Annotated in this window: 52 protein-coding genes (2 of these 52 running past the window's edge); 23 read left to right on the top strand and 29 right to left on the bottom strand. The window is 71.2% G+C overall.

The features are described 5' to 3' along the window. Together ACYVLT_RS06595 and ACYVLT_RS06590 are read right to left on the bottom strand one after the other, a co-directional pair. On the bottom strand, window positions 1–391 hold the 5' end (the start) of the coding sequence (locus tag ACYVLT_RS06595) for a Gfo/Idh/MocA family protein (RefSeq protein WP_461119191.1). It extends 716 nt beyond the left edge of the window; only the first 391 of its 1107 coding nucleotides appear in the window; its start codon is at window positions 389–391; the stop codon falls past the left edge of the window. Beyond that, on the bottom strand, window positions 361–1071 hold the full coding sequence (locus ACYVLT_RS06590; protein ID WP_461119190.1) for a ThuA domain-containing protein: 711 nt from the start codon (window positions 1069–1071) through the stop codon (window positions 361–363). Before ACYVLT_RS06590 ends, ACYVLT_RS06595 begins: the two co-directional genes overlap by 31 nt. Window positions 1072–1915: 844 nt before the next feature. Between ACYVLT_RS06590 and ACYVLT_RS06585 the strand changes: the two genes are divergently transcribed. Together ACYVLT_RS06585 and ACYVLT_RS06580 are read left to right on the top strand one after the other, a co-directional pair. Beyond that, window positions 1916–2923 carry a helix-turn-helix domain-containing protein gene (locus ACYVLT_RS06585; protein ID WP_461119189.1) on the top strand — a complete coding sequence of 336 codons (1008 nt, stop codon included), beginning with the start codon at window positions 1916–1918 and terminating at the stop codon, window positions 2921–2923. Window positions 2924–3191: 268 nt separating this feature from the next. Further along, the gene (locus ACYVLT_RS06580; protein ID WP_461119188.1) at window positions 3192–3518 is read left to right on the top strand and encodes a hypothetical protein; all 327 of its coding nucleotides are present in this window, start codon (window positions 3192–3194) and stop codon (window positions 3516–3518) included. Between the two features lie 7 nt (window positions 3519–3525). Here the strand turns inward: ACYVLT_RS06580 and ACYVLT_RS06575 are convergent, their stop codons facing one another. Beyond that, on the bottom strand, window positions 3526–7512 hold the full coding sequence (locus ACYVLT_RS06575) for a hypothetical protein (protein ID WP_461119187.1): 3987 nt from the start codon (window positions 7510–7512) through the stop codon (window positions 3526–3528). Between the two features lie 228 nt (window positions 7513–7740). Between ACYVLT_RS06575 and ACYVLT_RS06570 the strand changes: the two genes are divergently transcribed. Beyond that, window positions 7741–8472, top strand: coding sequence for a hypothetical protein (locus tag ACYVLT_RS06570; protein ID WP_461119186.1), 732 nt, complete (start codon window positions 7741–7743; stop codon window positions 8470–8472). Here ACYVLT_RS06570 and ACYVLT_RS06565 read toward each other — a convergent pair. From ACYVLT_RS06565 to ACYVLT_RS06550, 4 genes are all read right to left on the bottom strand, one after another. Further along, on the bottom strand, window positions 8460–9524 hold the full coding sequence (locus ACYVLT_RS06565; RefSeq protein WP_461119185.1) for a spore photoproduct lyase family protein: 1065 nt from the start codon (window positions 9522–9524) through the stop codon (window positions 8460–8462). The genes ACYVLT_RS06570 and ACYVLT_RS06565 overlap by 13 nt on opposite strands. A gap of 88 nt (window positions 9525–9612) precedes the next feature. Then, window positions 9613–10536: a DMT family transporter gene (locus ACYVLT_RS06560; RefSeq protein ID WP_461119184.1), complete on the bottom strand. Its 924-nt coding sequence runs from the start codon at window positions 10534–10536 to the stop codon at window positions 9613–9615. A gap of 4 nt (window positions 10537–10540) precedes the next feature. Then, on the bottom strand, window positions 10541–12034 hold the full coding sequence (locus ACYVLT_RS06555; RefSeq protein ID WP_461119183.1) for a class I adenylate-forming enzyme family protein: 1494 nt from the start codon (window positions 12032–12034) through the stop codon (window positions 10541–10543). Continuing rightward, entirely contained in the window at window positions 12025–12498 is a 474-nt protein-coding gene (locus tag ACYVLT_RS06550; protein ID WP_461119182.1) for a hypothetical protein, read from the bottom strand. The genes ACYVLT_RS06555 and ACYVLT_RS06550 overlap by 10 nt, the downstream gene beginning before the upstream one ends. 42 nt (window positions 12499–12540) lie before the next feature. On the opposite strand from ACYVLT_RS06550, the gene ACYVLT_RS06545 reads away from it, so the two are divergent. After that, entirely contained in the window at window positions 12541–13152 is a 612-nt protein-coding gene (locus tag ACYVLT_RS06545; RefSeq protein WP_461119181.1) for a TVP38/TMEM64 family protein, read from the top strand. A gap of 52 nt (window positions 13153–13204) precedes the next feature. On the opposite strand, the gene ACYVLT_RS06540 is transcribed toward ACYVLT_RS06545, so the two are convergent. The 3 genes from ACYVLT_RS06540 to ACYVLT_RS06530 all read right to left on the bottom strand — a co-directional run bounded on the left by ACYVLT_RS06540 (window position 13205) and on the right by ACYVLT_RS06530 (window position 14600). After that, complete coding sequence (locus ACYVLT_RS06540) at window positions 13205–13810, bottom strand: DUF305 domain-containing protein (protein WP_461119180.1); 606 nt, start codon at window positions 13808–13810, stop codon at window positions 13205–13207. An 84-nt stretch (window positions 13811–13894) separates the two neighbouring features. Beyond that, window positions 13895–14284 (bottom strand): DUF6153 family protein, encoded by a 390-nt coding sequence (locus ACYVLT_RS06535; protein ID WP_461119179.1) that lies wholly within the window; start codon window positions 14282–14284, stop codon window positions 13895–13897. A gap of 34 nt (window positions 14285–14318) precedes the next feature. After that, window positions 14319–14600 carry a metal-sensitive transcriptional regulator gene (locus ACYVLT_RS06530; protein WP_461119178.1) on the bottom strand — a complete coding sequence of 94 codons (282 nt, stop codon included), beginning with the start codon at window positions 14598–14600 and terminating at the stop codon, window positions 14319–14321. Window positions 14601–14756: 156 nt separating this feature from the next. On the opposite strand from ACYVLT_RS06530, the gene ACYVLT_RS06525 reads away from it, so the two are divergent. Further along, window positions 14757–15242: a DUF4396 domain-containing protein gene (locus tag ACYVLT_RS06525; protein ID WP_461119177.1), complete on the top strand. Its 486-nt coding sequence runs from the start codon at window positions 14757–14759 to the stop codon at window positions 15240–15242. Between the two features lie 107 nt (window positions 15243–15349). Here the strand turns inward: ACYVLT_RS06525 and ACYVLT_RS06520 are convergent, their stop codons facing one another. The 3 genes from ACYVLT_RS06520 to ligA all read right to left on the bottom strand — a co-directional run bounded on the left by ACYVLT_RS06520 (window position 15350) and on the right by ligA (window position 19906). After that, window positions 15350–16687 carry a hypothetical protein gene (locus ACYVLT_RS06520; protein WP_461119176.1) on the bottom strand — a complete coding sequence of 446 codons (1338 nt, stop codon included), beginning with the start codon at window positions 16685–16687 and terminating at the stop codon, window positions 15350–15352. A gap of 205 nt (window positions 16688–16892) precedes the next feature. Then, complete coding sequence (locus tag ACYVLT_RS06515; RefSeq protein ID WP_461119175.1) at window positions 16893–17492, bottom strand: class I SAM-dependent methyltransferase; 600 nt, start codon at window positions 17490–17492, stop codon at window positions 16893–16895. Between the two features lie 419 nt (window positions 17493–17911). Then, window positions 17912–19906: an NAD-dependent DNA ligase LigA gene (ligA, locus tag ACYVLT_RS06510; RefSeq protein ID WP_461119174.1), complete on the bottom strand. Its 1995-nt coding sequence runs from the start codon at window positions 19904–19906 to the stop codon at window positions 17912–17914. A 118-nt stretch (window positions 19907–20024) separates the two neighbouring features. Here ligA and ACYVLT_RS06505 point away from each other — a divergent pair, with 118 nt between their 5' ends. The 4 genes from ACYVLT_RS06505 (at window position 20025) to ACYVLT_RS06490 (ending at window position 25396) form a co-directional block, all read left to right on the top strand. Beyond that, a complete protein-coding gene (locus tag ACYVLT_RS06505) occupies window positions 20025–22130 on the top strand; it encodes an RtcB family protein (RefSeq protein ID WP_461119173.1) in 2106 nt (701 codons plus the stop codon). A gap of 63 nt (window positions 22131–22193) precedes the next feature. Continuing rightward, window positions 22194–22688: a GNAT family N-acetyltransferase gene (locus tag ACYVLT_RS06500; protein WP_461119172.1), complete on the top strand. Its 495-nt coding sequence runs from the start codon at window positions 22194–22196 to the stop codon at window positions 22686–22688. Between the two features lie 144 nt (window positions 22689–22832). After that, on the top strand, window positions 22833–24275 hold the full coding sequence (argG, locus tag ACYVLT_RS06495) for an argininosuccinate synthase (RefSeq protein WP_461119171.1): 1443 nt from the start codon (window positions 22833–22835) through the stop codon (window positions 24273–24275). 224 nt (window positions 24276–24499) lie between these two features. Beyond that, entirely contained in the window at window positions 24500–25396 is an 897-nt protein-coding gene (locus ACYVLT_RS06490) for a bile acid:sodium symporter family protein (protein ID WP_461119170.1), read from the top strand. A gap of 76 nt (window positions 25397–25472) precedes the next feature. On the opposite strand, the gene ACYVLT_RS06485 is transcribed toward ACYVLT_RS06490, so the two are convergent. Further along, on the bottom strand, window positions 25473–26489 hold the full coding sequence (locus ACYVLT_RS06485; RefSeq protein WP_461119169.1) for an NAD(P)/FAD-dependent oxidoreductase: 1017 nt from the start codon (window positions 26487–26489) through the stop codon (window positions 25473–25475). Between the two features lie 127 nt (window positions 26490–26616). Next, window positions 26617–27180 (bottom strand): superoxide dismutase, encoded by a 564-nt coding sequence (locus ACYVLT_RS06480; protein WP_461119168.1) that lies wholly within the window; start codon window positions 27178–27180, stop codon window positions 26617–26619. 128 nt (window positions 27181–27308) lie between these two features. On the opposite strand from ACYVLT_RS06480, the gene ACYVLT_RS06475 reads away from it, so the two are divergent. Both ACYVLT_RS06475 and ACYVLT_RS06470 read left to right on the top strand, forming a co-directional pair. After that, the gene (locus tag ACYVLT_RS06475) at window positions 27309–28661 is read left to right on the top strand and encodes a 3' terminal RNA ribose 2'-O-methyltransferase Hen1 (RefSeq protein ID WP_461119167.1); all 1353 of its coding nucleotides are present in this window, start codon (window positions 27309–27311) and stop codon (window positions 28659–28661) included. After that, window positions 28661–31150, top strand: coding sequence for a polynucleotide kinase-phosphatase (locus tag ACYVLT_RS06470; protein ID WP_461119166.1), 2490 nt, complete (start codon window positions 28661–28663; stop codon window positions 31148–31150). The genes ACYVLT_RS06475 and ACYVLT_RS06470 overlap by 1 nt, the downstream gene beginning before the upstream one ends. On the opposite strand, the gene ACYVLT_RS06465 is transcribed toward ACYVLT_RS06470, so the two are convergent. Then, window positions 31147–31755: a hypothetical protein gene (locus ACYVLT_RS06465; protein WP_461119165.1), complete on the bottom strand. Its 609-nt coding sequence runs from the start codon at window positions 31753–31755 to the stop codon at window positions 31147–31149. The two genes, ACYVLT_RS06470 and ACYVLT_RS06465, sit on opposite strands and share 4 nt — an antisense overlap. Before the next feature lie 58 nt (window positions 31756–31813). Then, entirely contained in the window at window positions 31814–34045 is a 2232-nt protein-coding gene (locus ACYVLT_RS06460) for a hypothetical protein (RefSeq protein WP_461119164.1), read from the bottom strand. 459 nt (window positions 34046–34504) lie between these two features. On the opposite strand from ACYVLT_RS06460, the gene ACYVLT_RS06455 reads away from it, so the two are divergent. The 5 genes from ACYVLT_RS06455 to ACYVLT_RS06435 all read left to right on the top strand — a co-directional run bounded on the left by ACYVLT_RS06455 (window position 34505) and on the right by ACYVLT_RS06435 (window position 39085). After that, on the top strand, window positions 34505–35635 hold the full coding sequence (locus tag ACYVLT_RS06455; protein WP_461119163.1) for an ABC transporter substrate-binding protein: 1131 nt from the start codon (window positions 34505–34507) through the stop codon (window positions 35633–35635). 3 nt (window positions 35636–35638) lie between these two features. After that, complete coding sequence (locus ACYVLT_RS06450; RefSeq protein WP_461119162.1) at window positions 35639–36568, top strand: ABC transporter permease; 930 nt, start codon at window positions 35639–35641, stop codon at window positions 36566–36568. Next, window positions 36556–37359: an ABC transporter permease gene (locus tag ACYVLT_RS06445; RefSeq protein ID WP_461119161.1), complete on the top strand. Its 804-nt coding sequence runs from the start codon at window positions 36556–36558 to the stop codon at window positions 37357–37359. The genes ACYVLT_RS06450 and ACYVLT_RS06445 overlap by 13 nt, the downstream gene beginning before the upstream one ends. 1 nt (window position 37360) lies before the next feature. Beyond that, window positions 37361–38404, top strand: a complete 1044-nt coding sequence (locus ACYVLT_RS06440; protein ID WP_461119160.1) for an ABC transporter ATP-binding protein — start codon at window positions 37361–37363, stop codon at window positions 38402–38404. A 93-nt stretch (window positions 38405–38497) separates the two neighbouring features. After that, on the top strand, window positions 38498–39085 hold the full coding sequence (locus ACYVLT_RS06435; protein WP_461119159.1) for a DUF1349 domain-containing protein: 588 nt from the start codon (window positions 38498–38500) through the stop codon (window positions 39083–39085). Between the two features lie 16 nt (window positions 39086–39101). Here ACYVLT_RS06435 and ACYVLT_RS06430 read toward each other — a convergent pair whose 3' ends face one another. After that, window positions 39102–39716, bottom strand: coding sequence for a hypothetical protein (locus tag ACYVLT_RS06430; RefSeq protein WP_461119158.1), 615 nt, complete (start codon window positions 39714–39716; stop codon window positions 39102–39104). 225 nt (window positions 39717–39941) lie between these two features. Beyond that, window positions 39942–41372 carry an LVIVD repeat-containing protein gene (locus tag ACYVLT_RS06425; protein ID WP_461119255.1) on the bottom strand — a complete coding sequence of 477 codons (1431 nt, stop codon included), beginning with the start codon at window positions 41370–41372 and terminating at the stop codon, window positions 39942–39944. Window positions 41373–41596: 224 nt separating this feature from the next. Here ACYVLT_RS06425 and ACYVLT_RS06420 point away from each other — a divergent pair, with 224 nt between their 5' ends. Next, window positions 41597–42220: a DUF305 domain-containing protein gene (locus ACYVLT_RS06420; protein ID WP_461119157.1), complete on the top strand. Its 624-nt coding sequence runs from the start codon at window positions 41597–41599 to the stop codon at window positions 42218–42220. 20 nt (window positions 42221–42240) lie between these two features. Here ACYVLT_RS06420 and ACYVLT_RS06415 read toward each other — a convergent pair whose 3' ends face one another. Then, entirely contained in the window at window positions 42241–42555 is a 315-nt protein-coding gene (locus tag ACYVLT_RS06415; protein WP_461119156.1) for an antibiotic biosynthesis monooxygenase family protein, read from the bottom strand. Window positions 42556–42636: 81 nt separating this feature from the next. Between ACYVLT_RS06415 and ACYVLT_RS06410 the strand changes: the two genes are divergently transcribed. The 5 genes from ACYVLT_RS06410 (at window position 42637) to ACYVLT_RS06390 (ending at window position 46925) form a co-directional block, all read left to right on the top strand. Beyond that, entirely contained in the window at window positions 42637–43218 is a 582-nt protein-coding gene (locus ACYVLT_RS06410; protein WP_461119155.1) for a TetR/AcrR family transcriptional regulator, read from the top strand. A 244-nt stretch (window positions 43219–43462) separates the two neighbouring features. Continuing rightward, window positions 43463–44371 (top strand): ABC transporter ATP-binding protein, encoded by a 909-nt coding sequence (locus tag ACYVLT_RS06405; protein ID WP_461119154.1) that lies wholly within the window; start codon window positions 43463–43465, stop codon window positions 44369–44371. Between the two features lie 4 nt (window positions 44372–44375). Further along, entirely contained in the window at window positions 44376–45101 is a 726-nt protein-coding gene (locus tag ACYVLT_RS06400; protein WP_461119153.1) for an ABC transporter permease, read from the top strand. Between the two features lie 13 nt (window positions 45102–45114). Then, window positions 45115–46311: a sensor histidine kinase gene (locus tag ACYVLT_RS06395; protein ID WP_461119152.1), complete on the top strand. Its 1197-nt coding sequence runs from the start codon at window positions 45115–45117 to the stop codon at window positions 46309–46311. Next, the gene (locus ACYVLT_RS06390; protein ID WP_461119151.1) at window positions 46308–46925 is read left to right on the top strand and encodes a response regulator; all 618 of its coding nucleotides are present in this window, start codon (window positions 46308–46310) and stop codon (window positions 46923–46925) included. Before ACYVLT_RS06395 ends, ACYVLT_RS06390 begins: the two co-directional genes overlap by 4 nt. Window positions 46926–46992: 67 nt before the next feature. Here the strand turns inward: ACYVLT_RS06390 and ACYVLT_RS06385 are convergent, their stop codons facing one another. From ACYVLT_RS06385 to ACYVLT_RS06360, 6 genes are all read right to left on the bottom strand, one after another. Continuing rightward, window positions 46993–47205, bottom strand: a complete 213-nt coding sequence (locus ACYVLT_RS06385; protein ID WP_461119150.1) for a hypothetical protein — start codon at window positions 47203–47205, stop codon at window positions 46993–46995. 100 nt (window positions 47206–47305) lie between these two features. Continuing rightward, window positions 47306–47788, bottom strand: a complete 483-nt coding sequence (locus tag ACYVLT_RS06380) for a nucleoside deaminase (protein ID WP_461119149.1) — start codon at window positions 47786–47788, stop codon at window positions 47306–47308. A 66-nt stretch (window positions 47789–47854) separates the two neighbouring features. After that, entirely contained in the window at window positions 47855–50080 is a 2226-nt protein-coding gene (locus tag ACYVLT_RS06375) for a molybdopterin cofactor-binding domain-containing protein (protein WP_461119148.1), read from the bottom strand. Next, window positions 50077–51432: an 8-oxoguanine deaminase gene (locus ACYVLT_RS06370; protein ID WP_461119147.1), complete on the bottom strand. Its 1356-nt coding sequence runs from the start codon at window positions 51430–51432 to the stop codon at window positions 50077–50079. The genes ACYVLT_RS06375 and ACYVLT_RS06370 overlap by 4 nt, the downstream gene beginning before the upstream one ends. Next, window positions 51429–51932, bottom strand: coding sequence for a (2Fe-2S)-binding protein (locus tag ACYVLT_RS06365; protein WP_461119146.1), 504 nt, complete (start codon window positions 51930–51932; stop codon window positions 51429–51431). The genes ACYVLT_RS06370 and ACYVLT_RS06365 overlap by 4 nt, the downstream gene beginning before the upstream one ends. A gap of 2 nt (window positions 51933–51934) precedes the next feature. Next, complete coding sequence (locus tag ACYVLT_RS06360) at window positions 51935–52819, bottom strand: FAD binding domain-containing protein (RefSeq protein ID WP_461119145.1); 885 nt, start codon at window positions 52817–52819, stop codon at window positions 51935–51937. Between the two features lie 173 nt (window positions 52820–52992). On the opposite strand from ACYVLT_RS06360, the gene ACYVLT_RS06355 reads away from it, so the two are divergent. Continuing rightward, window positions 52993–54471 carry a PucR family transcriptional regulator gene (locus tag ACYVLT_RS06355; RefSeq protein ID WP_461119144.1) on the top strand — a complete coding sequence of 493 codons (1479 nt, stop codon included), beginning with the start codon at window positions 52993–52995 and terminating at the stop codon, window positions 54469–54471. A gap of 57 nt (window positions 54472–54528) precedes the next feature. Here the strand turns inward: ACYVLT_RS06355 and ACYVLT_RS06350 are convergent, their stop codons facing one another. From ACYVLT_RS06350 to ACYVLT_RS06340, 3 genes are all read right to left on the bottom strand, one after another. Further along, window positions 54529–54882, bottom strand: a complete 354-nt coding sequence (locus ACYVLT_RS06350; protein ID WP_461119143.1) for an Imm1 family immunity protein — start codon at window positions 54880–54882, stop codon at window positions 54529–54531. Window positions 54883–54884: 2 nt separating this feature from the next. After that, a complete protein-coding gene (locus tag ACYVLT_RS06345) occupies window positions 54885–56297 on the bottom strand; it encodes a DUF1996 domain-containing protein (protein ID WP_461119142.1) in 1413 nt (470 codons plus the stop codon). Window positions 56298–56501: 204 nt separating this feature from the next. Continuing rightward, on the bottom strand, window positions 56502–57519 hold the 3' portion of the coding sequence (locus tag ACYVLT_RS06340) for a hypothetical protein (RefSeq protein ID WP_461119141.1). The gene runs 131 nt beyond the window's last position; only the last 1018 of its 1149 coding nucleotides appear in the window; its start codon lies beyond the right edge, outside the window; the stop codon is at window positions 56502–56504.

Genomic DNA, 57519 nt, shown 5'->3' with positions numbered 1-57519 from the left:
TGCCCGTGCCGAGGACGGTGTCGGGGGCGCAGCCCACCCGGACGCCGGCCGCGGCGGCCCGGTCGACGATCGCCCGGCCCTCCTCGAACGTCACGGCGAGGGGCTTCTCGCCGAACACGTTCTTGCCCGCGTCGAGGGCGCGCAGCGCGATCCCGGCGTGGGCCGCGGGAGTGGTGAGGTTGAGCACGGTGTCGACGTCCGAACCGTCGAGCAGGTCCTCGACGTGCACCGCGGCGGCGTCCGGGAGCTCGGCGGCGACCGCGGCCGACCGGGCGGCGTCGAGGTCGGCGACCGCCGTGATGCGCACCGCCGGGTGGGCGCCGAGTGTGTCCAGGTACGCGCGGGAGATGACCCCGAGGCCTACGACGCCGACGCGGTGCGGGTCGCCCACAGCATTCCCCTCTCGATGACGGTGCGGACGTCGGCGTGTTCCAGCACGTCCAGGCTGTGCCCGGGGGTCGTCACGACGATCCGCCCGGCGCCCCACTGCCGGGTCCAGACGGCCGGGGAGGTGACCGGCCGGCGCCACGGCTGCCACTCCGGGGCCGGGTGGGTCGTGGTGGCCAGCACGTCGATCAAGTCGTCGTGCAGCACCCAGTACTGCTCGGTGACCAGCTCGAAGTCCTCGATGCCCGCGGTGATCGGGTGCTCACGGCCGAGTGCGGTGATGTTCACGGTGTGCGGCAGGTAGTTGTCCTCCGGCCGGCCCGTGCGCTCGCCCGGCTGCTTGCCCGGGTGCGTCGCGAACTGGCCGCCCACCAGGTGCAGGTAGTCCGACGAGGCGCGGAACGAGTCCGCGATGCCACCGTGCCAGCCGGTGAAACCGGTGCCCGCCTCGACCGCCGCACGCAGCCCGGCCACCTCCCGGTCGGTGATCTGCGACATCGTCACGCACTGCACGACCAGGTCGGTGTCGGCCAGTTCGGCGTCGTCGGCGTACACCTCGGTCGAGTCCTCGACCCGCACGGCGTAGCCGCCGCGCTCCAGGAACGGGATGAACAAGTCGGTCGCCTCGACCGGCCGGTGACCCTCCCACCCGCCGCGGACCACCAGTGCCTTCGGCTGCCTCACGCGCACCCCCGGGCCAAGTGGAGAACGCGCCCTGCGGGCAGTTCCCGGGCGGTCACGCCTCCCGTTCCGGAAGCCGTCGCTGCGGCGAGGGCAGTGCTCTTCAGGCCCATGGTTCCCTTCCGGAATGGCCGGCTCGATCAATTCCGAAGCTACTGCCGGGTGCTTGAACGGTCAAGTAGCTGGTGGGGAGCTGTCCCCGTCGGGATTGCACGAAACATTTCGGGGACGGGTGGGCGTTCCGGGTCGATCGCAGTCCGAAGTGGACGAACGTCGACGGTTCGGTCCGGGTGCGCGGCGGGCGGGCGGACATGCCCGCCGATGATGGTGTGGGACCAAGCCGGTGGGCGCCGTGGGATCGCTGTCATCTGCACAAACGCCGGTCGTGCCGGTGGTCGTGCCGGTGTGGGCGTCTCGGCGCGGGGGAGGGGCGCGGAGCCGGGACCTGGACGCGGTGGGCGGGAACGCATCCACCAGCGATCCCGTCGTGTTCCGTGGGAACGGCGAGGTGGCGGTGGTAAGCCTGGTGGGTCCGCGACGACGCCCTCACACTGGAGGGCGACTCATGGGTTTCTGCTGTCACCGGGAGGTCCGGCCGGCGGCCGGGGGTCGCGGCAGGCGTCGTACCGATATCGCAGTACGTGCCCGATGCGGACAACCAGCGACCGCGCGCGCAGGATCATCCTGAAACTCGGTGTCGCGTCACGGGTCGGTGCCGCGGTCGCGTTCGCCAAGTGGAACGCCCGGGGGAGCACGGGGGGATGTGACGGTTCCTGCATGGCGGAAGACGACAGTGCACCAAGGTCCAAGCCCACGAGAAACGCGCACTGCTACCGGGGGGTTGAGCGTGGATACCTTCATCCGCACTTCGGACTACCTGCGTGAAGAGCGGTTCGAGAGGTGGCGGGAACTCGTTTCGAGCACCGTCTCGACACCTATCGAGTTCGTCTGCGACGAGCCCCGGGATTACCGCGGCATATTACGGGGATCACCGTTCGGGGACGTCCTGGTCAGCAATGTGGCGTGCTCCCCGTGCCGGGTGACGCGCTCCGAGAAGATGATCCGGCGCGCTGATCTCGAAGTCGTGCACGTCATGGTGGTGGAGCGTGGTGCGGCGCGATTCGACCAGGCGGGTGTGGCTACCGAAGGCTCCACCGGAGATGTGATCCTCTACGGGAGTTGGCGTCCTTACGTCATCGCCGACGACGGGCACGGGCACAACGTCACCCATGCGACGATTCCTTTCGGGCGGATGCCGATTCGCCGCAACGACCTGGAGCTCCTGTTCGGCACTCCGCTGTCCGGTCGGCAGGGGGTCAGCGGCTTGCTGGCGCAGTTCCTCACCGGTCTCGCCGCGGATGTCGACGCGTTCGAGGGCACGACCCCCGTGCGGCTGGGCGAAGTGCTGACGGACCTGGTGACGACGTTGGTCGCCGAGGCGGTCGACGCTGCGCCGGTCGTTCCCGCCGACAGCGCGGAACGTGCTCTGATGGCCCAGATCCACGACTTCATCCGGCGGCACCTGCACGATCCGAAGCTCACGCCGGCCGTGGTGGCCGCGGCGCACCACATATCGGTGCGGGCACTGCAACGCTTGTTCCAGCAGCGCGGCCGCACCGTCACCGGCTGGATACGCCACCAACGACTGGAACGCTGCCGGCGGGACCTCGTCAAGTCCGAGCTGGCGGCACGGTCGGTGCACGCGATCGCCGCCCGCTGGGGCTTCGTCGACCCCGCGCACTTCAGCCGCACGTTCCGCGCCGCCTACGGGGTGCCGCCCGGTGAGTACCGGGCGCACGCCGTGGCCACCGCGAGTGTCGCGGGCGGTCAACCTGCCGGCGGCCGCGGTCAATGACACGTCGGACGCGTACGGCGAGACTCGGCAACGGTTGGAGCGTCCGGGTGCCCAGGGGGGAGGCAGCCCGGGCAGTGCGGCGGAGCCGGTCGAACTCGACGCCACCCCAGGGCGTTGCGACCCGGCTCCGCCGCATGGCGTTCACCGGGTATCCGAGCGGCCTCGGGGGCGTCCAGGCTTGTCATCATGCCCCGCAAACGTTCACGTTCCGCTTTCGCTCGGCTACGGTGTGGTCAGCCGATTCCGGGAGGTGCCGGTGAAGGCACGAGTGCTCGCAGTGGCAGGCGCCGTCATCATGGTCGCCGCCCCCGCGCCGGCGGTGGCCGCACCGACCCTCGACGTCGTCTGCCAGACGTACGGCGGCAGGTTCTCCTGCTTCACCGCCCGGAGCGGCGGTTCGCCGATGACCGTCACCTGGACCCGCAACGGCGTCCACGTGCCCGCTTGGGACGGCAGCGGGTTCGTCTTCGGCCAGTGCGCGCTCGGCGAGGTGGTGACCATCGGCGCGACGGTGACCGACCCCACCGGGTCCGCGACGGACGACGAAACGTTCCCGTGCAACACCGGTCCCTGGCCCGAAGGTGCGGTTCGCTGATCGGCCGTCATCGCGAGGTCACGGGGAACGCATCCTCGAACCCGTGCCAGGTCCGCAGGTGGGCGGTGGCCGTGACCGGGTCCGCCGCGAGCCAGGTGCGGGTCAGCGCCAGTGATTCCACCTCGGTGGCGTCGGTGCCCGCCAACCGGGCCACGACTTCGTCACCGCGCTCGCAGAACGTCCGCACCACGGCCTCGGCGTACTGCAGGTAGACGCGGAACTGCTCGTTGACCAGCATGAGGTCCTCGGACGTGCCGCCGGGTTGCGGACCCGCCAGCCGGTACCCCCGCAGCGCGGCGCTGTCCACCTCGACCCGCGGCGCGTTGACGATGTGCTGCCGCAGCCGCATGGCGAACGCCTCGAACCGGTCGGTCAGCCGAGCCGCCAGGCTCTCGCACACCGCTTCGAGGTCCGCGGCCACCAACGCGCGCGCAACGTCGGCGAGCCGGCGCTTGTCCTCCTTGTCGAGCAGGTAGTACAGCTCGTACGCCACCCGGTTCAGGTCGCGCGGCAGACCGCCGGACAGCGCGTGGCACAGCCAGACGAACGGTTCGGGCAGTTTCGCGGACCGCTGCATCAGCAGCAGCCGGGTGTCGGCCAGCGTGAACCTCCGCACCCGGACGACGCTGTCGAACGCGGAGTCGAACGCCGTGCGGACGGTCAGCGAGCGGCCGGAGAACGAGGCGAGCGCGTCGTCGGAGACCGTCACCAGGAAGAAGCACCGCGTGCTGCCGAAGATCGCCTTGATGTCGTTGAGGAACCGCTCGGCCTCGGCCGCCGACCCGATCTTGTCCAGTTCGTCGATGCACACCACGATCCGCCCTCGGGTCCGGTCCGCCGCGGCCGTCTCGTCGGGGGAGCCGGCACCCGCGCGGCGTGCGGACTTCTGGTCCGTGAGCAGCCGCAGGAACGCCTCGAACTCGTCGACCAGTTCCGGCAGCGTCTTCGCCCGGCCCGCACGCGCCAGCGCGTGGGAGCCGCCGAACTCGGCCCCGCCCGGGGGCTTCACGGCCGCGGTGCGGGTGACGGTCGTGGTGTCCACCAACCGCAGACCTTCGAGCCGCCGGCGCGCTTCGCGCTTGACGTGGTCGTCGAAGCCGCCCCGGTCCTGCCACCTCCTCCGCAGCACCCACACCGGAATGACGGCCAGCAGCAGTCCCCCCGCCACCGCCAAGCCCCGCCAGTTCGGCGGTACCCACCCGGCCGCACCCACCAGCCACGGCCACTGCCAGGCGCACAGGGCGATCAGCAGGCCGACCGGCGTCAGGAGCAGCGGCCGCCACCGCCACCACCGGGGCGGCGGCTCGTCGTCCACGTCGAGCACCGACGTGCACAGCTTCGCGTACAGGTGGACGAGGAACTCCCGTGAGTCGTAGTTCGTCGGCGCCGAGACCAGCAGGGCCCGATCGTCCAGGCGCGCGCCGAAACCCAACTTCCCGATCATCCTGAGCACGGTGCTCTTGCCCACGCCCCGAGGACCGCAGATGCCGATGGCCCCGCGGGTCAACGAGTCCATGGTGTGGGCCAGTCGGTGCATGGTGTCGGTCGGGACGTACTGGGCGACCTCGGTCACGTCACCGAGGCCGGGCACGGCGTCGGCCGGCGGCATCGTGGTGCGGTAGGAGCGGCCGACACCGGTGAGCCGCGCCGCCACGAGCTGCCGCACACCGACCTCGACCAGGGCGTGGACCCACGCCTCGTGGGCTCGGACGGCCCTCTGCCGCAGGTCCCTGAGCTGCCGCGTCTTCGGCACCGGCCACTTCGCCGGGTCGTCGACCGACAGGGCGGTGACCAGCTTTCTCAACCGCGCTCCCAACAGCGCGAAGCACAGCGCCACGACACCCGATACCGCGCCGATGGCGACGACGGCGGGCGAGACGTCCTCCACCGTGCTGAGCAAGCCCGCGAGAAACGTCAGCGATCCCGCCGTGACCAGGCCGAAGACCAGGTGACCGACACCCCGGTAGGGATTGCCGGGTCGGCCACCCGGCACCCACCAGGACACGACCACCACGATGACCACCGCGCAGAGCAGACTCGCCATCTCGACGCTGACCAGCCCGCTGGCGCGCCAGGTGGTGATCTCGGCGGCGAGCACGATCGCCACGATGCCCAGGACGCTGATGGACCCGGACATCTCGACCAGGTCGACCGCGGAATCCCACGGGCGCGGCACCGCGCGACCGCGGTAGCGGTCCCTGGCCGCGAGGTACTGCCGGCGAACGCCGGCCGTGGCCGCCACGAGGGCGTCGACGTGCATGTCGATGTCGGCGGCCACCCCGTCCACGAACTCGCGGAGCCGGTCCCCGTCGAGCACGCCGGGGACGCCCATCCGGCGGCAGGCGTGGTCGGCGAGGTCGTAGCGCATGGCCGAGATCTGCCGGGCTGTCGTCCTCGCCGTGCCGAGGCCGATCTGCTCGAATCGCGCCTTCGTCAAGGTGCGCGGCACCGAGTCGTCCTGGAAGCGGTACACACCACCTTCCCGGTGCAGCAGCGGCGCGGCAGGGCCCAGGACAGTCAGGCTGAAGAGCAACGAACCGCTCCTGGGCAGCAGCGACGCGACCAGGCAACGCACCGAGGCGGACCACGCCGCACCGGACAGGACCAAAGCCGCGAAGAGCTGCGGCAACTGCTCGTCGAAGTGCACCGAGGCGCGCGAGCTCGCGGAGATGATCGCCGTGACGCCGATGGTCAGGCCCAACCCGCAGGCCAAGCGGACGAGGGCAACCGCCGCGTCCTGCCGCACTACGGTGCGCGGGGAGTCCATGTGATCCTCCTCCACCACGACCACCTTGCCGCGCAGCCACATCAAGGCTCCACCACCGATGCACGCCGTGAGGATCGACAACGCCGTCGGCAAGTCCCCGTTCAGCCAGACCCACGATCCGGCCGCCACGAGACCGCCCAAGCCACCGCCCGCGAGCCACAACCAACCCCTCGGCCTCACGGCGCTCGGGTCGTACTTCACCGGGAGCAGCGTCGGTTCGGGCCGGTGCACGACCGCCGCGACCACTACCGCGATGAGCACGCCGATCAGCACTCGGTACAGCCCGTGCAAGTCCTCGGGCGACGACTGGTCGAGCACGGTGCCCCAGCCTGAGACGGGGTAGGCGACGAACCCGCCGGTCAGCAGGGCGAGGACCACCCACGCCGAGCGCGGGACCGGCTCGGGCAGCCGCCACCAGGCGATACCCGACTCGCCGGTGGTGCGCGCCCAGTGGGCCATGCCCCGCAGCCAGGAGCGGACCTCGCCGGCCGGTTCGTCCAGCAGGTGCTCCTCGACCTTGGCGACGTCGTCGAACGCGGACGGGTCCAGCAGCCCCGACGGGTCGGCTCCCGGCTTCGAGTACGTCTGCACGAACACGAACCTGATGACCAGGTCGGAGAGAGCCGTCGCGAGTGGTCCCGACGGGTTGGCGCGGACCTCGTCGGCGATCCGGGGCCAGCGGCGCAACAGCGCGTGCAGCGGTGGCGGGTCGAGGGTCAGGGTCGGCATCGCGCCGTCGACGTCGATCGGACGACTGGTCAGCAGCACCGGCACCGCCAGCTCGCGCACCTCGGTCACGAACCGCGTGCGCAGCCCGGCGGCGAGCCGGTCCACGCCGTCGACGATGACGTGCACCAGGCCGGCGTCGACCAGCGCGGACGCGGCCGCACGCCCGACCGGCCACTCGGCTGCCAACCGCCGTTCCACCCACTCGCGCACACCCGTCCCGGCGTGCCAGGTGTCCAGCCGGAAGACCACCGGCACCGGCTCGCCCGCGCCACGCCGTCGCAGCACCTCGTACTGGTAACGGACGCTCAGCAACGACTTGCCGGACCCCGGCCCGCCGACGACCAGCAACGGTGTTCCGGCGGCGAGGAAGTCCTCCAGGGGAGGGGTGAACTCGACCGCGTCCCCGTCGACTTCGGCGGTCCGCCCCACCTGGTCGGCGAGCTGGTCGGCCAACGCGACGAGACCCGCTCGCGTGCTCGTGTCGACGGCAGTGGACATGGCGACAACCTCCATCGGTCGTCGGCGGGTGCTCCGGGCGGTGGACCGACCGGTTCGGGAGGTACCCCGATGTCTTGGTGTCGCTGGTCCGAACGGGGGTGTTAGCACGTCTGAACGGACGCGGCCCGATTCACGAGCGGTCGGGGCGACGAATAGGTGCTGTCGCTGAATGGGGTGACCATTTGCTGCTTGGCCACGACCGTGCCGAGGCGTCGATAGAGTCCCGGCATGGAAGGCGTTCGCAACAAGATGAGCGGTCAAGCCTCCGTGGTGATCCAGGTGCGTGACATCCACGGCGATGTAATCGTGCACGGCGACGGCCAGGGGATGCCCGCCGATGCGCTGCCGCTGATGGTCACGGCCTCGCTGGAGTGGGCCAGGGAACAATACGGAATGCACCACGTGGTCGCCGGGCCGATCAGCCGGGTGGCACCGGGAGGAGACCTGCGGGAATTCATCCGGTGGCTGGCCGACCACGAGGTCAAGCCGTCGGACAACACCCGGCTGAAGCTGTTGGTGGAGGGCGTCCGCCCGCAGGCGGTGGTGTTGACCGACCTGGTCATCGCGGTGCAAGCCCGCGTTCCTTCGGGGCCTCCGGAGGGTGTCGAGCTGTTCTCCCCGCAGCTGTTCCACAAGCTGGAGCCCAGGTGGTTCCGGGCCGACCTGCGCGGCGGGGACCGGGTGTCGGTCGTCCCGAACTCGGCACGTGGCCAGAGCGGCGAGTTCCCGTACGTGGTGCACCAGGCGGAGCCGGAGCAGTTCGCCGTGGACCTGGAGCTCGGCGACCAGGACGTGGAGTGGCTCGCCGAGCTGCACTGGACCAGCGCCGGGCGCTCCGGCGTGCTGGAGATCAGCGATCGGGGCAAGCCGTTCGTGAGCCGTTCCGCGGCGGGCCGGCCGCGCTACGACTGGGACTTCGACGCGCGCCGGTGGTCCCTCGGTCGACCTCAGAACGCGTAGCGGACGCGCAGGTACGGTGCGTGCCGGGTGATCAGGTCCAGCAGCTCGTCCAGCAGGCCGCGCTTGAGGCCCCGCCGGTAGCGGACGTTGACGCCGCCGCCCTCGCTGCGCTTCACCTCCTGCAGGTCGGGCCGCCACAGGACGTCCTCGGCGCGGGGGTGCCAGCGCAGGTTCACCTCGTGCAACGCCTGGTTGTGGGTGAGCATGATGATCTCCGCGGCCAGCTGGTCGCGGGTGGCGGGCCGGACCGCGTCGCCCAGCGCCACCAACAGCTCGCGCCAGTCGTCCAACCACCCGTCGTGCACGACGACCGGGCTGAGGTTGACGTGCACCTCGTACCCGGCGGCGTGGAAGTCGTCCAGGGCGGCGAGCCGATCGGCGATCGGGCTGGTGCGGATGTCGAGGAGCTTCGCGGTGCGTTCGGGCATCAGGGAGAACCGCACCCGCGTGCGGCCTCGCGGGTCCCAGTCGAGCAGGTCGCGGTTGACGTGCTTGGTCGCGAACGACGCCTTGGCGGTGGGCAGGTCGCGGAACAGCTCCACCAGGTCGCGCACGTTGTCGCTGACCAGCGCGTCCACCGAGCAGTCCGAGTTCTCCCCGATGTCGTACACCCACGACGCGTCGTCCACCTGGCCGGGCTCGGTCATCGGTCCCTGCCGCGCGACGTGCCGGGCCAGGTAGCCGGTGATCTGCTCGATGTTCGCGAACACCGTGACCGGGTTGGAGTAGCCCTTGCGCCGCGGCACGTAGCAGTACGCGCAGGCCATCGCGCACCCGTTGGCCGTGGACGGTGCGATGAAGTGCGCCGATCGCCCGTTGGGCCGGGCGCCGAGCGACTTCTTCACCCCCAGCACCAGTGCCTCCTGCTTGATCCGCACCCAACGGCGGGCATTCGCCTCGTCGCCGTGCAGCTCGGGGATGCGCCAGTGGCTGTCGACCTCGACGCGCTCCGCGGCGGGGAACCGGTCGAGCACCTCGCGCCCGCGCGGCAGGTCCGCGGCGGCGGGCTCCACGTAGATGCGGGTCGGCGAGATCAGCGGCTGGGTGGTCACCCCTCCAGTGTCCGAGCGGGACCGACGGAACGGCGCGTCGAGCGGTGCGCTGTGGGCCGGTTCACCTCGGCCGACCGGGTGGCGGTCGTCACGGTGCCGCGCGCCCGTCGCCCGTGGTCACCCTCGCCGCAGGCACGGCCGGCCTGGGCTTGCCGCGCGACACCGCGACGCCGACCAGGCACAGCAGGCCGCCCGCGAGCGCCACGAGACCGGGCACCTCGTCCAGCAGCGCCCACGACATCAGCACGACGATCACCGGCACCAGGTACGTCGTGGCGCCGAGCGTCCCGGTGGTCATGTGGGAGAGCGCGTACGCCCACGTGTAGAACGCCAGCGCGGTCGGCAGCAACCCCAGGTACACCACCGAGATCGTCGCGCTCGCCGGGGCGTCGCGCAGGTCGGCGACGAGCTGCCCGCCGAACGGCAGGCACGCGACCGCGCCGACCAGGCAGCCGAACGTGGTGGCCTGGAGGGCGGACGCGTGCCGCAGCGCGGGCTTCTGCGCCACCACCCCGACCGCGTACCCCGCCGCCGCGAGCACGCACAGCAGCACACCGCGGGTGGTCGAGCCGCCACCGCCGTCGGCGAGCCCGACCGCCGCCACGCCCGCGAACGCGATCGCGAGCCCGGCCAGCAGCCGGGCCGGGAAGCCCTCGCGCAGCAGCCACCCGGCCAGGAACGCCACCATGATCGGGCCCACACCGACGATCAGCGCGGCCGTGCCGGCGTCCGCGTACCGCTCACCCCAGTTCAGCGCGACCATGTACAGCGCGAACCAGGACAGCCCGGAGCCGATGATCCCCGGCCAGGCCGCTCTCGGCGGCACGCCGACACCGCGCACCGCGGCGATCGCACCGAGCGCGACCGCGCCGACCAGCAACCGGCCCAGCGCGAGCGACCCCGGCTCGAAGTGCTCGCCCGCGTACCGGATGCCGACGAACGCCGACGCCCACAGCACCATGGTCACCAGGACCGCCGCGGCGGCCTTCCCGCTGACACCGCTCCGCTCCACCGGCTCAACCCCCCGCCATCGCCCGGATGTCACGTCGTCGCAGCTTCCCGGTCGGCGTCCGGGGCAGCTCGGTCACGAAGACCACGTCCTCCGGGACCTTGTACCAGGTCAGCGTGGCGTGCGCACTGGCGAGCAGCTCGGCCCGCACCTGCTCCGGCGACGCGTCGTCCGCCAACGCCACGAAAGCGCGCAGCGTCGTGACACCGGTCTCGCGCCGCGCCGAGCACACCGCCGCCTCGCGCACCCCGGGGTGTCGCATGAGCAGGTCCTCGGTCTCGGCGGGGTGCACGTTCTGGCCGCCGACGATCTCCACGTCGTCCAACCGACCGTGCAGCCGCACGTACCCGTCCTCGTCCGCGGTGGCCGCGTCACCGGTGGCGTACCAGGAGTCACCGGCCCGCGCCGGCGGGTCGCTGCCCCGCCGGACGCCCAGCGCGATCGACGGCCCCGCCACCTCCAGCGCGCCCGGCACACCCGGCGGCACCTCGGCGCCCGCCTCGTCCACGATCCGCATCCGGTACGGCGGCAGGATCCGCCCGATCGTGTGGTCACGGTGGTGGTCGACGGCGTTGGCCACCAGGGCGTGCCCGATCTCCGTGGTGCCGAAGATGTTCAGCAGCCGCTCGCCGAGCACCCGCCGCAGCCGTGTCTCCAGCACGTCCGGCAGCACCTCGCCGGCGACCAGCGCCAGCCGGAGCCCCGACAGCGCCGCGTGGTCGGGGTGGCGGAGCAGCCGGGCGTAGAAGCTCGGTTGGCCGTAGAACACCGTCACGCCGCGGTCCCTGATGATCCGCAGCGCGTCGTCCTCGGTCGCCCGTGCCCGCGACAGCACCGTGGCGCCGCCCCGGTGCAGCGGCAGGAACACGGAGTTGCCCAGCCCGTAGGCGAAGTACATCCGCGACACCGAGAACGTGACGTCGTCCGGCGTGATGCCGACGACCGACCCGATGGCCTGCTCGAACACGCCGGGGTCGCCGTGGGTGTGGAAGCACAGCTTCGGGTCGCCAGTGGTGCCCGAGGTGAACACCGCGTACGCCGGGCTGTCGGACGTCGTCGGGGCGTACGGGGCGGCACCGTCCACCCGGAGGTCCTCCGGCGCGATCACGTCGGCGGGCGGACCGCCAAGGTCCTCCTCGCACACGACGGCGTCCGGCACCGCGATGTCGAGCGCGCGGCGCACCTCGTCCGGGTGCATGGTCGAGTTCACCGGCACCGCGACCGCGCCGATCCGCACCGCGCCGAGGAACGCCCAGACCACGTCGATGCCGTCCGGCAGCACCAGCGCGATCCGGCTGCCGACGCCGAGCCCTCGCGCGGCGTACGCGGCGGCGGCCCGGCCCGCGCCCTCGTAGACGTCGGCGAACCGATAGGTCTCGGCGCCGACGTGGTAGGCCGGGCGGTTCAGCCAGCCGTTGTCGCGCGCGAGCACTTCGAGCCGTTGGACCAGATTCCCGACAACGCGCGGATCACCGCTCAAGGCATGGTTCTTCACCGACATGATTCCCCCATCATCACGTCGAAGGTCGGCCACGACTCCCCAGGTCGTCGCCGTGGTCGAGATTGACGGCCCTCGGTGCGGGGTGTCAAGCAGCATTGATCGCCCGCGCTCTCGTGCACTCGGTGAATCGAGTTGAATTCGCAGGTGGGCACGCTTAAGCTCACACGTTCGAGTGAATTCCGGCGGTCGTTCCGGGAAATGCGGGCGGAAACGTCGTCATCCTGATTCGGCACCGGTCGGGTCGAGTCGGGCCAACCGGCCACCGCGTCCGCGCCGCGCAGCACCCGCAGGCCGCCGTGCGGCACCGAGCCGCTGTCGGCGCGGAGCACGACGTCGGGGTCGAGGATGGCCGGCAGGCCCTCGAAGTCACTGCCGCGCGCGGCGTCCGGAACGTCGTCACCGGTGGCGGCAGTACTGTGGTCGAGAGGGTGCGTATCGAGGCGGGAGCGGGTTTGGCGGGCCACGTGCGGGTGGGTGTTGTCCGCCTCGTCTCACTGGTGCTCATCGTGGCGGCGCTTGCCGCGGGCGTGCTCACGGGCGTGACGCCGGACGTCGCCGAGTTGCGCGGCTGGGTGGAGGCCACGGGTGCGGCGGCCCCGTTCGTGTTCGTGGTCGTGTCGGCGGCGGGGTCGGTGGCGCTGGTGCCCAAGCCGCTGCTGAGCGTCGCGGGTGGGGCGCTGTTCGGGCCGCTGGTCGGCACCTGCGCCGTGGTGGCCGGTGTGACGGTCGGCGCGTTGGCCGGCTTCGTGATCGCCCGTCGGCTGGGCCGCGACGTGGTTCGCCCGTGGACCGCTCGGGGCCGGTTGGCGCGGGTCGACCGGATGCTCGAACGCCGCGGCTTCCCGGCGGTCATCGCCCTGCGGTTGCTGCCCGTCGTGCCGTTCGGCCTGGTCAACTACGCCGCCGGGCTCAGCGGCCTGCACGTCGGCGCGTTCGCGCTGGGAACCGCCGTCGGCGTGGTCCCCGCGACGTTGGTCTACACGGCCGCGGGCGCCTCGCTGACCACGATGACGGTCGGCCAGTGGCTGCTGGCGGGCGCGGCGGTCGGTCTTCCCGCCGTGGTCGGTTTCCTGCTGGTCCGACGCGGCCGGTCGGCCGAGGAGCCGTCCACCGGGTGACCGCGGCCCTGCACCACGTCCGACAGGCGGACGTGGTGCAGGGCCGGTGGGGTCAGTCGCCCTGGGGGAGCAGGCCCTCCATCTCGGTGATCTCCGCCTGCTGGGCGTCGATGATCCGCCGCGCCAGCTCCTTGGCGTCGGCGTTGCGGCCCTGCCGCAACTGCGCCTGGGCCATGTCGATCGCGCCCCGGTGGTGCTCGATCATGGCTGCCAGGAACATCCGGTCGAAGTCGGTGTCCTTGGCGGCCTTCAGCCGGTCCGACTCCTCGGCGCTCATCATGCCGGGCGTCGAGCCGTGGGCGTCGTGGCCGGCGTCGGGCGACGTCTCGACGCCCCACGCGTCGAGCCACCCGGTCATGGTCTTGATCTCCGGGTCCTGGGCCTGCTCGACGCGTGCGGCGAGGTCGAGGATGGTCGCGTTGCCCGTGCGTCCTCGTGCGAGCCCGGCCATCTCGATCGCACCCTCGTGGTGGGGGATCATGTCCCGGGCGAACGCGATGTCGGCGTCGTTGTGGTCCCCGGAGGGCTCCGCGGTCGCGCTCGTCCTGCTCGTGTCGTGGCCGCCGGTGTTCGAACCGGTGCCGCATCCCGCGAGGGTGAGGGCGAGGCCGGTGGTCAGGACGGCAAGCGCCGCCCCGACCAGGTTCTTCCTGGTCATGGTGGTGTTCGTTCCTCTGCGTCCGATCGGTTGGTGCGGTGCGGGGCACGTCGACGTCCGCAGTGGACGACGACGCGCGACCTGTCACAGCCGCAGGACGCAGAGAGAAGCCAGCACGGCCGGTGTGCCGCGTGGGCGTGGGGGAGGGGCGCGCGGCGTCATCGTGCGGGCGGAGAGCCGGCGCGACACGTCGCCCGCCGCGCGACGGCGCAGCAGGAGCACGGCCAGGCTCAGGCCCAGCGCGGCGTACAGCACGGCCAGGCACAGGTGCACGATGTCGTGCCCCTCACCGGGCGCGGGCACGGGCTCGTGCTCCGGTGACGCGACCGGTCCGATGTGGTCGCAGCACACGACCGTCGTCGCCGAGTGCGCGGTCGCGTCGTGCGTGCCGAGATGGTGCATCCCGACCACGGCGAGCACGACAGCCCAGACGAGCGCCCAGTGCAGGGCTCGGGCACGGGCGGTCGTGGGCACGCGGCCACTATACCCAGAGGGGGTAACGCCGACGTCAGGAGCGCACGAGTCGGCCGATGGCCGCGCTCGCCTCGGCGATCTTGTCGGCCGCCACCTCGCCGCCCTGCCGGGCGGCTTCGGCCACGCAGTGCTTGAGGTGCTCGTCGAGCAGTCCGAGGGAAACGGCCTGGAGGGCCTTCGTGGCCGCCGCGATCTGGGTGAGCACGTCGATGCAGTACTCGTCGTTCTCGACCATGCGCTGCAACCCGCGCACCTGACCCTCGATGCGACGCAACCGCTTGAGGTGGCCTTCGCGGCTGTCGGAGTAGCCCGGCATGGCGCGTTCCCTTCCGTCGCGTGGTCGGACCCGACGATACGCGGGCCGGGCGCGGGCTTGGGGCCGTTCGGGTAGCCGCTCGTGTTGCGTACCCCCTGGGGGTATGTTACGTTGACGTGCATACCCCCAGCAGGTATATGAGTACGGGAGTCGGACATGCAACACGAGCACCACGACCACGAGGCCCACCACGCGCACGCCGGGGGAGCCGGGTGGCGCACGGCCGCGTCGGCGACGCTGCACTGCCTGACCGGCTGCGCCATCGGTGAGGTGCTGGGCATGGTGATCGGCACGGCGCTCGGCTGGAGCGCCCTCGCCACCATCGCGCTGGCCGTCGCACTGGCCTTCGTGTTCGGCTACGCGTTGACCATGCGCGGTGTGCTCAAGGCGGGCGTCGGTTTCCGGCGGGCGCTCAAGGTGGCGTTGGCGGCCGACACCGTGTCGATCATCGTCATGGAGGTCGTCGACAACGGCGTGATGGTCGTGGTGCCCGGTGCGATGGACGCGGGCCTGGCCAGCCCCTTGTTCTGGGGCGCACTCGCCTTCGCGTTCGCGGTCGCCTTCGTGGTCACCGTGCCGGTGAACAAGTGGCTCATCGGCCGCGGGCTCGGCCACGCGGTCGTCCACGCCTACCACCACTGAGCAGGCGGGTTCCGGCCCCGTCCTCGGTGTGCGAACGGACGTGCGAGGCCCCGGAAACCGGGACCTCGCACGTCGTACCGCGGTGTTCGATCAGGCGAAGACGTCGATCAGGCGAAGATGCCGAACACGTCGATCACCAGGTGCGTGTAGCCCGCGTTGTTGTAGAACTCGTGCGCGGGGCGGTACACGTTGTCGATCTCGTCGTACGCGCTGCCCAGGCGCACGGTGGCCATGTTCGGCGAGGTCTGGCCGGGGACCAGGTTCAGCGCCGAGGTGTTGGGCCTGCTCGTGCCCGCCGGGAACGGGGTGACGTAGGTGTTCGCCGTCGGCTCCGTGCCCGTCAGGTTCAGCAGCAGGCTGTTGTTCACGGCCAGCTCGGGGTCCAGGTAGAGCAGGGTCAGCTTGCCGGCGGGCTCGATCGGCGTGAGGTCGTCACGGGTGTCGAACGCACGACCGGGGGTCACCGGGTAGAAGTCCGCGCCACCGCTCTCGGTGGGCAGGTAGTACCCCGTGATGTCCACGATCAGGTGGAGGAAGCCGGCGTTGTTGTACAGGCTGACCTTGCGGTCCGCGCTCAGGGCGACGGTCACGCCGTTCGGCGTGGCGCCACCGGGCACGACGTTGAGGCTCGACGCGGTCGGCCGGGTGGAGCCCGACGGCCACGCGGTCACGTAGGTGTTGGCGGTCGCGTCGACACCGGTGACGTTCAGCGACACCGCCGTCGCGCCGGACGGCACGCCCGACGACGCGAAGTCGATGCTGCGGGACTCGCCGGCGTAGAACGCGCCGCCGGTGTTGCGGGAGTCGTACACGCGGGTCGGACCGGTGGCGAAGTACCGGCCGGGCGTGGTGAACCCGGCACCCGGGTTGTCGTGGACGTAGTAGCCCGCGACATCGGCGATCAGGTGGGTGCTACCCGCGTTGTTGTACAGGTTGATCGTGTTGCCGAGCGACACGTAGGTGGTGACCGAGTTGGCGCGGGTCTCGCCGGGCACCAGGTTCAGGGTCGACACACCCGGTCTGGGGATGTCGCCGCCCTCCCACACCGAGACGTAGGTGTTGGCGGTGGGCGAGGTGCCGGTCACGTTCAGCACGACCGCGAGGGCGTAGGTCGGGAGGTTGTCGACGGCGACCTCGATCTTGCTGCCGCCGGCGACCGGCGTGGTGACGCCGTTGCGGCCGAGGCCGGAGCGGGTGTCCAGGATGCGGCGGGGGGCGGACGGGATGAACCGCGTGCCCTGGTACTCCGCTGCCTGGGCGGTGCTCTCCCCGGTGGTCTTGGTGCCGAAGGGCCGGCCGGGACGGCTGGTCCCGTTCGACACCTCGGTGCGGGCGACCTGCTCCCCGTTGCGGGCGGACGCGGGCTCGGCGGTGGCCGGAGCCGCGCCGGTCACCACGGCCGCGGTCGCCGCCGTGGCGACCAGCAGCGCTGCGGAACGACGCATTGATCCTCTTTCCTGACTGCAGGCTGAGTTCAACCTGCACTGTGAGTTACAGGCGTCGGTCGATCAGCCAGTCCGGTGAAAGAGACACGCGAAGACAACAGCGTGAAGCGCGATCCCCCCGATGGAACAAGCCCCCCGACTCGACCGATCGAACGCGAGACTACCTCAGGGGTACGACAGCGGGAAGCGGTATGCGGCGGGACTCTCAGCCCGCGGGCTTCGCCGAGATGTGCACGAATTCGTTGTACGTGAACAGCTTGCCCGCCGACCGCGGGAACGGGAACGACATGCGCTTGCGCTCGACCAGCCCGAGTTGGGAGGTCACGTCGGCGAGGCCGTCGAGGTCGGTGAACGCCACGTGCGTGGGGTCCGACGCGTAGCCGCGCTCCTGCGGGCAGATGAGCACCAGGAGGCCGCCGGGCGCGAGGAACTCGATGTAGCCGCGCAGGATCTCCACGGCCTGGGGGCGTGGCATGTGCTCGACCAGGTGCGCCGCCAGCATGCCGCCGAAGCGGCCGGGCTTGGCGTACTCGGTGTCGAAGAACTCGTCGGTGGTGAACGCCGTCAACCCCATGTCGCGGCAGATCTGCACCGAGTGCGGGTTGTGGTCCACGCCGACGCCCTTGGGCGCGAGGTGCCCGAGGTTGCGGCCGATGCCGCACCCGATGTCCAGCACCTCGCGATCACCGAACAGGCGCCGCACGTTCCACCGGTACGGGGCCTGGACGTTGAGCACACGCTTCCAGGGCAGGTTCTGCAGGCGCGCGAGGCGGTCGGTGTAGTCCTGACCGTCGGTCTTGTCCACGCCTCGTACGGTAGACGACCGTGAGACCCCTGCCACCTCCAGGGTGTCGACGGTCCGCGAACACCTGGGCTTGACCAGCGAAGGGTGACGGAAAGTGGCCAATGGGCACTCACGGTTACGGGCCCCGTGGAAAGTCGGGGAAATGCTGCTCGGAACCGTCGTCACGGGCTGTGGTGGTTGTCGCTTCTCGTGCGGGATTGGTAATTGCCGGGTCGTACCCGGGCGTATTTGTCCCGCCGGCGGGACGAAACCGGCTTCCGGCTGATCCGGCGACACCCGCGGGTGCTCGGGACACGTTCCGTCGAATTCGCGCGTTCGACCTGGGTAGCCCGAGTTTCGGCTGACCGTCCAGTGTGGACCGTGGGTGCGGTCCGCCGCGTGGTGACGACCGGAGCAAGACCGCGGCCGGTGGATCGCGGTCAGGCGATGCCGGCGGCGATCAGCTGCCGCCAGATCTCGCCCTGGTCGACCACCTCGATGCCCAGCTTCTCCGCCTTGGTCAGCTTGCCCGCGCCGACGTCGGCGCCGGTGATGAGCAGGTCGGTGTTCGCCGAGACGGAGGACGCCGTGGTGGCCCCCGCCTTCTCGCACAGCCGCTGGAACGTGGGCCGCGGCACCTTCTCGCCGGAACGCGGGTCGCTGATCGCACCGGTGACGACCACGGTCTTGCCCGCCAGCGGCGCGTCGGCCGCGATGACCGGCGGCAGGTCCTCCTCCCGCACGTCCAGCGAGACGCCGTGCCGCCGCAGCCGGGCCAGCTCGGGCCGCAGCCGGGCGAGGTGCTCGATCAGCGAGGCGGCGACCTTCGGCCCGATGTCCTCCACGGCCACCAGGCGCTCCTCGCCCGCGTCGGCCACCTCTTCCAGCGAGCCGAAGCCGGCGCGGCACAGGCGGGCGGCGGTGCCCTCCGACGCCATCGGGATCGCGAGCCCGATCAACGCCCGCCGCAACCCGACCCGGCTGCTCGCCGCGATCGACTCGACCATCCGCGCGGCCGAGACCTCGCCGATGCGGTCGAACTCCAGCAACCGCTCCTTGGTCAGGGTGTAGAAGTCCGACGGGTGTTCGAGCAGGCCCGCCTCGGCGAGCCGTTCGATCCACACCGGGCCGACGGCGTCGATGTCCGCGGCGGCCCGCGACGCCCAGTGGATCAACCGCCGCACGGTCTGCGCCGGGCACGCCACGTTGGTGCAGAACAGCTCGCGGCTGTTGCCCTGCTCGGTCAACGGCTGACCGCACGACGGGCACTCGGACGGCGGCACGATCTCCCGCTCCGCCCCCGTGCGCTTGGCCGCGTCGAGCACGCCCGCGACGAACGGGATCACGTCGCCGGCCCGGCGGATCAGCACGGTGTCGCCGATCTTGATGTCACGCGCCCGGATCACCTCCTGGTTGGCCAGCGTCGCGCGGGTGACGGTCGTGCCACCCACGAACACCGGCTCCAACCGGGCGACCGGGGCGATCTTGCCGGTCTTGCCGACGTCCCACACGACGTCGGACAGCACCGTGGTCTTCTCCTCGGCGGCGAACTTGAACGCCAACGCGCCGCGCGGCGAATTCGACCGGGTGCCCGCGGCCGCGTAGGCGTTGCGGTCGGCCAGCCGCAGCACGGCGCCGTCCAGGTCGTAGTCCAGCTCGTTGCGCCGCGCCTCGATCTCCGAGATCACCTCCTGCGCCGCCGCCGCGTCGTCGCGGTGCCGCATGTCGGCGACGGCGAACCCGAGCACGCGCAGCCCGCTCTCCAGGTCGGTCCCGCCCGCCGGGTCGGCGGAGGTGTCGAGGTCGAAGGCGAAGAACGTCAGCCGCCGTTCGGCGACGGTGGCCGGGTCCTTCGCGCGCAGCGTGCCCGCGGCGGCGTTGCGCGGGTTGATCAGCGGCTTGTCCGGGTGCGCGGTGTTGTAGGCGGCGAACGTGGAGCGCAGCATCACCGCCTCACCGCGCACCTCCACCCGGCCCGGCGCGTCGACCCGCTCCGGCACGCCGTCGACCAGCGCGCGCACCAGCGGGGTCACGTCGTCACCCGTCGTCCCGTCGCCCCGGGTGACCGCCCGCGCCAACCGCCCGTCCTCGTAGACCAGGGCCAGCGACAGCCCGTCCAGCTTCGGCATCACCACCACCGGCTGGCCGGGGAAGCGCTCGAAGAACGCCGCCACCTGCTCCGGCCTGGTCGCCTTCTCCAGCGACAGCATCGGCCGCGAGTGCCGGACCGGCGCGTGCAGCACCGCGGGCGCACCCACCTGCTCCAGGGGGTTCGGGTCCGGGGCCCACTCCGGGTTGGCCTCGATCAGCCCCCGCAACTCGTCCTCGATCGCGTCGTACTCCGCGTCCGCCACCAGGGGCGAGCCCTGGTAGTAGGCGTCACGCAGCACCACGACCTGGTCGGCGAGTTCCTGGATGCGTTCGCGCGCGTTCACGGCCGACAAGTTACCCGTGACCACCGACAATTCGCCGTCCCGCGGCGGGCCTGGGCGCGAATCTCGGTCGCGGCGCCGCCCGATCGGGCCTAACTTCTGCGTCGAGCAGAGGAGAACCGTGGAGCAGATCAGCAAGCGACTGATGAACTGGGCGTCCATCCTGGACCCGGGCACGCGTGAACAGGCCGAGAAGGCCTCGCGGATGCCGTTCATCTTCCCGCACCTGGCGCTCATGCCCGACGCGCACCTCGGGAAGGGCGCCACGGTCGGCAGCGTCATCCCCACCCTGGGCGCGATCATCCCGGCCGCGGTCGGTGTCGATATCGGTTGCGGCATGATCGCCGTGCGCACCCAGTTCACCGAGGACGACTTCCGGGGCCGCCCGCTCGCCCCCTTGCGCGAGGCGATCGAGCGGGCCGTGCCGCTGTCGGCGGGCAAGTACAACACCCGGCTGACCGACACGGCGCGCGAGCGGGTCGACGTGCTCGCCGGCCGCGCGGAGAAGGCCGGCTTCGACCCCGGCGGGTACGCAGGCAACTGGGAGCTGCAGCTCGGCACCCTCGGCAGCGGCAACCACTTCATCGAGGTCACGCTGGACGAGGCCGGGCGGGTGTGGCTGTTCCTGCACTCCGGGTCGCGCGGCGTGGGCAACAAGATCGCCCAGAAGCACATCCGGATCGCCTACGAGCAGTGCGCGCGGCGGTGGATCAGCCTGCCCGACCCCGACCTGGCCTACCTGGTGGAGGGCGAGGACGAGTTCTGGCACTACATCCGGGAGATGCGCTGGGCGCAGGAGTTCGCCTGGCTCAACCGCGAGGAGATGATGGACCGCGTGGTCGGCTGCGTGGCCGACTGGCTCGGCCGCGAGGTGGACCGGCGGGAAGTGGTGAACTGCTTCGCCGGCGAAACGCAGGTCATCACCCGCACGGGCACACGTCCGATCGAGGCCTTGGCAGACGGTGTGCACGAACTGCTCACAGCAGGCGGCGAGTGGGTCAAGGCCCCTGTCCGATCGTTCGGACGGCAGGAAGTCCACGAGGTCGTGCTGAGCCGCTCTGGCGTGATCAAGACGATTCGGGCGACCTCAGGCCACCGCTGGCTCCTGCGGTCGCGCCGCGGGCGCGAGTACGAGGCCACGACTACCGAGTTGAAGCCCGGCGAACGGCTTCAGTTCACGTTCCCGCGTCGTCCGGATGGCCTCACGGTGGATCGTGAGGCGGCAGCCCGGGGTTTCGTCTACGGGGACGGGCACAGGTCCGGTAACAGCTCTTGCGCGAACTTCTGCGGCATGAAGGACACCGCGCTGCTCCCGCTGTTCGACGGACTTGGACGCCCGCCTCGCACCTACGGGGCGGTGAAGCGGATAAACGGTCTGCCGGTGGAGTGGAAGACCGAGAGGCCGTCGCTCGACGCGCCCTCTGACGTGCTGTACGGGTGGCTCGCTGGTTACTTCGCGGCGGACGGTGATGTCGGCGAGACCGGCCGGCCGACGCTCGTTTCCGCGTCCCGTGAAAACCTGGAGTACGTCCGCTTGGCCTGTCAGGCGGTCGGCATCGGCACCTTCGGCATCAGGTCGAGGATGCGCACCGGCTACGGCGCGGAGCCGACCGCGCTGCACCTCGTCGGCCTGATGCGCGGTGACCTGGACCCGGAGTTCTTCCTGATCGAAGAGCATCGGGCTCGGTTCGTGGCCGGGCGGCACGCGGCTGAGCGCCGTGGCTGGAACGTGCTCTCAGTGCGGCCGACCGGAGAAACGACCGAGGTGTACTGCGCGGTCGTCGACAACTCTCATTCGTTCGCTTTGGCGGACAATATTCTCACGGGAAATTGCCACCACAATTACACGGAGCAGGAGACCCACTTCGGCAAGAAGGTGTGGTTGTCCCGCAAGGGCGCCATCAACGCCGAGGAGGGCCGGGCCGGCCTCGTTCCCGGCTCGATGGGCACCGCCTCGTACGTGGTGGTCGGCAAGGGCAACCGGGTCGCGCTGAACTCCTCGCCCCACGGTGCCGGCCGCGAGTACTCGCGCTCGGCGGCGCGCCGGGCGTTCGGCCGGGAGGACCTGCGCAAGGCGATGGTCGGCATCGAGTACCGCGACACCGACGCGTTCATCGACGAGATCCCGGCGGCGTACAAGGACATCGACGTCGTGATGCAGGACGCCCGCGACCTGGTCGAGGTGCGCCACACGTTGCGGCAGATCGTCAACGTCAAGGGTGATTGACAGTCCGAGCGGTCCGCGCTCGTCCGGGCGCGGACCGGTCATCAAGTCGACCAGGAGTTGCGAGTGTCTGCACCGTTGTCCGACCTGACCACCGACCGGCTCGTGCTGCGGCCGTGGACCGGGGCGGAGGTCGCCGCCGTCGTGACCGGCGCACGGCTGCCGCACTGGGCCGAGGACTTCCCGGCGGAGGGTGATCAGGTCATCGCCGGCCTGTTCGCCGAGCACTCCGCCTGGTTGGGCGGTTACGGCCACCGGCTGATCGTCGAACGCGACGGCGGCCTGGTGGTCGGCTCGATCGGCCTGTTCTGGCCGCCCCACGACGGCGTCCTGGAGATCGGGTACGGCGTCGTGGCGTCCCGGCGGGGCCGTGGTTACGCCGCCGAGGCGACGCGCGCGCTGACCGACTTCGCCTTCACGGCACCGGGCGTGCACGTGGTGCGCGCCGACGTCGAGCTGTCGAACCCCGCCTCCGTCCGCGTCCTCGAGAAGGCGGGTTTCACGCGGTCGGGTGGTGAGCCCGAGGAGGGTGTCGTCCGGTACGGCGTCACCCGCCCGTAGTCGGCACGGCGGGGTCGGCTTCGGTCGGCCCCGCCCCAGCCGCGCCTCGGCCGCGCGCCGCCCCTCACCTCGGCGAAGCCGCAGGTGAGGCATGTTCGACCCCCGCCTATGCATGGTCATGCAGCGTCGTGCATACTTCTCATCGTGTCCAAGGTGCTCACTTACCTCCCCGCCGGCGAACACGTCGGCATCGCGTTCTCCGGTGGTCTCGATACGTCCGTGGCGGTCGCCTGGATGCGGGAGAAGGGCGCGGTGCCGTGCACGTACACCGCGGACATCGGTCAGTACGACGAGCCCGACATCGCCTCGGTGCCGGGCCGCGCCGCGACCTACGGCGCCGAGATCGCCCGACTGGTCGACTGCCGGGCGGCCTTGGTCGAGGAAGGGCTCGCGGCGCTGGCCTGCGGCGCGTTCCACATCCGGTCCGGCGGTCGCGCCTACTTCAACACCACGCCGCTGGGCCGGGCCGTGACGGGCACCATGCTGGTGCGCGCCATGCTCGACGACGACGTCCAGATCTGGGGCGACGGCTCCACCTACAAGGGCAACGACATCGAGCGGTTCTACCGCTACGGCCTTCTCGCCAACCCGTCGCTGCGCATCTACAAGCCCTGGTTGGACGCCGAGTTCGTGAGCGAGCTCGGTGGCCGCACGGAGATGTCCGAGTGGCTGCTCGCGCGTGACCTGCCGTACCGGGCGAGCACGGAGAAGGCGTACTCCACCGACGCGAACATCTGGGGCGCGACGCACGAGGCCAAGGCGCTGGAGCACCTCGACGCGGGCATCGAGCTCGTCGAACCGATCATGGGCGTGCGGTTCTGGGACCCCGAGGTCGAGATCGCCACCGAGGACGTCACGATCGGCTTCGACCAGGGCCGACCGGTGACGATCAACGGCAAGGAGTTCTCCTCCGCGGTCGACCTGGTGCTGGAGGCCAACGCGATCGGCGGCCGGCACGGCATGGGCATGTCCGACCAGATCGAGAACCGGGTCATCGAGGCCAAGAGCCGCGGCATCTACGAGGCGCCCGGCATGGCGCTGCTGCACTCGGCCTACGAGCGGCTGGTCAACGCCATCCACAACGAGGACACCCTCGCCGCCTACCACAACGAGGGCCGCAAGCTCGGCCGGCTGCTGTACGAGGGCCGCTGGCTCGACCCGCAGGCGCTGATGGTGCGCGAGTCGTTGCAGCGGTGGGTCGGCATGGCGGTCACCGGCGAGGTGACGCTGCGCCTGCGGCGCGGTGACGACTACTCGATCCTCGACACCACCGGCCCCGCGTTCAGCTACCACCCGGACAAGCTGTCCATGGAGCGGACCGAGGACTCGGCGTTCGGGCCGGTCGACCGCATCGGCCAGCTCACCATGCGCAACCTCGACATCGCCGACTCGCGCGCCAAGCTGGAGCAGTACGCCGGGCTCGGCATGGTCGGCAGCCAGTCGACGTTGATCGGCGCGGCCCGGGTGACCCCGACCGAGCTGATCGGCGCGATGCCCGAGGGCGGCGCCGAGGTGATCGCCTCGCGCGGCAAGGTGGCCGACGACGAGCTGCTCGACCACGCCGCCTTGGAGGCGGGCAACGACTGACCGGTCGCGAGGCCCTGGATCGCGCGTGCGCCGCTCACGTCGAGCGGCGCACGCGCGTCCGCGTGACGAGGGGTCCGCCGCCGATCGCCCTCCGGGGAGCAGCGGGCCTGATTACCGCGTGCGACCTGGTGATGACGTGCAGGAACGGCAAGTGTGGAGTAGAGGCGGGGCGACCGCCGGTGTGAGACTGCCCGTACCTGGCGCCGAGCGGAAGGCAGGGCGGCATGGACAACTCCACGGTACTCCTCCTTTTTCCCATCACCGTGGCCATCATCATGCTCGGACTGGGCCTCACGCTGACCCCGGCGGACTTCCGCCGGGTGGTGCGCTACCCCCGGGCGATGGTGGTCTGCCTGGTCTGCCAGATGGTGGTGCTGCCCGCGATCTGCCTCGGCCTGGTGGTCCTGTTCGGCCTGGCGCCGGAGCTGGCGATCGGCATGATGCTGCTCGCCGCCTCGCCGGGCGGCAGCACGGCCAGCCTGTACAGCCACCTGTTCAAGGGTGACGTGGCGCTCAACATCTCGCTGACCGCGGTCAACTCGGTGCTGGCGATGTTCACCTTGCCGCTGATCGTCAACCTGTCGGTGGCGGGCTTCCTCGGCGCGGACAGCTCGATCGGCCTCCAGTTCGACAAGGTGATCCAGGTCTTCGCGATGGTCCTGGTCCCGATCGCCGTCGGCATGGTCCTGCGCTCGCGGTTCCCCCGGTTCGCCGTCCGGATGGAACGCCCGGTCAAGATCCTGTCCGTGGTCGTCCTGATCATGATGATCGCCGGTGTGATCAGCGGCCTCGGCGGGGAGGTGACCGCCATCCTCGGCGACATCATCGTGGTGGTCCTGCTGTTCAACCTGATCAGCATGGCGATCGGGTACTTCGGTCCGCGCCTGTTCAAGGCGAGCCCGCGCGAGGCGACCGCATCGGCGTTCGAGATCGGCCTGCACAACGCGACGCTGTCGATCGCCATCGCGATGAGCCCGACGCTGCTGAACAACACCCGGATGGCGATGCCGTCGGTGACCTACGGCTTCTTCATGTTCATCACCGCCATGATCTTCGGCTTCGTCGTGGCCCGCCGCGTGCAGGCCCGGACCGGACCGGTGGTGACGTCGAGCAGGACGTGACGCCCCGACCGCTCCGCCCGTGCCCGCACCGGTTCCGCGCATCGCGGCCGGTGCGGGCACGGGCGTTGCCGGCGGTTCACAGGCCGTGGCGACGGTCGCCCGCGACCAGTTCGGCGACCCGGGCCTCTGACCCGGCGGAGAACGGGCCCCGGTGGGCGGCGACCGCCTCGCGGGTCTCCTCGTCGATCAGGTCCGCGTTGATCCGGGCTCCGGCGGTCGCGCCCGCCGCCGCGGAGGCGCCGACCTGCGCGGCCAGGTCGGTGACGTTGCCCGCGACCCAGACCCCGGGCACGTCGGTCCGGCCCGTCGGGTCGGATGGGATGTGCTCGCCCATCCCCGACGGGTGGGGGACGGGCCGGAGTCCCAGCGCGGCCAGGAAACCGGCGCGCGCCACCATGCGCGACGCGACGACCACCGCTTCGCGGGCCACCGAGCGGCCGTCGGCGAGCCGGACGCCGACGATGCGGTCGCCGACGACCTCCAGGGCCGCCACCTCGCCCGCCACGACGTCGACACCGCGTGCGGCCAGTTGCTCGGCCTGCTCGGCGGTCGGCGGCGCGGTGTGGGCGAAGAACGTGACGTCGGCGCTCAGCTGCCGGAACAGCAACGCCTGGTGCACCGCCGTCGGTCCGCTCGCCAGCACGCCGATCGCCTGATCGCGGACCTCCCAGCCGTGGCAGTACGGGCAGTGCACCACGTCGCGGCCCCACCGCTCCCGCAGTCCGGCCACGTCGGGCAGCTCGTCGACCAGGCCCGTGGTCACCAGCAGTCGTCGGGCCCGGACCGCGCGGCCGTCGGCCAGCGAGACCACGAACCCGCCGTCCGCCCGCGTCACGGCGTCGACCTCGCCGGTCACCACGTGACCGCCGTAGCCGCAGACCTCCGCCCGGCCGCGGGCGAGCAACTCGGCCGGCGGCATCCCGTCCCGGGCCAGCAGCCCGTGCACGCCGTCGGCGGGCGCGTTGCGCGGGGTTCCGGCATCGACCACCACGACCGAGCGCCGTGCCCGCGCCAGCATCAGCGCCCCGTTCAACCCGGCGGCGCCACCGCCGACCACCACCACGTCATAGCCGTCACTCAGCTGAAAGGTCATCACGACCACCTCCACGACCACCATGCGGGCGCGTGGATCGGATCGGCAAACCTTGTTGCCGGTTCGGCAACCACGAGAGGCCGGCCCCCGGCTCCCACCGGGCCGGCCTCCCGTCAAGCGCCGCGGGTCAGAACCTCACCGTCGCACAACCGACCCTGGGACCGGCGGTGCCCGCCTTGCCCGGCTCGGTGGCCGTGCGCTGGGCGTGGACCACGACCGATCCCGCCCGGCGGTCGGCGAACCGCCACGGCACGACCGTGCCGACGACCGCGCGGCCGCGGTCGTCGGTGGTGAAGTCGAGCCAGATCTCGTTCTGCGGGTTGGCGTAGGCCGGGTCCACCGACGGCTGCGCCGGGTCCACCACGTGCTGGTGGTGCGCGCCGGCGTCGGTGGGCAGCGCGCCGCACGGCCGCTGGTGGGCGTGGGCGCCGTAGGTTCGGTTCGGGATGAGGCCGTACACGCTGAGCAGGGTCTTCGTGCCGTGCCGCACGGGGGTGGCCACGACCATCACCGACGCGCCGGGTGCGATCAACGCGGTGTCGTAGGTGTAGGCCTTGGTCGCGGTGTCGGGCGTGGCGAACCGCGCCACCGTCACCGCCACCCCGGTCGAGTTCGACGTGTCGGCGGAGGCCGTCGGCGCCACGATGGCCGCGACGAGCCCGCCGATGACGAGGGGAACCAGACGTTTCACACTTGTGCCTTTCCGGACTGGGCGGCCCGTCAGCGAAGCTAGCACCGTCGACCCGACCCCGCTTTCACTGTGAACGTCCGCGCTAATTCGGCGGCGGGCGGCGGCACCAGTCGTCCACACTGGACCGCGTGCTGCTCACCCTGACCACGACCCACCACCCGGCCACCGACCTCAGCCACCTGCTGCACAAACACCCCGACCGGGCGCAGTCGTTCACCACCTCCTCGGGGACCGCGCACGTGTTCTACCCGCGCGCGGACGAAGAGGAGTGCACGGTCGCGCTCCTGCTGGAGGTCGACCCGATCGCCCTGGTGCGAGGGCCGGGGAGCACCCTCACCCAGTACGTCAACGACCGCCCTTACGTCGCGGGCTCGCTGCTCACCGTCGCGCTCGGCTCGGTGTTCCGCACGGCCATGAACGGCCGCAGCAAGAGCCACGCGGACGTGGCCGCCACGCCGATCCCGCTCACCGCGCGCATCCCCGTCCTGCCGCACCGGCTGGTGGAGCAGCTCTTCACGCCGCTGGGCTGGACCGCGCACATCGCACCCCTCCCGCTCGGCGACGGCGACGACTCGCGGTACGCCGACGTGACGCTCACCGGCACCCTCACCCTGGCCGAGGCCCTGAAGCACCTGTACGTGCTGCTGCCCGTCCTCGACGGCGACAAGCACTACTGGGTCTCCGAGGACGAGGTGGACAAGCTGCTGCGCGCGGGGGAGGGGTGGCTCGGGGCGCACCCGGACCGCGAGCTGATCACCACCCGTTACCTGATGCGCCGCCGCCCGCTGGTGCAGTCCGCGCTGTCGCGCCTGGCCGACGTGGAGGAGGTCGAGCCCGAGCAGTTGGACAACGCCCTGGCCGAGCCCAAGGTGTCGCTGGCCGTGCAGCGCCGCGAGGCGATCCTCGACCAGCTCGGGCAGGTCGGCGCGCGCAGCGTCCTGGACCTGGGCTGCGGCGGCGGAGCGTTGTTGCGAGCCCTGTTGGAGAACCCCGAGTTCACCCGCATCCAGGGCGTCGACGTGTCCGCGCACGCCCTGGCCACCGCCGCGCGCCGGCTCGCCGTGGACCGGATGTCGGACCGGCAGCGCGCCCGGCTCACGTTGCGCCAGTCGTCGCTGACCTACGCCGACCCGGAGCTGAAGGGCTACGACGCGGCCGTGCTGATGGAGGTGGTCGAGCACCTCGACCCGGACCGCCTGCCCGCGCTGGAGCACTCGGTGTTCGTCGTCGCCCGCCCGCGCACGGTCCTGGTCACCACGCCGAACGTCGAGTACAACCCGTTGTTCGAGACCCTGCCGGAGGGCAGGCACCGGCACTCGGACCACCGCTTCGAGTGGACCCGGGCCGAGTTCGAGCAGTGGGCGGACGGCGTCGCGCGACGGCGCGGCTACACCGTGCGCCACCTGCCGATCGGACCGGTGGACGCCGAGCGCGGCGCGCCGACCCAGCTCGCGGCCTTCTCCCTGGGGGACGACAACTGATGGAGCTCAAGATCCCGGACCTGTGCCTGGTCGTGCTGGTCGGCGCGTCCGGCTCGGGCAAGTCCACGTTCGCGCGCAAGCACTTCCGGCCAACGCAGGTGCTGTCCAGCGACTACTTCCGCGGCTTGGTCGCCGACGACGAGAACGACCAGTCGGCCTCCGCCGCCGCGTTCGAGGTGCTGCACTTCGTGGCGGGCAAGCGCCTGGACGCCGGCCGCACGACCGTCATCGACGCGACGAACGTGCAGCGGTCCGACCGCGCGCACCTGGTCGAGCTGGCCCGCGAGCACAACGTGCTGCCGGTGGCGATCGTGCTCGACACCCCGGAGGAGGTCTGCCTCGCCCGCAACGCCTCCCGCCCGGACCGCGACTTCGGCGCGCACGTCGTGCGCCGGCACCGGGCCGCGCTGCGCAAGTCGCTGAAGTTCCTCGGCAAGGAGGGCTTCAAGCGGGTGCACGTGCTGCGCGCGCAGGCCGAGGTGGACGAGGCGGTCGTCGTGCCGGAACCGCTGCTCAACGACCTGCGCCACGAGGACGGCCCGTTCGACGTGATCGGTGACGTGCACGGCTGCCGCGAGGAGCTGGAGGACCTGCTCGTCAAGCTCGGTTACGCGCTGGTGCGCGACGACGCGGGCCGACCGGTGGACGCCGTGCCGCCGACGGGTCGGCGCGCGGCGTTCGTCGGCGACCTGGTCGACCGCGGCCCGGACACGCCCGGTGTGCTGCGCCTGGTCATGGGCATGGTCGAGGCCGGGCACGCGTTCGCCGTGTGCGGCAACCACGAGCAGAAGCTGGTGCGGGCGCTGCGCGGGCGCAACGTGCAGGTCAAGCACGGTCTCGCCGAGTCGCTGGCGCAGCTCGCGGCCGAGCCGGAGGAGTTCCGCGAGCGCGTGGTGCGGTTCTGCGACGGCCTGATCGCCCACTACGTGCTCGCGGGCGGCGACCTGGTGATCGCGCACGCGGGCCTGCCGGAGCGCTACCACGGCCGCGCGTCGGCACGCGTGCGCAGCTTCGCGCTCTACGGCGACACCACCGGCGAGACCGACGAGTACGGCCTGCCGGTGCGCTACCCGTGGGCGGCGGAGTACCGGGGCAAGGCGACCGTGCTCTACGGGCACACGCCGACGCCGGAGGCGGAGTGGGTCAACAACACCATGTGCCTGGACACCGGTGTGGTGTTCGGCGGCAAGCTGACCGCGTTGCGCTACCCCGAGCGCGAGGTCGTGTCGGTCGACGCGCACGAGGTCTGGTACGAGCCGGTGCGCCCGCTCGTGGTGCCCGAGGCGGAGCGGGAGCCGGACGTGCTCGCGCTGTCCGACGTCACCGGCCGCCGGTTCGTCGAGACCGCCCACCGCGGCCGGATCGGCGTGCGCCCGGAGCAGGCCGCGTCGGCGTTGGAGGTGATGAGCCGCTTCGCGATCGACCCGCACGCGCTGCTGTACCTGCCGCCGACGATGGCGCCGACGGCGACCTCGCGGCGGCCGGACGTGCTGGAGCACCCGGAGGACGCGTTCGCCGAGTACCGGGACGCGGGTGTGCGCGAGGTGGTCTGCGAGGAGAAGCACATGGGGTCACGCGCCGTGGTCCTGGTGCGCAAGGACGACGGAGGTGTGATCCACACGCGGACCGGCCGCGCGTTCTTCGACCCGCCGCTGGGCGACGAACTGCTGGCACGCGTGCGCGAGGAGGTGACCCGGGCCGGCCTGTGGGACGAGTTCGACACCGACTGGCTGCTGCTGGACACCGAGCTGCTGCCGTGGAACGCCAAGGCGGCCGGGCTGATCAAGGAGCAGTACGCCTCGGTCGGCGCGGCGGCCACGGGCGCGCTCGGCGTGGCGGTGGACGTCCTCGCGCGGACCGCCGAACGCGGTATCGACGTCTCCGACCTGTTGCGGCGCAGCCAGGGCAGGCATGAGAACGCCATCGGCTACCGCGACGCCTACCAGCGGTACGTCCGGCCGACCGACGGGCTGGCGGGTGTCTCCATCGCGCCGTTCCAGCTGCTCGCCGCGCGCGGCAGGACGTTCCACGACCGGGACCACCTGTGGCACCTGGACGTGCTCGGCCGACTCGGGGGCGAGGTGTTCACCCGCACCCGGCACCTCGTGGTCGACACGACCGACGAGGACCAGGTCGCCGCGGGCATCCGCTGGTGGGAGGAGCTGACCGCGGCCGGCGGCGAGGGCATGGTCGTCAAGCCGCTGGCCAACCTGGTGCGCGGCGACCGCGGCCTGGTGCAGCCGGGCGTGAAGGTGCGCGGGCGCGAGTACCTGCGGATCATCTACGGCCCGGACTACACCGAGCCGGAGAACCTGGAACGCCTGCGCAAGCGCGGTCTGGGCGCGAAGCGGTCGCTCGCGATCCGCGAGTACGCGCTTGGTCTGGAGGCGTTGGAGCGGGTCGCCCGCGAGGAGCCGCTGTGGCGCGTGCACGAGTGCGTGTTCGCCGTGCTCGCGCTGGAGTCCGAGCCGGTCGACCCCCGGCTCTAGACGCGGACCGTGCCGCGCGCCCTCGTGCGCGCGGCACGGACCACGGGGTGCACGACCACGATCAGCAGCGACAGCACCGGCACCGACCGCCCCAGCACGAGCTCGCCGAACGCGTAGTCGAACGCGGGCACGGCCAGGCACAGGGCGAAGGCCCAGGGCGGCGCGGTCCTGGGCTTGGTCGGCGCGGCCCACGGCGTCCGCTTGAACGGCTTGGCCACCGACAACCACACCTGGCTGGCCAGTGCCGAGGCCATCAGCAGCGAGCCGACCCGGATGAGCGGCGGCGAGCCGTCCGGGTGCAGGTTGGGGCTGAGCACGAAGATGCCCGCGTACAGCTGGCTGAACGTGATCGCGAACTTCGCCAGCACCCACCAGTGCCGGAAGTACCCCCACGCGGTGAGGCCGGACAGCATGAGACCGGTGAAGGCCGACGTGGTGGCCATGAACTGGAGCACTTGCACGTCCAGCAGCACCGCCACGTCGAACGCCCCCACGCGGTCGGGCGCGGACAGCGCGTAGCTCACCACCACGAACAGGGCCAACGCCATGAACATCCAGCCCGTGGACGAGACGACGTGCAACCAGACCAGCAGCTTCCTGCCCATGACCAACCCCCACTAGTAGCCGCGCTACATATAGTACGGCTACTAGTGGGATGTCGGCTCAGACCCGGCAGGGGCTGCCGCCGGGCTCGCCCGGCAACGCCTCCAGGTTGGCCCGCGCCTCACCCAGCACCACGTCGGTCAGCAGGGTGTCGAGCGCGAACGCCCGCTGCACCACGCTGGTCGGCGTGGTCGTCGTGCTGTTGAGCTGCAACGAGCCGATCACCAGCGGGATGGTCAGCGGCGCGCTGCCGACGGCCACCGAGACCCCGTTGATCCGCAGGCTCGCGATCTGCGACGAGCCGGCGAACTGCGGGTTGAGGTTCGCGTCGCAGGTCACCGAGGCGTTCGCCTGGATGACGCCCACCTCGATGGTCACCAGCAGGCTGGAGATCCGGGTGTAGTCGACCCGGGCGGAGGACACCGCGCCGTCACCGGGTGCCGGCGGCAGCGCCAGCAGGTCGTCCGGCGTCTGGTTGGTGCTCGCGGTCAGCGCGTTGGCCCGCACGGTCAGGATGCCCGCGGACAGGTTGACGTTGGCCACGTTCTCGTAGTCGTCCACGCACGGCACGTCCGGCGGGTTGGCCCGCGCCACGATGATCCCGGCGAGGTTCAGCGCGGTCGCCTGGCAGGAGAACACGCCGGTCCGCTCCGAGGTCTTGATCCGCAGGTCCGACAGCACCGGGCTGTCACCGGACGGGCTCGCCGTCAACGTCGCCCGCACCTCGATGTACCGGCCGACCCGGGCGAACTCCACCCCGTTGGCCACCGGCGTGAACGTCTCGCCGGCCAGCCCGGCCTCGGTGTCGGACGTGCGCGCCTCGACCGTGATCGAGGTGCCCGGCGGGACGCTGCCCTGCGCCTCGGTGTTCCAGGTGACCGTGCCCCAGGTCTGCCCGGCGACGCCGCCGTCCTGCACCACCGACCACGTGCCGACCGGCGCGGTGATCTCGCCGAGCACCGACCCGGTCATGTCGCTGTAGTTGTACGGCCCGGCACCGGGACCGAGGTCCACGGTCAGGTCGACCGCGCCGACCGGGAACCCGCCGCCGCCGACCGGCCCGGCGTCGGGGTCGATGCGCTGGGCGTTGTTGGAGTTGATGTTGGTGACCCACACCTTGCCGTTGGTGTCGACCGCGACACCGGTGGGGCCGTTGCCGCCGGGCAGCACCACGTTGCCGACGAACGTGCCGTCGGTGCGCAGGTGGCCGACGGTGTTCGTGCCGTTGTCCAGCGCGTGGGCGACCCAGACGTTGCCCTCGGTGTCGACCGCGACGCCCTGCGCGCGCGGGTGGCCGTGCGGGAACGTGCCGAGGATGGTGCCGGCCGGGTCCATCTTGACCGTGTTGCCGGAGTTGACCTGGGTGTGCCAGATCTCGCCGGTCACCGGGTCCATGCCGAGGCCGTAGTCGCCGTGCGTGGTGTCCAGGCAGGCGCCCGCGCCGGAGCCCGGCTCGTAGCGCAGGAGGTTGGTGCCGTACCGGGCGGACCACAGCGTGCCGGCCTTGTCGACCAGACCGCCGTAGCCGCCGCAGCCCAGGCTGAACGGCGCCGTCAGCACCGAGCCGTCCACGCCGGAGATCAGCTGGTGCTGGGTGTTCGAGCCGCCGGTCCACAGGTTGTTGTTCGCGTCCACGGCGACCGTGCGGGTGTTGGTGCCCGCGACCCGGCTGTAGGTGATCAGGCACTCGTCGGCCGCGGTGGTGACGCCACCGTTGGCGTCGGCGCCGCCCGCGTTGGTCCACGGGCGGATGTCGCCCAGACCGCGCGAGGTGGCGATCAGGCCGTCACCGTCGCGGTCCAGGCAGGTGTTGTAGCCGAACGGGCCCCTCAGGTAGTCGCCGTTCGGGTTGGCCGTGCCGTCCGCGTTCGACCGGGTGCCGCCGCGGATCACGCCGACGCGCGTGACCGAGCCCCGGCCGCCGGACGCCTCGTTCCGGTTCGACAGCCACGTGTTGCCGAACTTGTCCACGGTGGTGCGGGAGGGGTTGCGGCCCTGGCCGTCCGGCGCGGACAGCCACTCGCCGACGATGTCGCCGGTGTTCACGTCGATGCGGACCATCGTGCCGCGCGCGGAGGCGGCGACGTTGACGTAGGGGAAGAACACGGTCTGGCGGTTGAGCTGGAGCTGGTCGTTGTTCGGGGCGTCGTGGTTGACGTCCTGGAGCACGCCCTGGTCGAAGTGCGCGTCCAACGTGTAGAGCACGTCCTCGCCCGGCACGGGCGCGGCGACGGCCGACGGCACGCCGACGACCAGGGGGAGCAGCAGGGCGCCGACGGCTGCCGACGTCAAGGACCTTCTTCGGTGACGCATGGATCTGCCCTTCTGGGTGGGGTTCGCAGGTGTTCGGGCATTTCCGTCACGTGACAACCGGGGTGTCGAAGACCCGTCGGAACGTGTTACCGGGTCACGAGAACGTGAGTAGACAATTCGGCAGAAATCGGGCCGGCGATTCATCCCTTTCCGAGCCGGCGCCCTTCCAACGGCCCACCGGAGCGATTCGAACGGTGACTGTTGACGTTGCCCCGTCCGCCGTGCGGCCCAGCGCGTGGGCCGATCCGGGCCGATCCGGCCGGTGTCGCCGTTAACCCTTCGGACACCCCCGGACCACCCGGTATTCGCCCACCCGGTCGTACAGGTCTCAGTCCTTCCGCTCGGCTTGACAAGCGCGCTCGGCGTCCCGAATCCTCCGCTGGGCCGAACGTTTTGGTCGTCCGCGAATAAACCCTCATCACCCGAGGAAGGTTCGACGTGAACCACACCCGAGTCCTGCGGTCGGTAGGCGTCGGCGTCACCGCGCTGGCACTGGTTGCGGCCTGCGGCACGCCGCCGCCCAAGGACGGCGCCGCGAGCGGCACCCCCGCGGCCACCGCGAAATCGGCCGCCGAGTTCGGCGGGTTCGACAAGCTCGTCGAGGCCGCCAAGAAGGAGGGCAGGCTCAACGTCATCGCGCTGCCGCCCGACTGGGCCAACTACGGCGAGATCATCTCGGCGTTCGAGGCGGAGTACGGCATCGAGGTCGACTCCGCGCAGCCCGACGCGTCCAGCCAGGACGAGATCAACGCCGCCAAGCAGCTCAAGGGCGGCGACCGCGCGCCCGACGTGTTCGACCTCGGCCTGAACGTGGCGCTGGCGAACACCGACGTGTTCGCGCCCTACCAGGTGCGGACGTGGGCGGACATCGCCGACGAGCTGAAGGAGCCCTCCGGGCTCTACTACGGCGACTACGGCGGCTTCATGTCCATCGGCTACGACGCCGCCAAGGTGCCCGCGCCGACCTCGGTCAAGGACCTGCTCAAGCCCGAGTACCAGGGCAAGGTGGCGCTCAACGGCGACCCGACGCAGGCCGGCGCCGCGTTCTCCGGCGTGGTCATGGCGTCGCTGGGCAACGGAGGCTCGGCCGACGACATCGCGCCCGGCGTGGAGTTCTTCAAGCAGTTGAAGGCCGCGGGCAACTTCCTGCCGGTCGACCCCTCGCCCGCGACCATCGAGTCCGGCCAGACCCCGGTCGTGATCGACTGGGACTACACCAACGCCGCGCAGACCGCGAAGCTCGCGGGCAAGGCCGACTGGAAGGTCGTCGTCCCGTCGGGCGCGCAGGTCGGCGCGTACTACAACCAGGCGGTCAACAAGGACGCGCCGCACCCGGCCGCCGCCCGCCTGTGGCAGGAGTTCCTGTACTCCGACAAGGGCCAAAACCTCTTCCTCAAGGGCCTGTCGCGGCCGGTGCGGATGGACACGATGACCAAGGCCGGCACGGTCGACGCGGACGCGGCGGCGAAGCTGCCGAAGACCTCCGGCGAGCAGGTGTTCCTGACCCAGGCGCAGTCGGACAAGGCCAAGCAGGTGCTGTCCACCACGTGGGCAGGGGCGGTGGGCTGACCGGTGGTCGCACCCGTCACGACCGCGGCGGGGGGAGGTCGGCAGGCCTCCCCCCGCCGGCGGCGGATCGACCGCGGGCCGTCCTCGAAGTCCTTCCTCGCGTGGCTGGTCGTGGTGCCCTTCCTGGCCTACGTCGGCACGTTCCTGGTGTACCCGACGGTGCTCGTGCTCGCCGGGTCGTTCCAGGACTCGGACGGGGCGTTCACGCTGGACAACCTGGCCGACCTGACCCGGGGCGTGTACCTCCAGGCGTTCCTGCGCAGCGTGGAGCTGTCCGCGATCACCGCCCTGCTCGGCGCGGCGTTCGGCGCGCTGCTGTCGTGGGCCGTGGCGGTCGGGAAGCCGGAAGGGTCGCTGCGCCGCGTGGTGGTGGCGGGTGCGGGCGTGCTCGCGCAGTTCGGCGGTGTGCCGCTGGCGTTCGCGTTCCTGGCCACGGTCGGCTTCCAGGGCTTCGTCACGCGGTTCCTGCGCGACTCGTTCGGCGTCGACCTGTTCGCCACCGGCGCGTGGCTGTTCGAACTGCCCGGCCTGATCCTGGTCTACACGTTCTTCCAGATCCCGTTGATGGTGATCGTGTTCCTGCCCGCGCTGGACGGCCTGCGCCCGCAGTGGCGGGAGGCGGTGGACAGCCTCGGCGGCTCGTCGTGGACCTACTGGCGGCACGTCGGCGGCCCGATCCTGCTGCCCGCGTTCCTGGGCGCGCTGCTGCTGCTGTTCGCCAACGCGTTCTCGGCCTACGCCACGGCGGCGGCGCTGGTGTCGCAGGGCAGCCCGATCGTGCCGTTGCAGATCCGGGGCTTCCTGACCGGCGAGGTGCTGTTGGGGCAGGAGAACCTCGGCAAGGCGCTCGGCCTGGGCATGGTCGTGGTGGTCGGCGTGGCGATGGGCTCGTACGCGTTGTTGCAGCGGAGGTTCGCCCGATGGCAGCGGTGACCAAGCCGCCCGGATCCGCCAAGCGCGCTGTGGCCCGGTTCGTGATCCTGTTGGCGCTCGGCGCCTTCTTCCTGCTGCCGCTGGTCGCGATGGCGGAGTTCTCCACGCGAGGTGCCGGCGGCACGCGCGGCCTCGCGTCGTGGTCGGCGATCGTGGACGACCCGGACCTGGTCGAGGCGATCCTGGTGTCGGTGCAGCTCGCGGTGACCAGCTCGCTGGTCATGCTGGTGCTGCTGGTGCCGACCATGACGTGGATCCGGCTGCGCCTGCCCGGGCTGCGCAGGCTGGTCGAGTTCCTCTGCCTGCTGCCGGTGGCGATCCCGGCGATCGTGCTGGTGGTGGGCATGGCGCCGCTGTACGCGTGGGTGAACTACTTCCTCGGCGACTCGCCGTTGACGCTGACGTTCGCCTACGCGGTGCTGGTGCTGCCGTTCGCCTACCGCGCGATCGACGCGGGGTTGTCCGCGATCGACCTGAAGACCTTGGCGGAGGCGGCCCGCGGCCTCGGCGCGTCCTGGGGCACGGTGCTGCTGCGGGTCGTGGTGCCCAACATCCGCACCGCGCTGCTCGGCGCGTCGCTGCTGTCGGTGGCGCTGGTGCTCGGCGAGTTCACCATCGCGTCGCTGCTGAACTTCGACACGTTGCAGGTGCGGGTCAACCTGCTCGGCAAGCGCGACGCGGGCGTGTCGATCGCGGTGTCGCTGCTCAGCCTGCTGTTCGCGTTCGTGCTGTTGTTCCTGCTCTCGTTCATCGGCAGGCGGCGGCGGGACACCGTCGTCGAGGAAGGCTGACATGGGGTACCTGCGACTGGACCGGCTGCGCAAGTCGTTCGGCGGCCAGACCGCGCTCGACGGGCTCGACCTGGAACTCGCCGAGGGCGAGTTGGTCAGCCTGCTCGGGCCGAGCGGCTGCGGCAAGACGACCGCGTTGCGCATCGTCGCCGGGTTCGAGACGGCCGACTCGGGCGCGGTCCGGGTGGACGGTCGCGACATCACCGGCGTGCCCGCGAACAAGCGGGACATGGGCATGGTGTTCCAGGCCTACAGCCTGTTCCCGAACATGACCGTGACGCAGAACGTCGCGTTCGGCCTGCGGCTGCGCAAGGCGCCGGACCGGGCCGGGCGGGTCGCCGAGCTGCTGGAACTGGTCGGACTGGCCCACCTCGGCAAGCGGTACCCGCACCAGCTGTCCGGTGGTCAGCAGCAACGCGTGGCACTGGCCCGTGCGCTGGCGATCCGGCCGCGGGTGCTGCTGCTGGACGAGCCGCTGTCCGCGTTGGACGCCAAGGTGCGGGTGAACCTGCGCGACGAGATCCGGCGCATCCAGACCGAGCTGGGCATGACCACCCTGTTCGTCACGCACGACCAGGAGGAGGCGTTGGCCGTCTCCGACCGGGTCGGCGTGATGTCGCAGGGCAGGCTGGAGCAGTTGGACACGCCCGCCGTGGTGTACCGGCAGCCCGCCTCCGCGTTCGTGGCGCAGTTCGTCGGCGTGACCAACGCGGTGCACGGCACCGCCGAGGCGGGCGGCGTGCGGCTGGGCCCGTTCCGGCTGGACACCGCCGCGGCCGACGGGTTGACCGGCGAGGTGAAGGTGATCGTGCGGCCGGAGGACATCGGCATCGGCCCGCACCGCGGCCAGGCCGACGGCGCGCTGGTCGGCAACGTGCTCACGCAGAGCTTCCTGGGGCCGGTGACCAGGCTCTCGGTCCGGCTCGACGGCGGCGACCAGGTCGTGCGGGTCGACCAGCCCTCCAGCCGCGCGGCCGACTTCCCGCCCGGCACGACCGTCGCGCTCGACTTCGCGGCCGGCCGGCTGATGGTCGTCGAGGCGTGACCCGGCCCGCGGACCTGTGAGTTCCGGCACGGCCCGCGGGTGGCGGGCCGCGGTTCCGACATGATCTGCGGACCGACAACGCCGGAGGTTCCCGTGTTCACGCTTGGCCCGTCGTCGTTCGACTGGGACGTGCCGCCCGCGAAGTGGGAGGTCGCCGACGACGTGCTGACGGCGGTCGCCGCCGCGCGGACCGACATCTTCCGCAGCCCGATCGGCTCGCACGTCAAGGAGGACGCCGCGCGGGCGCTCACCGAACCGCCGAGCGGTGACTGGCAGTTGAGCGCGCGGCTGCGGGTCGACTTCCACGCCGACTGGGACGCCGGCGCGTTGCTGCTCTGGCGCGACGACCACACGTGGGCCAAGCTGAACCTGGAGTCGGCACCCGGCGGCACGCCCTCGATCTACTCGGTGGTCACGCGCGCCGGCCGGTCCGACGACGCCGTGGGCCCGGCCGTCGACGGCGACACCGCGTGGTTGCGGATCAGCAGCCTCGACGGCGGGTACGCCTTCCACTCGTCGCACGACGGCGTGACGTGGCGGTTGCGGCGGCAGTTCACCCTGGACGGCCCGGTGCGCGTCGGGCTGGAGGTCCAATCACCGGTCGGCACCGGTTGCGAGGTGGTCTTCGACCAGGTTCGACTGGAGCAGAGCCGCCTGGCCGACCTGTTCGGCGGCGCGTGATCCGCCCGCGAACCGTTCAAGGCCGGCGCAATTTCGTCAACCTGAGCCGTTCGGCTTCCGACAACGCCGAATCGGTGAGCACGCGCACCCCGCGCGCGCCGATCGGCTGACCGTTCACGGAAGTCACCCAACCGGTCGGCACGTCGGTGAAGAGGGTGACTTCCGGGGTGTCGGCGAAATGGCCGTAGCCCAATACCGTCGACCGGCTCACCCGCGGTCCGTTCAGCACCACGTAATCCTGGTCGGCCGCGGTCGGATCGGTCACCCAGGGCACCTCGTCGCCCAGCGTCCAGCCGCCGACGCCGCCGTAGCGCAGCAGGAACGTGCGGGCGTGGTGGATGGTGACCACGTAGTGGTGGTCGGATTCCGACTCGACCGGGCCGGGCGTGCGGGTGAAGTTCAGGCCGTAGGAGACGCCCGCCGCCCGCAGGGTCCGGGAGAACTCCGCCCGGTCGTTGCCGCAGGTGCTGATCGCCCGCGAGAGCGCCGACCACGCGCCGGTGGCCGCCTGGTTCGGCAGCCGCGCGCCCGGCCAGGGGTCCCGAATGGTCATGCCGCCCCAGATGAGACGCACGGCGGGTGCCGGCCAGACATTGTCGCGCTCACCCCGGTAGAGGGTCATGTCCGGCATGGGAATACTCCTCGCGAGGAATTCGTGAAGAGGAATCGGCTCCGATCCTACGCGGAGTAGGACCGGGTGCGGACGAATTCACCACCAAGGAGTACCGAGCCGCGAAAATGCGGTCCTAAAAGGGGGAATATGCAGTGTCCGTGCCGCCGGGCGGGCGAAAAGGGGGCCCGCCGCTGGTGCGCGGCGGGCCCCCTCCTGCGTCCGAACGGCGTCGGACCGCCTCGGCTAGCGCGGGAACAGGTCCCGGTACGAGCCCTGCGTCTGCACGTTCAGCTCACCGACGCGGACGAGCTTCGCCGTCATGGTCCGCGGGTCGCGGATGTCGAAGACGTCGAAGCCCTTGGCCATGTCGGAGGAGAAGATGTAGCCGTTGTAGTAGTACGCCGACCACGAGCCGCCGCCGGCGCCGTTGGGCAGCGGACCGCGCTCGAACCAGCCGATCTCCTTGGGGTTGCGGGAGTCGGTGAAGTCCCAGATCGAGATGCCGCCCTGGTACCACGCCTGCACCATGATGTCGCGACCCTGCACCGGGATCAGCGAGCCGTTGTGCGCCACGCAGTTCTCGGTGTCGCCCTGGGTCCGGGAGATCTTGTAGTACGAGCGGAACTCCAGCTTGCGACCGTCACCGCGACCGGTGATGTCGTAGATGCCGTCCGCACCGCGCGTCGGGCCGATCTTCTCGTTGCAGGTCGGGGCGCTGCCGCCGCCGAGCTCGTCGGTGAAGACGACCTTGGTGCCCGCGTTGTTGAAGGTGGCCGAGTGCCAGAACGCGAAGTTCACGTTGTCCTGCACGCGGCTGATCTCGCGGGGCTTCTCCCGGTCGGAGATGTCCCACAGCACGCCGTCACCCATGCAGGCGCCGGCCGCGAGGTCCTTCGACGGGTACACGGTGATGTCGTGGCAGCCGGAGGTGGCGCGGACGTAGCCGTCCTCGATCGTGCCCTCACGGCCGGGGTTGCCGCCGTCCGGGAACAGCACGGTCTCCGACAGCACCGACGCCGACGCCGGGTCCTTGAGCGGGACCTTGACGATGGAGATCAGGTCGTGCGGCGTCTTGCAGTCGGGGAAGGTGTCGTTGGGGCTGTACGACGAAACGTACAGGTAGGCGTTCTTGCCCTTCTTGTCCGGCACCAGCGTGTGCGTGTGCGAACCGCACTTGGTCTCGACCGCGGCGACGTACCTCGGGTTCTTCTTGTCGCTGATGTCGAAGATCTTGATGCCCTCCCACGCGTCCTTGTTGGTCGCGGAGAGCGGCGTGCTGGCGCAGGAGTTGTCGCTGCGCGAGGAGTCGGTGGACAAGAAGAGCAGGTTGTCCTTGACCGAGATGTCGTTCTGCGAGCCCGGGCACCAGACCGTGCTCACGATGGACGGCTTGTGCGGGTTGCGCACGTCGTAGATGACGAAGCCGTCGTAGTTGCCGTCGAACGCGTAGCCGTTCTGGAACGCCAGGTCCGACCACGTCGAAGAGGCGGTGAAGGGCGCCGGCTTCGGGAGGTTCGCCAGGTGCTTGACGTTGCGGCTGTTGCGGATCTCGTCGACGCCGGGGATGCCGGCGGCCGGCTGCTCCTGGCTCGACAGTTGGGTCTCGGACAGACCGGCCAGGTCGGCGTCGTCCGGCGCCGCGGTCGCCTGGGGTGCCCAGGTCACGACCGACAGGCTCAGCGCGAACGCCCCCAAGACCGCGGCCGGCGTTCTGCGCCGGCGGCGGGTCAAATCGCGTACTTCCACTTCAGGTTCCCCTTCCAACCCAGTGCAGGGTCCGCAGTATCACCCGTTCGCAACGCTAAGGACAGACCCATTCGTCGGGAATCTGCCGACTTCCGAGTCGTGGGACCGCCGGGTACGTTGGCGGCCGACCGGTGGCTCTAGGGGGTAGTGGGATGCGGATCGTGTTCGTCGCGGTGCTGGTGGCCGTCCTGGCGGGCTGCACGGCGCAGTCGCCCGACCAGCCTCCGATCATCGCGCCGCAGGGGCCTGGTGAGCAAGCGCAGACCCTGGCGCCGGAGGACTTCGGCACCGACCGGTGGGTCGCCCCGAGCGAGGCGGACCTGAAGTACGTGGCCCGCATGATCGTCCACCACGAGCAGGCGCTGACCATGTCCGCGCTCGCGCCGCAACGCGCGCAGAACGAGACGGTGCGCGGCCTCGCGTCGCGGATCCACGACACGCAGGGGCCCGAGATCAGCGGGATGAAGCAGTGGCAGCGGCAGTACGCGGAGAACGCGCCCGCGCACGGCCACAGCGCCGACCTGCCGGAAGTGGACCACCGGTCGATGCCCGGCATGGCCACCGACGAGCAGCTGGCCGCGCTCGAAGCGGCCCGCGGCGCGGACTTCGACCGGCTGTTCCTGGAGTTGATGATCGCCCACCACGAGGGCGCGGTGCAGATGGCGGTCGAGTTGCTGTCCTCGGGTACCGACGTGCGGGTCGAGGAGATGGCCAACGACGTGGTCGCCTCCCAGTCCGACGAGGTGGAGCGGATGAGGGCGATCACCATCCCCTGACGGGGGCGGTCGACCCGCGGTCACGGGGCGAGCAGGAGGTCCTCCGAGTGGTGGAAGGTCTCCACGGCGTTGCCCGTCACGTGGCGCGCGATGCCGGCGTTGCGCCTGTGCGCCTCCTTGAAGGAGTCCGACGCGACCCAGGCGCGGAAGTCGTCCTCGGTGTCGAACTCGTTGACCGACACGTACGGCTGGTCGGGGCGGGTCGGGCGCAGCAACGTGCTGCGGCGCAGGCCGGGCACGCCGGGCAGGTAGGTGCGCATGTTGCTCTTGAAGTGCGCCTCGAACTCCTCGGCGCGCTCGGCGGGGACGAACAAGCGGTTGGTCGCGATGAACACCCGACACCTCCGTGGTTCCCGACGCTGTGTAGGGAACTATTCCAACGGCACGTAGGTAACGCAAGGGCTAGGATTCGGTGGGTGCCCAGGATCAGCGCCGACACGCTGGCGCAGCACCGTGCGAACCGGCTGCGGGACCTGCTGGACGCCGGGCGTGACATCGTGGCCTCGGAGGGCGCGGACGCGTTGACCCTCGCGTCGCTGGCGCGCCGGGTCGGCTTGTCGCGGCCGAGCCTGTACGAGTACTTCCGCTCCCGCGAGGAGCTGGTCGCCGCGATCGTGTCCGACGAGCTGCCCGAGTGGGGTCGCAAGCTGGTCGAGGCGGTGCGCTCGGTCGAGGGCGTGCAGGCCAGGGTCGAGGCCTACCTCCGCACCGAGCTGGAGATCATCGCCGACGGCAGCCACGGCGCCGTCGTCGCCCTCTCCGCCCACGCGCTGCCCGAGGCCGCCCGCACCCGGATCCGCGCCGAGCACGAGAAGCTCCTGACACCCCTGACCGACGCCCTCACCGAGGCGGGCGTCCCGTCACCCGCCCTGCGCGCCACCCTGATCCACGGCGCCGTCGAGGCCGCCGCCCGCACCCTCCGCCCGGGCGACACCTCCCACAACGCCGAGGTCGTCACCACCCTGGTCACCCAAGTCCTGCACGGCCTCCACCCCTAACCCCCCGCTTCCCACCCCCAGAACCGCGAGAGTCCTACGTTCGCGTCGCGTGAGTCCTACCTCCAGAACGCGCGTGTCCTACGTTCAGAACGCGCGTGTCCTACGTTCAGGACCCCTGAGTTCAACGCTCAGGTGCACCCCGAGCTGGTTCAGGGTGGTCTACGGGAAGATCAACCGATCGGTTGATGCGAGGTCTGACCCGCCGTGCGATCCGGCCGAACGTCGCCGCGACGACGCTGGTGGCATGGCAATCATCGAAGTGGTCGACCTCGTCAAGAGGTACGACCGGAAGGTCGCGGTGGACGGTGTGTCGTTCACCGTCGACGAGGGGGAGATCTTCGGCATCCTCGGCCCGAACGGGGCCGGGAAGACCACGACCGTGGAGTGCGTGGAGGGCTTGCGCTCCCCGGACGGCGGCACGATCCGTGTCGACGGACTCGACCCGCAGCGCGATCGGGTGAAGCTCCGTACCCGGCTGGGCGTGCAGCTGCAACAGAGCGAGCTGCCGGACCGGATCCGGGTCGGCGAGGCCCTCGACCTCTACGCCTCCTTCTACCGCGACCCGGCGGACTGGCGGGAGCTGCTGGCACGCCTGGGCCTGGCCGATCGCGCCAAGACCGAGTACCGCAAGCTCTCCGGCGGCCAGAAGCAGCGCGTCTCCATCGCGCTGGCGCTGATCGGCAAGCCCAAGGTCGCCGTGCTGGACGAGCTCACCACCGGCCTGGACCCGCAGGCCCGCCGCGACACGTGGAGCCTGGTCGAGCAGATCCGCGACGCCGGCGTCACGGTCGTCCTCGTCACGCACTTCATGGAGGAGGCCGAACGGCTGTGCGACCGGATCGCGCTGATCGACGAGGGCAGGCTCGTCGCGGTCGACAGCCCGGCCGGGCTGGTGTCCCGGGTGGACGGTGAGCAGCGGGTCCGGTTCCGGCCGGCCACGCCGTTCGACGTTGCGCTGCTGGAAGAGCTGCCCGAGGTCGCGCACGTCGACCGGCACGGGCCGCAGCTCGTCGTCACCGGCACGGGCAACCTGCTGCACGCCGTCACGTCCGTGCTCGCCCGCAACCAGATCGTCGCCGCCGACCTGCGCATCGAGCAGGCGGGCCTGGACGACGCCTTCATCCGCCTCACCGGCCGCACCCTCACGGAGTAGCAGCATGCTGAAGATCGTCAACACCGAGTGGAAGCTGTTCCTGCGCGAGCCGAGCATGGTCGTGTTCGCCGTGCTCTTCCCGACCATCCTGCTGCTGGTGCTCGGCGCGATCCCCGCGTTGCGCACGCCCGACCCGAACTTCGGCGACCAGCGGTTCATCGACTCCTACATGTCCTCGCTGGTGGTGATCACGCTGGCGTTCCTGGGGTTGAACAAGCTGCCCTCCACGGTGGCCACCTACCGCGAGAAGGGCGTGCTGCGCCGCTTCTCCACCACCCCGGTCCACCCGGCGCGCCTGCTGGTGGCACAGGTGCTCGTCAACGTGATCGCGGGCGTGATCTCGATCGTGCTGCTCATGGTCGTGGCCCGGGCGGTGTTCGGCATCGACCTGCCGCACCACCCGCTCGGGTTCCTCGTGACGTGCCTGCTCGGCATGCTGTCGCTGTCCGCGCTCGGTCTGCTGGTCGCGGCCTGGGCGCCGAACGCGCGGTCCGCGGGCGGGTGGGCGACCGTGGTGTTCATGCTGGTCATGTTCTTCGGTGGCGCGTACCTGCCCCGGTTCCTGCTGCCGGACCTCCTGAACACCATCGGCGAGTACCTGCCGCCGGGCGTCGGCGCGTTGCAGGAGTCGTGGTTGGGCGTCGCGCCGGATCCGGTGCACCTCGGCGTCCTCACCCTGGTCACGCTGGTAGCGGGTACGGTCGCGGCGAAGTCGTTCCGCTGGGAGTAGCGAGGTGCGCGCGATGGACGTGCTGGACACGTGGGAACGGCGGCTCGCCGTCGCCGGGCACGCCATCCCGTACTTCGTGCTGGTGCTGACGACCGCCATGTACCTGGTGGTCGGGACGGACCCCGCGCCGACCACCGCGGTCAACGTGGGCATCGCCGCGGCGACCGGCCTGTGGATGCTGTGGTGGTACACGTGGCACCCGGGCTGGCGCTCCCGGACCGGTCTGATGGCCCTGTTCTTCGTCGGCATCCTGGTCGCGTACGCCTTGCTGGGGCTGCGGGACCCGCTGTTCGGGTTCTTCTCCTTCGCCGGGTACATCTACGCCATAGACGTGCTGCCCGGCCGGTGGAAGCTCGCCGGGGTGTCGGCCACCGGCGTGCTCGCGGCGACGTCGTTGTACGGGGGCCTCCCGCCGGCGGAGTTCGGGCCGATCGTGGTGTACCTGATCATCGTGGTGTTCATCGTGGTCATCGCCTGCACGTTCACCGCGTTCGGCCACATCACCTCCGAGCAGTCACGGCGCCGCAAGGAGATGGTCGCCCAGATGGAGGCGATGATGGAGGAGAACGCGGGACTGCACGCCCAGTTGCTCATCCAGGCGCGCGAGGCCGGTGTGCTGGACGAGCGGCAGCGGTTGGCGCGGGAGATCCACGACACGCTCGCCCAGGGGTTCACCGGCATCATCACCCAGCTCCAGGCCGACGAGAACCCGCCGCGGCACGTCGAGACGGCGTTGCGGCTGGCGCGGGAGAACCTGGCCGAGGCCCGTCGTTCGGTGCACGCCCTGCGGCCGCCCGCGCTGGTGGACGCGAACCTGCCGGACGCGTTGGCCGAGGTCACGGCGGGGTGGGCGGACCAGACGGGGGTGGCCGCGTCGCTCCACACGACGGGTGCGGCGCGCGCTCTGCACCCGGAGGTGGAGGTCACGTTGCTGCGTGCCGCGCAGGAGGCGCTGTCCAACGTCGCCAAGCACGCGCGCGCTTCACGCGTCGGGTTGACGTTGTCGTACATGGAGGACGTGGTGACGTTGGACGTGCGTGACGACGGCGCCGGGTTCGACCCGGAGGTGCGCACGGACGGGTTCGGGCTGGTCGGCATGCGTCAACGGGTGTCGCGCTTGGCGGGAGCGCTGGTGGTGGAGTCCGAGCCGGGCGGCGGCACGGCGGTGTCGGCGTCGGTCCCCGCGATCCCGGCCGAGGTGGCCAGGTGATCCGCGTGGTGATCGTGGACGACCACCCCGTGGTGCGCGACGGGCTGCGCGGGATGCTCGCGGGCGCCGGTGACGTCGACGTGGTGGGTGAGGCGGCGGACGGCGCGGAGGCGGTGACGGTGGTGCGGGCGCTGCTGCCGGACGTCGTGCTGATGGACCTGCGGATGCCCGGTGTGGACGGCGTCACCGCCATCGAGCGGTTGCGCGGTTGCCCGACCAGGGTGTTGGTGCTGACCACGTACGACACGGACAGCGACGTGCTGCCGGCGATCAAGGCGGGCGCCACCGGGTACCTGTTGAAGGACACGCCGCGCGACGAGTTGTTCCGGGCGGTGCGTTCGGCGGCCAGGGGCGAGGCGGTGCTGTCGCCATCCGTGGCGACCCGCCTGGTGGGTCAGGTGCGGCAGCCCGCGGCGGAGCCGTTGAGCGACCGCGAGGTGGAGGTGCTGGCGCTCATCGCGCGCGGGTGCACGAACCGCGAGGCGGCGGCGAAGCTCTTCATCAGCGAGGCGACCGTGAAGACGCACCTGGTGCACGTCTACGCCAAGCTGGGCGTGAAGGACCGCGCCGCCGCCGTCGCGGTCGCCTACGAACGGGGACTGCTGGGCGCCTGACCGTGGACTTCATCGGCGGACGGGAACCTGTCCACAGCTGCGAAGACGGGCCGCGCATCGCGCACCGTCACGTGATATCCGAGGAACGTCCTGGTCGAGCCACGGCGGAGGCGTAGTCGGTCGCCCCGGACACCAGCAGGCGCGGCGCCGTTCCCCGGGACCCCACGAGGCAGTTGTCCACAACCGACGAAGAAGTTGCGGCGCCGGCCGGGAATTCCACCGAACCTGTGTCCATGGCCAACGACTTCAGACCGACCGCGAAGAACAGCACCGCGATCACGGTCATCAACCAGCCGACCGAGCGCCACCGGCCTCGGCACATCTTGATCACCACAAGTGCCGGTGCGGCGGCCCGCGCAGGCACTCCGGGGCCTGCCCGCCTAGTAGTCGACGCGGTCGGTCCGGGACAGCCACGCGGTGAACGGCGCGTTGTCCACCCCCGTGGAGACCTGGTGCACCGGCAGGCTCCACGTTTCGCGCGGCCTGCCGAACAACTCGTAGAACTCGCGGTCGTCGAACCCGGCCTCGGCGGCGTCGTGCCGGTCGGCGGCGTAGACGACCCGGTCCACCCGCGCCCACAGGGCGGCGGACAGGCACAGCGGGCACGGCTCGCACGACGACACCAGCACGCAGCCGGTGAGCCGGAAGTCGCCGATGGCCTGGCAGGCCGCCCGGATGGCGACCACCTCGGCGTGCGCGGTCGGGTCGAGCGTCGGGGTGACCTGGTTGGTGCCGGTCGCGATCACCTCGCCGGCCCGGATGACGACCGCGCCGAACGGGCCGCCACCGGCGGCGACGTTGCGGGTGGCGAGGTCGATCGACGCGCGCAGCCAGGCGTGGTCGGGGGACACGGACGTGGTCATGGGGTGCTCCTAGGGGCGTGCGCGTGCGCGCCACGGCGGCCGTGGCCCGGGTGGTTCGCGCGGGGATCAGGTGCCGGTGATGTGCTCCGGTCGCACGGGCACTCGGGTCAGGGCCAGGCCGGTGGCGGCGCGGATGGCCGCGACGATGGCCGGTGTGGACGAGATGGTGGGCGGCTCACCGACGCCGCGCACACCGTAGGGCGCGTTCGGGTCGGCGAGTTCCAGCACGTCGATGCTCATCGGTGGCATGTCGAGCACGGTCGGGATGAGGTAGTCGGTGAACGACGGGTTGCGCACCTTGCCGCCCGAGAGCTGGATCTCCTCCATCACCGCGAGGCCGAGGCCCTGCGCCGAACCGCCCTGGATCTGGCCCAGCACGGCCTGCGGGTTGAGCGCCTTGCCGACGTCCTGCGCGCAGTCCAGCCCGACCACCTTCACCAGGCCCAGCTCCACGTCCACGTCCACCACGGCCCGGTGCGCGGCGAACCCGTACTGCACGTGCGCGTTGCCCTGCCCGGTCTCCGGGTCGATGGGCTCGGTGGCGCGGTGCCGCCACTCCACGGTCTCGTCGATCACCTCGTCGCCCAGCAGACCGGCCAGGTCCGCGGTCGACGGGTCGCGGCCACCGGCGAGCTTGGCCAGCTTCTCGCGCACGGCCGCGCACGCCGCCTTCACCGCGCCGCCGGTCACGTAGGTCTGACGGGACGCGGAGGTGGAGCCGCCGTTGCCGATGCTGGTGTCCATCGGCAGGATCGTCACCCGCTCCACACCGAGTTCGGTGCGCACGATCTGCTGCATGATCGTCACCAGGCCCTGACCCACCTCGGCCGCCGCGGTGTGCGCCATCGCGGCCGGTTCGCCGTTGATGACCTGCAACCGGACCCGGGCGGTGGAGTAGTCGTCGTAGCCCTCGGAGAAGCAGATGTTCTTGATGCCCACCGCGTACCCCACGCCGCGCACCACACCTTCGCCGTGCGTGGTGTTGGAGACGCCACCCGGCATGTCGCGCAGGTCGACCGTGGTCGCCAGCGGTGGCATCGGCTTGTCCTTCACCAGCTTCAGCAGCTGTGCGACCGGCGCGGCGGAGTCGACCACCTGCCCGGTCGGCATGACCGAGCCCTCGCTCATCGCGTTGACGATCCGCACGTCCACCGGGTCCATGCCCAGCGCCTCGGCGAGCTTGTCCATCTGGGACTCGTAGGCGAATCCCGCCTGCACCGCGCCGAACCCGCGCATCGCGCCGCACGGTGGGTTGTTCGTGTAGACGCCCCAGCAGTCGACGGTCACGTTGTCCACGTCGTAGGGGCCGATGCCGAGCGTCGCCGCGTTCGCCACCACGGCGGAGGTGCTGGAGGCGTACGCGCCGCCGTCGAGGTGGATGCGCGCCCTGACGTACACGAGCTTGCCGGTGCGGTCCGCGCCGTGCTCGTAGTACAGCACCGCGGGGTGCCGGTGCACGTGGCCGTAGAACGACTCCTCGCGGTTGTAGACCATCTTGGTGGGCTTGCCCGTGTGCCGCGCCAACAGGCACGCGTGCACCTGCATGGACAGGTCTTCCCGCCCGCCGAACGCGCCGCCGACGCCGGACAGCGTCAGGCGCACCCGCTCCAGCGGCAGGCCGAGCGCCGCCGCGACCTGGCCCTGGTCGACGTGCAGCCACTGCGTGGCGACGTAGAGGTCCACGCCGCCGTCCTCGGCGGGCACCGCCAATCCGGACTCGGGACCGAGGAACGCCTGGTCCTGCATGCCGACCTCGTACCGGCCGGTGACCACCACCTCGGCCGCCGCGTGCTGGTCGCCACGCCGCACGGGCACGTGCCGCACGAGGTTGCCGCCGGGGTGCAGGGGCGTGTCGTCGACCGCGGTCTCCATGTCCACGACGGGCCTGAGCACCTCGTACTCGACCTTGATGCGCTTCATGGCGCGCTGCGCGGTCTCCGGGTGGTCCGCGCCCACCAGGGCGATCGGTTCGCCCTGGTAGCGCACGACGTCCTCGGCGAGCACCGGCTGGTCCTTGTGCTCCAACCCGTACCTGTTCTGCCCGGGCACGTCCTGGTGCGTGAGCACGGCGTACACGCCGGGCACCTTCAGCGCCTCGGTCAGGTCGATCGAGACGATCCGCGCGTAGGGGTGCGGGCTGCGCAGGGTCGTGCCCCAGATCATGTCCTCGTGCCACAGGTCCGAGGCGTAGGCGAACTCGCCGCGCACCTTGAGGTTCCCGTCGGGCCGCTGCGGGCTGGAGCCGATGCCGCCGGGCACGGCGGAGGTCAGTTCGGCGGGGGTGAGGCTCATCGCGTCCCCTTCAGTCGCTCGGCGGCGGCACGCAGGTCGCGCGCGAGGTCGGTTTCGGAGGCGGTGCGCAGCTCGCCGTCGTCGACCACGGTCCGGCCGCCCACCATCACGAGCTTGAGCTTCGGCGGCGGGCCGAGCACCAGGGCGGCCACCGGGTCGTCGATGCCCGCGTGGTCGAGACCGTCGAGGCGCCACACCGCGAGGTCGGCGAGCTTGCCCGGTTCGATCGAGCCGATCTCCGCCTCACGGCCGAGGCAGCGCGCGCCGCCCATGGTGCCCATCCACAGCGCCTCGCGGGCGTTCAACGACTTCGGGCCGCCGCGTTGCCTGGCCTGGAGCAGGGCCTGGTGCAGCTCTTCGACCATCCCGGCGGACTCGTTGGAGGCCGCGCCGTCCACGCCGAGGCCGACCGGCGCACCGGCGTCGAGCAGGTCGCGGACCGGGGCGATGCCGGTGCCCAGCCGGCCGTTGGACGTGGGGCAGTGCGCGCTGCCGGTGCCGGTCGCGCCCAGCCGCTTCACCGCTTCGGGCGACAGGTGCACGGTGTGCGCGAGCCACACGTCGTCACCGAGCCAGCCGAGGCGTTCGGCGTACTCGGTGGGCGTGCAGCCGTACTCGGCCTGGCACTGCTCCTCCTCGTCGACGGTCTCGGCGAGGTGGGTGTGCAGTCGGACGCCGCGGGCGCGGGCCAGTTCGGCCGCACCGGTCATCAGCTCGGCGCTGACCGAGAACGGCGAGCACGGTCCGACGGCCACTCGGACCAGGGCGTCCGGGCGCGGGTCGTGGTGGTCGACGACCGCCTGTTCGGTGGCGACGAGCGCGGTCTCGGTGTCCTCGACCAGGTTGTCCGGCGGGAGACCGCCGTGCGACCGGCCGCGGTCCATCGAGCCGCGGATGGCGTGCAGGCGGATGCCGATGCGCTTGCCCGCCTCGACCAGGGCGCCGAACTGGTCGCCGCCCTCGCGCGGGTGGACGTAGTGGTGGTCGGCGGCGGTCGTGCACCCGGTGGTCGCGAGCCTCGCCAGCCCGGCGGAGGCCGCCGAGTGCGTGATCTCGGCGTCCAGGCCGCGCCACACCGGGTACAGCGTGGTCAACCACTCGAACAGGGTGGCGTCCTGGGCGATGCCCCGGGTGGCCCACTGGTAGAGGTGGTGGTGGGTGTTGACCAGGCCGGGCGTGACCAGGCAGCCGCTGCCGTCGACCCACGTGTGCGGGCCGGTGGGCTTGGGCGCCTGGCCGGGGCCCACGGCGGTGATCCGGCCGTTCTCGATGACGACGTGGCCGAACGCGTGCTCGGTGCCCGCGGCGTCCACCGTGGCGATCGCGACGCCGTCGAGGATGGTCGGCGTCATCGCGCCGCGCTCTCGGGGTCCGCCTTGCGGGTCGCGGCCAGGCGCACGGCGTCGAGGATCTTCTCGTAGCCCGTGCAGCGGCACAGGTTCCCGGCCAGCGCCTCGCGGATCTCCGGGTCGCTCGGTTGCGGCACCCGGTCGAGCAGGTCGTGCGCGGCGACCACCAGACCGGGCGTGCAGAACCCGCACTGCACCGCGCCCGCGTCCACGAACGCCTCCTGGACGGGGTCGAGCCGATCGCCCGCCCGGGTCGGATCCTTCCTGCCGATCCCCTCCACCGTCCACACCTCGCGGTCCTGCACCTGGCCCGCGGCCACCAGACAGGAGCACACCGGCGTGTTGTCCAGGTACACCGTGCACGAGCCGCACTCGCCCTGCTCGCAGGCGTTCTTGGAGCCCGGCAGACCGAGCCGCTCGCGCAGCAGGAACAACAGGCTCTCGCCCTCCCAGACGTCGTCGGCCTGCTTCTGCTCGCCGTTCACCGTCACGTTCACGCGCATGGTCAGGCCACCTGCTCGGAGTAGTCGCGCCAGGCCCAGTCGAGCGTGCGGCGGGCCAGCACGGAGAGGGCGTGCTTGCGGTACGCGGCCGAACCGCGCACGTCGTCGATGGGGCTCGCGGCCTCCGCCACGAGTTCGCCGAACCGCCGCTTCACCGAGTCGAGCAGCGGTTTCGGCGACTCCCACTGGTTGGTGGAGGTCAGCTCGGCGGACAGGAACTCCTCGGCCGCCGACGCGCGGCGCGGCGTGGGCGCGGCACTGCCGACCGCCGCGCCGACCCGGTGCTGCGCCGGGTGCAGGGCGATGGCGAACGAGCACACCGCGATCACCATGGCGTTGCGCGTGCCGACCTTGGAGAACTGCTGCGGTGCCCGGGCGACCGGCACGTGGACCGCCGTGATCAGCTCGTCCGGCTCCAGCGCGTTGCGCTTCACGCCCAGGTAGAAGTCGGTGGCCGGGATGAGCCGGGTGCCCCGGGTCGAGGCGGCCTCCACGGTGGCGTCGGCGACGAGCAGCACCGGGTGCGTGTCACCGGCGGGTGACGCGGCGCCCAGGTTGCCGCCGACCGTGCCGCGGTTGCGGATCTGCGGCGAACCGACCGTGCGGGAGGCCATCGCGAGCCCGGGCAGGTGCGCGCCCAACTCGTCGATGATCCGGGTGTACGGGACGCCGGAGCCGATGCGCACCGCTGCGCCGTCGGCGGCGTGGTCCGTGTCCCAGGAGCGGAGTTCGGCGATCCGGGTCAGGTCGAGCAGGGCGGCCGGGCGGCGGTGGTCGAAGTTCAGCTCAACCATCACGTCCGTGCCACCGGCGATGGGCACGGCGTCCGGGCGTTGCGCCTTGAGCGCGAGCGCCTCGGCGAGGGTGTCGGGGCGGAGGAAATCCATCGGCTACCTCGGTGGCTGGAGTGCGCGGTGTGAGCCAGTACACAGGCCCGGGACCGTGATCGGCTACGGCGGCGGCGCATGAATCCCAGGCTCCTACAGTGAGGGGATTTGTGCTTTCCTACAAACACGATCGGACGACGGTAAACGGCCGAGATGACGTGGAGGAGGCGCGCGTGTTGCTGGTTCGGAGCCTGCTCGGGATGCCGGAACTCCGACTTCGCCTCGTCCGTGGCGCCGAATCGCTTGACAGGCCGGTGACCAGGCTCTACGGCACCGAACTACCGGATCCGGCCCGCTACCTGTCCGGTGGCGAGCTGGTGCTCTCCGGGCTGTTGTGGCACCGGACCGCGGCCGATTGTGAAAAGTTTGTCGCTTCCTTGGCGGCGTCGGGAGTCGCCGCGTTGGCGGCCAGCCCACCCGATGTCGGCGAATTGCCCGAGGCGCTGGTCGAGGCCTGCGAACGGCACGGCGTGCCGCTGTTGCAGGTACCGGTGGACCTGTCGTTCGCGGTCATCACCGAACGCGTGGTGACCGAGCTCGCGGCCGAGCGGGTCGGTGACGCGGGCGCGCTGCTCGGCAGGCACCGGCGGCTGCTCACCGTGGTCGTCGAAGGTGGTGGGTTGGCCGAGCTGGTGGCCGCGGGCGCGGCGGAGCTGGACGCGCCGTGCCGGGTGCTGTCGTGCACCGGTCACGTCGTCGCCGGGCCCGAACTGCCCGAGGCCGAGGCGTTGGTGCGGGAGTTCCTGCTGGCCGACCGGCTGCCCAGGGTGGTGCGCGGCGTGACGTTGCTGCCGGTGTCCGCGCGCGGGGGTTCCCGGCTCGCCTCGTGGATCCTCGTGGTCTCCGGCGACCGGACGCACGACGAGGTCGCCGCCGAGCTGGCCGGCCTGGTCGGCGTGGAGCGGGCGCGGGTCCTGCAAGGGCGGGAGATCGAGAACCGGGCGGCCGGGCCCTTGGTGCGGCAGGTGCTCACCGGCGGCGAGGTCGCCGCGCGGATCGCGGCGGTCGGCTGGGACCCGGACGCCCCGCTGCGGGTGCTGGCGGCGTCGGTGTCGGACGGGCCGGTCGAGCAGGCCGTCGCGCTGGTGGAGGAGGTGCTGGCGTCGGTCGCGCCGACGTTCCTGGTGGCCGCCGCCGGCGCGGAGGTGTACGCGCTCGTGCCGTCCGGGTCGTGGGCGGAAGGGGTCCGGACGGCGTTGCGGACGCTCGAACCGGGCCTGCGCTCGACCAGGGTCCTGGTCGGGATCTCGTCGCCGGTCGGGCACGCCGGGCTGCGCGGCGCGGCGGAGGAGGCGTCGCACGCCCGGCGGCTGGGCGAACGGCGGACCGGGCGGACCTGCGTGGTGGCGGGGGAGGAGATCGCCCTGCACCAGCTGCTGCTGGCCGGCGTGCCCGAGGAGTTGCGCCGCTCGCTGCGCCGGCGGCTCCTGGGCCCGGTGCTGGACTACGACGCCGAGCACGGTTCGGACCTCGTGGGCACGCTGCGGGTTTTCCTCGACTGCTCCGGCTCGTGGACCACGGCCGCCGCGCGGCTGCACGTCCACGTGAACACCTTGCGCTACCGGGTGGGACGGGTCGAGGACCTCTTGGGGGTGGACCTCTCGAACTTCACCGAACGGGTGGACCTGTACCTGGCGCTCCAAGCCGGCTGAACCGGGAAAGGGGCCATCCCCGACCCGCCGCCGCGCGGATCGGGGATGGCGTCTTCCTCACCTCACCTGCTGCCACGGGACGAGCGTGGGGCGCTGTCCGGTGGCGAGGAACTCCTCGATCGCGACGGCGAGGTCGGCGACCGGGATCTCGCAGTGGGTGGGGAAGTTGACCCCGGCGTACCGGGGGCGTTGGCGGGGGCCTTCGCCGAGGCTGGCCCACGAACCGGTGATCACGTCGGTGAACAGCATCGCCCCGCGGTCACCGCGCACGCCGACCCACACGAGGTGGTCCGGGCAGTCCGTGTGCACGAGCGTGGCGTCCTCGGCCACCGTGAGGCGGTCGAGCAACCGGTGCACGTCCTCGGTGGCGCGCAGTTCGTCCACACCGGACGCGAAGTTCGCCTGGATCATCGTCACTCCTTGCACCGGCGGCCGGTGTTCACGCACTGCACCAGGCGGTTCATGATCTGCTCGGACATGACGTTCGCGAAGTCGTCGTGGTCGGAGAACGGGTTGTGCTCCTCCTGCGGGAACGCGTCGACCGCGTACTGGCCGGCGACCTGGACGTCACGCGGGATGTTGTAGGTCAGGCTGATCCGCAGCTGCGGCACGGCCTTGAAGCCACGCGGGCACTTGCCGTTGTCGTTCGGGTAGACGATGTGGTCGCGGTGGTTGGCGCTGTCGGTGTTCTTGCCGTCCCAGCAGCTGGCGAAGTCGTGGATGCGCTTGACCTTGCTGCCCTCCGGGCAGATCGGGTACTTGTCCATCAGCACCTTGTCCTCGAACCCGGTGCAGGTCCACGACTTGCGGGCGTTCTTCGGGCCGTTCGTGGAGACCTTCGCGTCGCCGTAGAGGACGCGCAGGAACTGCGGCATCGCCTCGACCTTGCCGACGGGGCTGCCGCGGAAGGTCAGGTCGACGACCTCGGGGCGCTGGATCTCGCCCTCGTTGCCGGGCAGTTCGTTCTCGTCGCTGGCGCTCTTGCCGTCACCCTTCTCCGGCGCGTCAGCCTCCGCCTCCTGGGCCGCCTCGGCGACCCGGGCGTCGTTGGCGTCGCCGTCCTTGACCGTGCACGGCGCGAGCCTCTTGAGCCCGCGCGGGCGTTCGGCGACCCGGTCGATGGCGATGGTGATGCGGTCGATCGCCGCGGTCCGCTTGTCCCGCAACGGCCCCAGGACGGTGTTGTTGACGAAGTTCGGGTCGTCGACGTTCGCCGCCGCCTTGAGCTTCTGGTTGGCCTCGGCGATCTGGTCCTTCATCGCCTGGAGGTTGCGGTCCACCTCCGCCTTGGCCTGGCGCGGCACGTTGCGCAGCTTGCGCTGCACGTCCGGGCACTCGACCTCGGCGTCGGCCGGCCGGCCCGGCTCCTCCTCCTCGTCCTCGCGGTCGATCCGGACCACCGGCCAGAAGTAGGCCGACTTGTCACCGTTCTTGCAGGTGGTGTCCGCTTCCAGCAGGCTCTCGTTGGTCGAGTCGGCGTCGGTCGACACGTTGCCCACGTAGTCGTGCAGGTGCTCGGCCCCGTTGCGGACCCCCGGCTGCGCGATGAAGTTGTCCGGGTTGAAGTGGCCGTTCTCGTTGCGGCCGCAGTCCACGGTGAACGTGCCGGTGCTCGCGCCGCGCTGCGGCTGGGGAGCCCGCACGTTGCGCTGCTGCTTCGTGATGTCGACGAACAGGGAGATGTCGGCCCCGTCCGCCTGGGCGGTGCCCTGATCGCCGGTGGTGCTGATCGCGACGGCCAGGCCGATCGTGAGCGCCAACCCGGTCACGCCGGCAGTCAGCTTCGTGCGCCGGGAGAAGCGGTGCCGCCCCTGGTTTCGCGTCATGGATGTGTCACCTCGTCGTAGGTACGCGCATGTGTGCGTTGAACCCCGACCGCCGGTGGGCGGTGGACACAGTGGCATACGTACCGCGCCCAGTCCGCGACCTGACCGTTACCTTTTCGTTATCCAGCGCCACCCCTAACTTCCGGTCCCACTTGCTTCGGATGGGGTCACCGATCCCCGTCCGTCCGCTTGCCGACCCGCCGGTCATCCTGGTACCCGGAGCGCTGGAACCGGCGTCAGGGAGACCGGTTGCGGGGGTTCGGCCAACTCCATGAGGCGGTACATGGTGTGGCGCAGGATGGCGCCGGCCTCACCCGGGCGGGAACTGATCGCTTCGGCGATTCCGGGTACGTCCGTCGCTTCGTCGAGCGCGGGCCGGACGGGGTCGATCACCGGTGCTCCTCGGTACGTGAGGTCCGCCGGGCTTCCTTTGCGCAGCAGGCCTTCCGTCAACGGCACGAGGAGCGTCCGCCTACCGAGCGCCGCCGCGTACTGCGTGCAGGAGCCGTGGTCGCCGATCACCACATCGGCCGCGATGATCGCGGCTCGCCAGCCTTCTTCCGGCGGGATGACGATCAGCCCGTCGGGCAGCCACGCGCGCACTTGCCTGGCTCCGTGCACGCTCCAGATGTTCGGGTGGAGCACTGCCGCCACGGGGTGCCCGGCGTCCACCAGGCGTCGGTACAGGCCGAGGTGCGCCCCGAACGCCGAGTGTGGTGTCCACGTCGAGCTGATCACCGCCAGCCGCTCGTGCGGCGCGACGCCCAGCGCTCGGCGGTAGCGCTCGCGGTGCGGGACGCTCGCCACCATCCGGTCGAGGCAGATGTCGCCCGCGACGACGGCCACGGGTTCCGCTTCCGGGCACGACTCCCGCAGCAGCCGCAGTTCGTCGTGGTGCGACAGCACGAGGGCGTGCGGGACGACGCGCCCGTCACGGATCAACTGCTCGCGGGTCAAGCCGTGTCCGGCGAGCGCATTCGCCCGCCGCGGCCGCAGCCTCGACTTCAGCGCGCCGGCCCCGTGCGGCACCACGAGAACCGGGCCGTGCAACTGGTCCACCCCGCGGAATCCCGCTGCCAGCACGAGGTCGAACTGTTGTCGCGTCGCCTGGTCCCAGGGCAGTACGTGACCGCCCAACCGGTGGGTGAACTCCGCCGTGCCGTGCACGGATCCCTGGACGGTGAACAACACCTGCACCCGTTGATCGGATTCGATCAACGGC

It is taken from the genome of Saccharothrix stipae (assembly GCF_054781895.1).
The sequence above is the reverse complement of the archived record's forward strand: the minus strand, read 5'-3'. Positions and strand labels throughout refer to the sequence as shown.

What these genes read in the sequence shown, in the direction of transcription:
- ACYVLT_RS06380 (WP_461119149.1), bottom strand. Translation starts at nt 47,788, where the DNA reads ATGACCACGTCCGTGTCCCCCGACCACGCCTGGCTGCGCGCGTCGATC.
- ACYVLT_RS06345 (WP_461119142.1), bottom strand. Translation starts at nt 56,297, where the DNA reads ATGACGCGAAACCAGGGGCGGCACCGCTTCTCCCGGCGCACGAAGCTG.
- ACYVLT_RS06520 (WP_461119176.1), bottom strand. Translation starts at nt 16,687, where the DNA reads ATGCGTCGTTCCGCAGCGCTGCTGGTCGCCACGGCGGCGACCGCGGCC.
- ACYVLT_RS06490 (WP_461119170.1), top strand. Translation starts at nt 24,500, where the DNA reads ATGGACAACTCCACGGTACTCCTCCTTTTTCCCATCACCGTGGCCATC.
- ACYVLT_RS06540 (WP_461119180.1), bottom strand. Translation starts at nt 13,810, where the DNA reads ATGACCAGGAAGAACCTGGTCGGGGCGGCGCTTGCCGTCCTGACCACC.
- ACYVLT_RS06365 (WP_461119146.1), bottom strand. Translation starts at nt 51,932, where the DNA reads ATGCGCGTGAACGTGACGGTGAACGGCGAGCAGAAGCAGGCCGACGAC.
- ACYVLT_RS06440 (WP_461119160.1), top strand. Translation starts at nt 37,361, where the DNA reads ATGGGGTACCTGCGACTGGACCGGCTGCGCAAGTCGTTCGGCGGCCAG.
- ACYVLT_RS06360 (WP_461119145.1), bottom strand. Translation starts at nt 52,819, where the DNA reads ATGGATTTCCTCCGCCCCGACACCCTCGCCGAGGCGCTCGCGCTCAAG.
- ACYVLT_RS06555 (WP_461119183.1), bottom strand. Translation starts at nt 12,034, where the DNA reads ATGTCGGTGAAGAACCATGCCTTGAGCGGTGATCCGCGCGTTGTCGGG.
- ACYVLT_RS06430 (WP_461119158.1), bottom strand. Translation starts at nt 39,716, where the DNA reads ATGCCGGACATGACCCTCTACCGGGGTGAGCGCGACAATGTCTGGCCG.
- ACYVLT_RS06470 (WP_461119166.1), top strand. Translation starts at nt 28,661, where the DNA reads ATGGAGCTCAAGATCCCGGACCTGTGCCTGGTCGTGCTGGTCGGCGCG.
- ACYVLT_RS06400 (WP_461119153.1), top strand. Translation starts at nt 44,376, where the DNA reads ATGCTGAAGATCGTCAACACCGAGTGGAAGCTGTTCCTGCGCGAGCCG.
- ACYVLT_RS06465 (WP_461119165.1), bottom strand. Translation starts at nt 31,755, where the DNA reads ATGGGCAGGAAGCTGCTGGTCTGGTTGCACGTCGTCTCGTCCACGGGC.
- ACYVLT_RS06485 (WP_461119169.1), bottom strand. Translation starts at nt 26,489, where the DNA reads ATGACCTTTCAGCTGAGTGACGGCTATGACGTGGTGGTGGTCGGCGGT.
- ACYVLT_RS06405 (WP_461119154.1), top strand. Translation starts at nt 43,463, where the DNA reads ATGGCAATCATCGAAGTGGTCGACCTCGTCAAGAGGTACGACCGGAAG.
- ACYVLT_RS06350 (WP_461119143.1), bottom strand. Translation starts at nt 54,882, where the DNA reads ATGATCCAGGCGAACTTCGCGTCCGGTGTGGACGAACTGCGCGCCACC.
- ACYVLT_RS06370 (WP_461119147.1), bottom strand. Translation starts at nt 51,432, where the DNA reads ATGACGCCGACCATCCTCGACGGCGTCGCGATCGCCACGGTGGACGCC.
- ACYVLT_RS06445 (WP_461119161.1), top strand. Translation starts at nt 36,556, where the DNA reads ATGGCAGCGGTGACCAAGCCGCCCGGATCCGCCAAGCGCGCTGTGGCC.
- ACYVLT_RS06575 (WP_461119187.1), bottom strand. Translation starts at nt 7,512, where the DNA reads ATGTCCACTGCCGTCGACACGAGCACGCGAGCGGGTCTCGTCGCGTTG.
- ACYVLT_RS06375 (WP_461119148.1), bottom strand. Translation starts at nt 50,080, where the DNA reads ATGAGCCTCACCCCCGCCGAACTGACCTCCGCCGTGCCCGGCGGCATC.
- ACYVLT_RS06570 (WP_461119186.1), top strand. Translation starts at nt 7,741, where the DNA reads ATGGAAGGCGTTCGCAACAAGATGAGCGGTCAAGCCTCCGTGGTGATC.
- ACYVLT_RS06395 (WP_461119152.1), top strand. Translation starts at nt 45,115, where the DNA reads ATGGACGTGCTGGACACGTGGGAACGGCGGCTCGCCGTCGCCGGGCAC.
- ACYVLT_RS06420 (WP_461119157.1), top strand. Translation starts at nt 41,597, where the DNA reads ATGCGGATCGTGTTCGTCGCGGTGCTGGTGGCCGTCCTGGCGGGCTGC.
- ACYVLT_RS06530 (WP_461119178.1), bottom strand. Translation starts at nt 14,600, where the DNA reads ATGCCGGGCTACTCCGACAGCCGCGAAGGCCACCTCAAGCGGTTGCGT.
- ACYVLT_RS06525 (WP_461119177.1), top strand. Translation starts at nt 14,757, where the DNA reads ATGCAACACGAGCACCACGACCACGAGGCCCACCACGCGCACGCCGGG.